Origin of the sequence: Alteromonas sp. MMG017 (genome assembly GCF_018100795.1) — a bacterium.
Classification (GTDB): Bacteria; Pseudomonadota; Gammaproteobacteria; order Enterobacterales; family Alteromonadaceae; genus Alteromonas.
The window spans coordinates 1-57,671 of sequence record NZ_JAGJDY010000001.1; the positions used below are offsets into that span (position 1 = coordinate 1).

The window sequence follows — 57,671 nt, forward strand, 5'->3', positions numbered from 1 at the left end:
AGGCTCAGGAACATAGATAGGTGTAAGATCTTCCGACTTTAGTAACTTCACTAATTTAAGTGCATCACGGCGGTCAGTCTTAATCCGTTCACCAGGCTTTTTGGGTATAAGGGACGGCGCTACAACATAGCAACAATGCCCTAAACTTGTGATAAGTCGGTAGATCCAATATCCACATGGCCCTGCTTCATACACCACATGAATTGTCGCGCCCGGATACTTCGATTCAAACTGACGGATAAGCTTTTTGACGCTGACTTTTGAAGAAGGAATGCGGCCATAGTGCACCGCACTTACTCCACGCTGCTCTTCACAATAAGCTACTTCGTGAAATTCTTTGTGAGTATCTAATCCTAAAAAAACTATGCTATGTTTGTTCATGCTAGCCTCCAAATGATTTAGTCTTAAGCAAACTAATTATGGCACTGGCTGAAAAGTTAACCCACGAAAATGCGGAGGCTAGCATTTCTCAGGGAGTCATTGTGTCTATACCCTCTGAAGGATCGATAGAATGAAAGGGATTAATATAAGTACAAGCCACGATGACTTAGACATCGAATTAATCCACTCCTTTGTGGCGAACTCCTATTGGGCAAAAAACATCCCGCTTTCAACATTACAAAAATCTATAGACAATTCTCTTGTATTTGGAGCCTATGCAACCGGGGGAGACCAAGTTGGTTTCGCTAGAGTTATTACAGACAGAGCTACATTTGCATATCTAAGCGACGTTTTTGTAATAGAGAAGTATCGTGGTCAAGGGGTAAGCAAACAACTTATGGAAAACATATCATCCCATCCAGACCTACAAGGTCTCCGTAGGTTTATGCTAGCAACAAGTGACGCACACGGATTGTACTCGCAGTTTGGTTTTACATCTGTTGAAAACCCTGAGAAGTTGATGCAAATTTTAACGCCTGGCATATATGATTAGGCACGGGTATAACAACCCAATCAACACACTCACTTCGTTCGCTGGGACGCATACACACGGGGTGGCTGCGCCATTATGCCCCGCATGTCTGCGCCCCTTATTTAAAAGTTATGCGCTCAAAAAATTACGCTAGCAATCCGTAACCCCTGAGGTTACAATGGAACCATGATTAAGAGTTTTATACATAAAGGCCTTCAGAAGTTTTACGCTAAAGGAACCACTTCAGGAATTCAGAAAAAGCACGAAAAAAAGCTTCGTCTTATTCTGTCGAATCTCGATCAAGCCGAAACACCTGATGACATGGATTTACCCGGCCTTCATATGCACAAACTCAAAGGTAACAGAAATGATATTTGGTCTGTCCGGGTAAGTGGAAACTGGAGAGTTACATACCGCTTTGTTGGACGAGATGTTGAAATCGTTAATTACGAGGATTATCACTAATGAATATGCATAACCCTGCGCACCCCGGTGAGATACTCAAAGATCTTGTTATTGATGCTCTAGAACTGACCATTACTGACGTAGCGCAACATTTAGATGTGAGCCGTAAAACATTATCGAAAGTTCTTAATGGTAAAGGGGCTATCACCCCAGAGATGGCTCTTCGTCTTGAACTCGTTTTCGGTAAGCCGTCTGCGGCCCATTGGCTTCGTTTGCAAAATGCTTTTGATTTGTGGCAAACAAGACAACATCAAAGCTCTTTGCATGTCTCACCGTATAATATGGCTGCGGTGTAAAACGCGCATAACAAAAAAATCAAGTTCGCCCGCTGCGCGGGCTGGGACGCAAACATAAGGGTCTGAAACTCTTTTTCGAAAAAGGGAAAACCTCAGGCATACAAACTAAGCATGCGAAAAAGCTTCGTATGCAGTTAGCAGCTATTCATACCGCACAAGATATTGATGACATTAATCTACCTGGTTTTTCTCTCCATCAACTCAAGGGAGAAAGATCTAACATTTGGTCAATATCAGTAAACGGTAATTGGAGAGTAACTTTCGAGTTCACGGATGGGAATGCTTACATCTTAAATTACGAGGATTATCACTAATGAATATGCATAACCCACCACATCCAGGTGAATTTATTGAGTCCATTTACATGGAGCCACATGGTATAAGTTGCAGATCACTAGCTACCCATCTTGGTGTTGCAGCTTCAACACTAAATCGTGTTGTAAAGGGCAAAAGTGCAGTAACGCCAGAAATGGCCTTAAGGCTATCAAAAGTATTGGGGCGCAGCCCTGAAAGTTGGCTTAGCATGCAAGACAATTATGAGCTTTGGCAAGCGAAAAAGAAAATTAACTTGGATAATGTAGAGCCAATAGATCTGCATGCAGCCTAACAAAAAAATTAAGCTCGCCCGCTGCGCGGCCTGGGACGCAAACATGTGGCTGTTTCGCTTCGCTCAGATTTTAGCCCACATGCCTGCGCCCCTTATCTAGAAGTTATATTCAAAAAGGAATTTTATGAAATCTTTATTTTTTACACTTTCTATTTTACTTATTGCTGGCTGCGCCAGTGTAGATGAAAACTTGGTATTGAATGGAAAGTCTGCTGCTTCACTAGAAAACGATATAAACACCATCGTAGAATCTCTACCAAACAGGAAAAAACATGAGTTCATGATTGCTCTGCTATCTATACAGATGGATGTAACTCAAAGCCCATTGGCTTTTCTGGGTAACCCAGATGGCAACGCCGTAAATTACGAATTACTATCCCAGCACTTAGATGGCCTAAATTACAAGCAGGTGCTAGAGCTTGCATCTAAATCAAAAGCTTCGGTCGAAGTCTTAACAAATTGAATATAACAACTCAATCAACACTCTCACTACGTTCGCGGGGACAAAAATACGTAGGCTCTCAGCGCTTCGCTTGGTAATGTAACCAAAATATATTTGCCCGTTGTGTGGGTAAGACCAACGTTCAAATTGTAGACAAAAGATAAGGAGTTCTTTTTTAACATGAGTATTTGGCAAATTATTATTTTTATTGTGCTTTTCAGTCTAACGCTTCTACCAGTAATAATTGCGTTAACATCAAAAAAAGCCAAAGGGGTACACAAATTAGGTTGGTCTCTCGTTTCACTACTCTTTTCATGGCTAGGCTTTTTAGTTTATTACTTTTTTGTTGTCAGAGGTTTGAGTGAGCGCAACGTATAAAAAACCAATTAACCCACTTACTGTGTCCGTTACTGGAAAGTTTGGCACTATTTGGATTGAGGGCTTTTAAGCAAAACAAGCTGTTAAACAAGGCAGTCAAAATTGTTACGGCCTTCGGCCTCCATGGGGCCCCTTGTCAGTGCGTCGTTTTTTGCTGGCATTAGACATACGGAATTATCATGCACAGTACATTGTCACTTTCACAATACGTTAAAAAGCGAAATGGTCTTCCTTTGGGTGCAAGTCACTCTATGAGGAATATGCTTTCACGTTCTCTCGGTGCAAAATCTTTCCCCATTTTTTGGCACTATTGGAACCCAATTTGGAGCTATTATTTATCCCGCAATGTCATGCGACCGCTAGCCACTTATCTCCCTACTTCCCTTTCTATTCTTATCACATTTTTAGTTAGTGGTGCGCTTCATGATTTGGCGGTCTCGGTTGTAAAGTGGAAAACCATTGTATTTTTTACGCCGTGGTTTGGATTAATGGGCTTAATAGTTATAGCGTCACAAAAAGCAGGAGTATCGTATGGGCATCTTGCTTGGTTTGTTCGGGCATCAATCAATGCGTCTTTCATTTTTGTTTCGCTAGGGGTCACTTACTTTGTGGAGGGTATACTGTTGTGGATATAGATATTTCTTGGGGTGGCTATTATGCAAGCATCAGTGATGATAATGGTGAGATAACGTTGTTTCGGCTATTAGATTTCAATAGGGATGATTACCATATTGCAATTTATCAGGAGAAATTTCAGTCTATCCCGTCGCTGAATGAAGTTGAAGGTTTGACACCATTTATTCGCCACGTTCCATTAGATAGTAGATCATTAATGAACAACAAAAAAACTCTCTTAATTGGAAACCGTCATTTATCGAAATCAGATCTGGCTGGGTATTTGATTTACCTAGAAAGCTTTGAAGTTCCTAGTGAAGATTTAGAGCTGTTAATCCAATCGATTCAGGAGTACAGCCAGGAGCCACCTCTTCAGTTAAGGCTAACTTTGGTTGATGAAGAACTTCAAATTAGCAGAATTGAGTAGCAACGTGGAACTGCCTACCAAGCCAACAATTTGGGGAAATGGTTCATACGAGCCTTCAGCTAAATGCCCTAATTGCGGATTGATAATGTATCTTGGAAACCAATGCCCGCACTGCCATCATTGGCTATCTGATTTTGAAAAGCTTGAACACCACTATTTTTGGAAAAAACAAAAGAAATCTGCAATGCTAAAAGGCAGTGTACTATTTCCTGTTTTGCTTTTATTGTTGTACGTTGTTTTTACGCTAATTTTAGATTAAAGGCTGCTAGCACTTAATACCCCATGTATTTGTGCCCGTGAGTAGATGGCTATTTGCCAATACTTTTATATATTCAAACAAGGAAGCTTCATGAATATCAGTGTAAATTTTATGTCTATCGTTTTATTAATTTTCACCATCGCACCAACTATTCTGGCTGTATTTCTAGCTCGAAAACAAAATCGCTCAATGTGGATTGCCGGATTAGTCACTTTCTTTCTCGGTCTGTTCACATGGATAGGTAGCTGGGTTTATCTTGGTCTCATGAATCTTATGAGCCCCAAGCAGGCTGTGACTGAGTAAAACTGTAAAATTTGGTAAGTTATTATCTAATTTACATTTCCTATTTCAAACGGACGCTATAATTCAGGAAGGAACCATTATGAAACCACTTTTAATATGCGGATTTTCGTTATTGTTTTTATGCTCTTGTGGAAGTAGTAGCGATTCGCCTTCAGTTGATATTGAAGAAGTTAAGTCTCTTCTTTTAGAAAATCAAAGTAAGTGGGATTCAGCTGCAATTATGGATTACTCATTTACTTACAGCCGCTCACCTGGAGACTGTCCAATGGCTGACGAATTACCTGCTATCGATATTTATGTAGAAGATAACATTGCTGTGTCCGCTTACTATAGTGGTACCAGTGAACTAGCAGATATAGAATTCGCTGTTACTATCAATGAGATATTCTCTGAATTTTTGAATATGGCAAATGAACAGCCCGTTAAATTCAGTAACGCCAAAGACAGTAATGCAATGCCCGACTTCGATATTGATTATGGTTTCCCACAGGCTGTGTACATTGATAAGAGCAAAGATACGTGTGATGCAACGTCTTATAGAATTTTAGATTTCTCGTAAATGCAATAAGTACTTAGCAATCCTAGGATTTAAATGGTTACCCTACGAAACTTCAATGACAATGATATTAATAGACTATTACACATCTTAAATGACGAAGCGGTTACCGAGTTCCTTTCTACTAAAATCCCTTACCCTTATACAAGTGCAGATGCTGCCTGGTGGGTTAATGAAGGCAGTCAATCTGGCATCATCAAAGCCATTTCTTACGATAATGTGTTGGTAGGGTGCGTTGGGGTTAATCGAGGGCAGTTTGAATATGAGCGCTCTGGTGAGATTGGCTACTGGCTTGATAAGCAGTATTGGCGTAAAGGCATAACCGCAGAGGCTATTCGACAAATGACAGATTTTGTCTTTGCCCATACCAATATTGTAAGAATTTTCGGCGCTGTGTTTGCGGGTAACCATGCCTCTATGCAACTGCTTTTGAAATCAGGCTTTAACGAAGAAGCTATACTGAAAAAGGCCATTTATAAAAATGGGCGCTTTTACGACAAGCATGTTTTTGCGAAGTTACTGATAAGTGAACCACCCCCTATCGAACAAACCTAGCACCGGTGTGTCTTTGCCGTTATACCGGTAACAATTTGGCAACAACAATATGGGCTAATCTGGCGTAGTGATGGTATAAATAGAGGTTATGTCATTGCGAAGACTGTTGTACTCGCAACTACCTGAAAAGATTAAGGGGCTAGAATGGATTTTTTACTCAATATTTTACTGTCAGTTGGGTTTGTTATTTTTATCATTTTTATTGTTGGTCTTATGGCCGCTAAAAAAATGAATTCGAAAGAATAATAACGGAGGATCACTCCCCCGTTATTGCTGCTATTTATTGTTAGGTACCACACTTAAAATGGTGCAAAGTTATCTAGTGCTTGAGAGGGTACTGTCCATCTTTCACGGGCATCAACATTAACGCCTTTCACACCTTGTGGAGGCATTTGCCCACGATTGCCATACAACCAGAGTACGAAATTAGTTCGCTCGCCACTGGTGATAGGCTGTGCCGCATGCGGTACGTTCCCACGGTGGAGCATAGCGCTACCAGGCTTGAACGTTAATGGGTTTACTTTACCCGCCTTCACATCATAAAAGTCTACTGTCGAGCCTGTAAATGTTTCTCCCGGTACATTTAAGTTAATATTCAGCGTTACCGCTGATGCATCGGTATGCGGTCTGATCGACGTGTCTGTATTTGGCTGATAGTGAATAGAAAAGCCAAAGGTTTGTGTGTCGTACCCCATAATTTCAGGAAACAGTAAACGAGCAATTGGGCGCATGTATGTGTCTAGCATCATGCGATAAAACGCTTGAAAACTTGGCGCAGCCAAATACCCTTCCGAGCGCTCATCTAACATGGCACCACGACGGTTTAACACTATACCGTAGGGTGGTCTTAACGCTATTTCTGCATCCCATACTTTTTCCAAATAGGCGCGTAGTTCAACCAAACGTTCAGGATCAAAGAATTGGAATTGATACACATCAGGCGATACCTCTTCCAAAAGTGCTTTTACTTCTGTTTCTTTTTCGGGATTTTCCCACGCTTGCATTACTGCGTTACGTAACTTGGCATCTAGCAAGGAGTCATCAAGGGTGAATAAGTTTTCTTTTTCACTTGCTTCCCACTCTTTCCACGCATTGCTCAGCAGCTGGTTGTTCGTATTCCAAAACTGTTGAACGGATGGTGCACGATGAAGCATGGCTTCGCGCGTTGGTAAATCTAAAGCACGTGCATGCTGTAATTGAGTAAACGTCATAATAAATTATCTCCAATGGCAAATGGGGGACTAGCGTTCTTCTTCAAAACGATTTCAAAACCGACATCAAACCGGATTCCCAAACCTATGCCTATAATCTATTACACCTGATTCAGTTAATAAATGCGGCTATTATGGAAACAGAATTAAGATTTGGAAGATAATTGCAAAGGAATATTCACTGAGATGATTTGCGATTTGCGCTTCAGTACCTCACTATTATTCCCACCACGGGCGTTGTCGGCTCAGCCGGATAGTTTTGTGAAAGGGGCGTACAAATGAAGTTTCTTATTTTCTTAGGCACGGTACGGGATAGCACACCACCTAGACCTGCTCGCCTTGGTGAACGTGTGGCAAAGGCGGTAATGGCCTGCTTACAGCTTCGTTACGACGAGCATGACGTAGAATTAATAGACCCGTTAAATTACCCTCTAGATGCCGTGTTTAAGCCCCATTTTGCTTTTGCAAAGGGTAAAGCGCCTGTGGAGCTAAATACATTGGCTGAAAAAATTGCTAATTGTGATGGTTATGTCATGGTTAGCCCCGAGTACAATCATTCCATGAGCCCTGCCCTTTCGAATCTACTAAATCATTTTGGTAGTTCGTTATTTGCTTATAAGCCAAGCGCTATTGTTACCTATTCGGCTGGGCAATGGGGGGGTATGCGAGCGGCGGTTGGCATGCGTACTTATCTTTCTGAGTTAGGTTGCTTGCCAGTATCGGCTATGATTCATATTCCTAAAGCGCAGCAAATATTCGAAGTAGATGGCACGATGTGTTCAGGGGAAAACCAATCCTCTTGGTTCGATTATTTTGATCGCACCTTAAAGCAATTGATGTGGTGGGCAGAAGCGGCCAAGCGCCATAGTGAAGACATTAACCCTCATAAGGTGATTAAAAACTTCAAAACCGCACCGTCAGAGCGCAATGCGCCTAAAGGTAAAGAGCGCATTGCGCCTTAAATTCAAAACGGGAATTGGAGCCAATTACCCAGCCCTTGAGTTGATGTGCTTTAAATTTGATTTACTACCGTGAATACCGCGAAGTAACACGAAACCTATCTACATCGCTTTAGCTTTGCTGTATAACAAGTCTCTTCTTACCTTGTCGAGCGCGCAGGAAACAAAATGAAAATATTAATACGTAATTTAGACAGACAAACTACACAAGAAGAGCTTGCTAGCTTATTTAAAACCTTCGGCTCTGTGCAGTCTTGCACGATTGTTGTTGATGAAAAAAGCGGTGCCTCTAAAGGGTTTGGTTTTGTAGAAATGCCAAAGCCAGGCGAAGCTAAAGCTGCCATTAAGTCGTTGAACAACCATGCGTTACGCGATGCGAATATTCGTGTTAAAAAAGCAGAAGATAAACCTGAAACAAAGTAGGTTTGATACGAAGTGAATCAAACCAAAGTAAACCGTAGCAGTGTAAAATCCACCAGCATGGCATCTCATTACAACTGGGATCTATAGCAAGCTGGGGCATATAAAGAAGTGAAGGTGTGTATGAATATAGAAATCATAAAAGCAGATTATTTTGACGACGCTCATAAAGAAGCTATTCCTTATTTGCTAAATGAATATGCGAAAGATCCTATGGGGGGTGCTGAGGCACTTTCTAAATACACCTACGACAATTTAGTCGATAAACTATCTACATTACCCCATGCCTTTAGCATTCTCGCTTTTGTGGACGGAAAGCCCGCTGGGCTAATAAATTGCTTTGAAGCGTTTTCTACCTTTGCCTGCAAACCGCTGGTTAATACCCACGATATCGCTGTGCTGCCGGAGTTCCGTGGTCTAGGGCTTAGCCAAAAGATGTTAGATAAAGTCGAGGAAATAGCGCTTGAGAAAGGCTGCTGCAAAATTACGCTAGAAGTATTAAGTAACAACACTGTAGCAAAATCGGCCTATGAAAAGTTTGGCTTTACTAGCTATGAACTGGCAGAGGGCGAAGGCCACGCGTTGTTTTGGCAAAAGAAGCTAGGATAGCCTTTTAGTGGAAAACGCACTTTTAATTGTTACAACCCTGGTAGTTGGCCTTTTATGCGCCGCAGCACTTATCTTGGGCGCCATAGACTTATTTGCTAGGGCGTCTGAAAAAGGGGTGAAAGGACTTGTTATTTATGTGCTTTGTTGGTTGTTTCTTAGCCCTATTATTGCGCTAGTGTCACTGCTGACAGGCTTTTACTTGCTATATCAAATAGTAGTGCTTATCTTCACAAAACGCGCGCCATCGTAACTTGGCGCGTCAAGCTCAGTCCTAGCTCAGCCCTAGCAAAACCTAAGTTCCAGCCTAGCCCCATTTCCACCATACAAATAACAGTAAAAATCCAAACAAATACACTAAACCCACATAGCTCAGTAATGTAACCCACCAGCTCGCTTTCGCATCTTCATGCAGTGCGGCGCTTTTAACTAAACGATGATTTAGCCAGGCAAACATAGGGGTAGTTACAAAGGCGAGTGTCATCGCAAACCCTAGCATAGCCAGTAACGCAGATTTGAAAAACAGTACAATACTAAAACTGATGGCTGCCATTGCCAGTAGCACAGGTACGAATACCGCGTCACGCGCCATTTCCTTTGGCGATACCAGTGAAATAGCTTCTGCAATTACGCGGGCATAACCATCGTAAACCGTTAATGCCGATCCAAAAATACAGAGAAAGGCAACGATGGCAATAAGCCAGTGAGCCCAGTCGCCAATGGTATTGGCATAAAGACTGACCAACTGCTGTGAAAAGCCGATGCCGCCTGTTGCAAGTGTTTCGCCACTTCCGTGTAATACCAATGCGCCTAAACCTAGGAAAAGCAGGGCTAAAATAGTGGTCACCGCATAACCTAAGTTAAAGTCGAACAATGCATTTTTTGGTGTGACAGCTTGGGTTTTACATTGGCGTTTTAACCACAACGACGTGATGCTAGATATTTCTATTGGCGCGGGCATCCACCCCATGGTGACCACCAAAAAACCTACGGTAGCTAGCGTCCACGGAGAGGGAGACTCAAAGCTGGCTGGCGTAGGCTCTATATTTATAACCGCCGCACAAAAAGCGGCGATGGTTGCTAAAACCAGCACTCCCATAATGGCTTTTGCCACACCCTCAAGCGCTTCAAAGTGCCCAGCCAGTAAGATAAATAAAATGGCACCGAGAATAGCCGCAGAGGCGATAGCAATAGATATATTGAAAGGGAGAAAATAAGAAAGCAAGCTTGCTGCAAAAAGCAGTAGCGCTGCTGCGTTCACCACAGATGCTAAAGCATTTAAACACAGCGCAACAATAAGGTAGCCCTTACCCATTTGATGATAGCCGTATTGCAGGGTTTGCTTAGTGCTGATGGTATAACTAACACCGGCGCGGAAAAAGGGGTACTTAAGCACATTAACCGCAAGAATAAGTACTACTAACTGCCAACCGAATTTCGCGCCAGCTTGCGTTGATGCAACAAGATGGCTTCCGCCAACAGCGGCTGTGGCCATTAATACGCCTGGACCAAGTAACTGCACCATGCGAATGAAGCGTTGATATTGTGTGAGTGAAATACTGTGACTCAATCCCTTTCCTTTAATCACAAACTGCTAGAAGCGGTTACGGAGTATACCTATTCCCGTCACAAAATTGCGAGCTTCCAACAGTATTAGATTAAAATGAATAAGAATTAGAACTTATAAAGCGCGCCGGTAAATACAAATTGGCTATCATCTGGGTAATCGCCGCGCTCGAAGCCATCACCTTTAAGCAAATAAGCCGCACCAACGGCAACCCTTAACGAAGGTAGTATCTGCCAGCGCCATCTTGCTTCTACCTGATGCCCAATAAAGTTATCGACAGATTCTGGTGCTTTTTGATACCACATGGCCTTGTAGCTCACCATGATGTTGTGTTCTTTCGTGGGTTTGGTCACACTTCTTGCCCCTACCGTATACAAGTTTCTTCTGGGCATTGCTTGGTAAACATCTGTTGGGCCAAAATCGAAACGCCTAACACCATACAGGCTATCAAAGTCTGAAATGGTGTTATCTGAACTATCATTGTCGCCGCTAATTGCATCTATTTCGCCACGTAAGAATGTATGATGGGTAATTTTCTTGCCCACGTTCGCATGAAGTAGCCAGCTTTCTACGTCTAATTCTGTCGTGTCGCTTGCACTTGCCGTTTGATGTGATGTGCCGGTTTGTCCAATGACTTCAATATTCGCTTTCCAGGTATCAGCAAAGAGTTTTGTGTAATCAACCGAAAGTGTGTACAAATCTCGATTTTTCGTGGCAAGCTTTGCTGAGTCTTCTTCTTTTAACCAGTAACTCTGTAGCTTCACGTTTTTATCAGGTGATGTAATATATAAACCGAAAAACTCACGCTCACTGTAACTTTTGTCAAAAGCGCGTTCTGCATCAGCAACTGCGCCGCTGTCGCTAGGGAGTCGGCTGACCGGCAGTAAGTAAAAACCTCGAACGTTCCAATCGCTAACTTGGTAATCGACCAATACGCCATCGAAAGCATTTTTTGTATTGCGGTACACGCCTTGGCCTATAAGCCTGCGACTACCGTGATCGAAGGTAACTCGCCCTGCCGTGATCCCTTTTAAGTATTTGCTATCTTGGGGTGTGTAGCGCGCGAAAAACTGTAAAGGCTCTAAGGTATTCACCTGTGATGATTTCAACGTAGGGTCGTTATCATCTAACCATACACGGGAATCGGCTAATTCAAGGGTGACATTGAATACATCCCAATTAGCTTCCGTTTTAAGTAGCACACGAGATGACACACGCCGATTCACTTGGTCTCGCGTTTCGCTTGAAGCCGGGAATATGGGGTTATTTAGATGTTCATAACGAAGACGCCATGAACCGCTTACATCGAAGTTAAGGTCGCTTGCAAACGAAGGAGCTACCGTAGCGCCTATCGCGCAAAACGCGATTGATAATTTTACAAGACCAGCATTAACACATTCTATTGTTGCGCTTTTTGACCAACCTAATTTCATTTCTATACCTCTTTTGTCCAAAGACGTCACCCGCTCTCACGAAACGAAGTATAGAAGGTTGTCGGAAAAATGCTTTATCTCTTTGGTCTATGTATTTGTGATGTGATAACTATTTAAAAGTCTAAATGCAAAGCAATAAAAACTAGACTACCCTTTGCACAGTTGTTCAATAACTAGACTTGCAATTACTAAGCTAGGGAAAATACGCCATGTTGAATTTTGATAATTTATCTGTCAGGCAGAAGTTTGCAGTACCGTTGAGCTTTGTTGCCATTTTAGTACTGGTTGTAAGCACAATAAGTATCAATAACAGTCGATATTTGGCACACAATACTGAGACACTTTCTACGGTCTACACCCAATCAATCAGTATCGCCCTGAATGCTGATCGAGATTTATATCAAGCCCACTCAGCGCTGTTAGAACTTATGCTTAATCGCTCTATGAATTCAGCATCTATCAGTGATCACCTTGCCGACTACGAAGAAAATGCTGAGCAAGCAAAAGCGAGAATGATTGAGGTAAAAAGTTTAATAAAAGATTACCCTGAAATGCTCAGCGTCACGCGAGACTTCACCCAAGATTATCAAAACTGGATAGCGTTAAACCAAACGGTCATAGAGCAAATTGAAAATGGGAATATATCAACGGCGGCCCAACGTTATCGCACCGAGGGCATGGAATTATTCGAAACGCTGCGTGGAAACTATGACCGTATCGGTGAAGCGGTTAAAACACAATCTGATGAAGTCACTCAACAAAGCTTAGATTCAAATGCGCTCCAGACTTGGTTTCTCATTATTGCTATCGTGCTTGCGGTGCTTGCTTGTATAGGAAGTATTATTGTAGGCCCACGGCTTGTTACCCGACGCATTCAAATTCTGAAAAATATGCTGGTTTCTATTAGCGAGGGCGAAGGTGATTTAACCCAACGTTTAAACACTGATGGGAACGATGAAATTACTGATGTAGCCGTAGCTTTTAATCATTTCATGAATAACCTACAACGACTTATCACCATGGTGAAAGCAGATGCGCAATCGTTAGCCGACGCACAATATTCACTAATTAGTGCAGCCGATGCGACAAACACTATTTCGGGTCAGCAGAGCGAAAACCTAGATCAAATTGCGACTGCGGTTACCGAGTTGAGTCATGCACTTCGTGAGGTCGCCAATAGTACGCAAGGCTCACTATCAGAAACGCAATTGGCAAACGATGAAGCTCTTGCTTCCCAAGATGCGGTAACACAATCTACTGAAAGCATTTCACTGATGTCAGGAACCATTAGCAAAGCCAGACATGTTATTGAAGAATTGGCGAAGGAAACGACAAAAATATCTTCTTTGTTAGGGGTTATTCGTGATATTGCAGATCAAACTAATTTGCTAGCACTAAACGCTGCGATTGAGGCAGCCCGCGCCGGAGAGCAAGGCAGAGGGTTTGCTGTTGTGGCAGATGAAGTGCGCTCTTTAGCAAACAGAACTCAACAAGCAACAGGCGATATTAATACTATGCTGATTAACCTTAACAAGGGCGTAGATGAGGCGGTGGACTCAATAAACAGTGGTGCAGCACAGGTTACTGATGTGGTGGATTTATCCTCAGCACTTTCTGAGCGATTACTAAAAGTGGTAGAGGCCGTGAGTGGCGCTAATGACGGCATCTATCAAATAGCCTCGGCTACTGAACAGCAGAGTCAGGTAGTTGATAGCGTAAACGAAAATATTTCTTCACTGAATACCCTTACTCAAAAAGCAGTACAGACTGTTTCTAGGTCTAGCGAAGCCAGTGAGAATGTTAATAAAGTATCCAATAGCTTAGGACAAAATGTAGGACGTTTTACGGTATAGACGCAGCTTAGGGCTGTTTCTCTACCCATTCACGTATAATGAAAAAGGAGAGCATGCTCTCCTTTTTCAACGCCTTTGTGCCTACCCTGTACCGGTTAGCGCCTAGAAGTAAATGTTTACCCGTTAACGTCTATCGAAGTTAACTGGCTTTTTAGGATCTTGATAAAAGCCATCTTTTAATAACCGTTTGAAACGGGTTAACTTTCCATCCAGTCTCAACTCTTCTAAACCCTTATTAAAAAGCTCAATAAGTAACCTGTCGTCATTTCTTCCTTTCGCAACCAATAAGTGCGTTGTTACGGTGGAAATAAACGGATCGATAGGCTTGACGGCCTGACGCTGTTCATCTGAGAAGTCGCGTTGAAGCAAGTACCAACCCGTTAAATCATCAATGGGAAACAAATCAATTTCCCCGCTCACTAAGGCTTCAAGGTTCTCTTTATCGGTAGCGTAGGTGGTTACCGATGGGGTATTTTCAATATAAGTGGCCAACTCGTTATTGTACAAATAGCCTTCTGTCACCCCCATTTTTTTATCTTTCAGATCGTCGAAACTTGACCATGACGCTATGTCAGACTTCCCATTAACGTAAAAAACCAGGCTTTCAGCGGTGATTGGGTCGCTATGCCAGAATTTTTCACCACGCGCGCGCACGAAGTTACCGTAAGACAGCGCATCAAATTCACCATTCAATGTGGCTTCTACGGCTTCATCCCACGGCATTGATACAAACTCAACCACCACACCTGTCTCTAAAAAAGCCTGTGAAATAATGTGGTTAATATACCCTTTATGCTCCATTTCAGATGAGGTGTAAGGCGCATATTCTGTGGTAGCAATTTTAATTTTTAACCAAGCATGCCCCCAACTTTGCAGTGGGACTAACGCCAATAGTAATGTGAAAATAGCTAATAAACGCATAATCTTCCCTTAGAAATAGATACCTAAATTAATATTCAATCTGTGTGTTGTTTCTTGGCGACCACCTAGGTCTAAGCCCACGCCTGGACCACCAGAAAACCACATATTTTTCCCTTGAATACTATCTACATACACAAATAATTTGTCCCAGCCAAAACTACAACCGTTTATCCACTGCGATGAATCTCGGCCTGATGCTTCATCACCCTGCGCCACGCTGTACTCGGTGTAACACGTTAGCGAGTCAATACGGGTAAATTTGTAGGGTACTGAATACACTAAATTCGCCGAGTACGTCGACCCATCGGCGGCCGCTAAGAACGGAAACGTAAACGCAGAAAGCGAAATTCTATCTGTGGCTTGGCCTTCCGGTGCCGCTAAGTCGTACTCATAATCAATGTATTGTAGTTCTACTTTAAAATCACCTTGCTGATGACGAACGTGAACCGCGTAAGCCGTCATGTCGCCATCTTCTAACGTATCTAAGTTTAAGATATCGCCATATTGATAAGACACACCAATGTCGGTGGTACTTCTTGGCAGTAGTTTCGCTGTATAGTTTGCACGTAAGTTGTATTGGCCATCTTCTTGGTTACGAAACTCACCATCATCGGCCACATCGAATGAGTAACGGCCAAATTCAGCGGCATCGTTATATTCATCATTCATGAAGTAAGCAGCTTGAAAGTCCCAATTGCCGTAATCGTGATTTATCTTAATACCGGCTTCATAATCATCTTCAAAGCCTAGGTAGTAATTAACCGAAAACCAAAAGTTGTTTGAACCAAAGGGCTGCAAGCCAAAAGGGGTTTGTGTTATACCGGCGGTGATGTCGGTGGATTCATCCCAATGGTAGGTAAGTTCGGCAAAGCGAATAGTGTCGAAATCGGTATTCTCGTACCATCGGTATTCTGCTTTATAGCTAAACTGATCTGACTCGCCAGCGACACCCAATTTGATAGACTCAAATTCGAATCCGTCTCTTATTTCAGGGAGTTGCCAATCTTGATGGCCATAGTTAACTCTTACGTGGCCACTAAGTGTAAAAGGGAGCTCATCTGCCTGCACTGCTAAAGAGTTGCTGCCTAGTAGCGCGGCTAAGGAAAGTAGTGGAAGTTGTCTGTTCATTCCTTGTCCTAATGTCAATTTGCTCACAATCTGGACCACTCCGTCTTGGAGACCCTCGTTGTGATATATATTCCTTCAGTACAAATTATATAGAGTGAACCTTACAAAAAGATCATTGTCGTACACGAAATATGTAAAGTAAGATTGTCGATGAAGCACATTTCATTTGCGTTAAATAGTGGGTAAAATTCCACAAAATTTACGTAAAACAAGATTCTATGCAGCATCACATTTCAGCTATTACCTTCCTTGTAGACAATTACGATAGCGCTATTGCCTATTTCACCCAAACCCTTAATTTTGCTCTTACCGAAGACAGAGATAAAGGGGAAGGATCGCGCTTTGTATTAGTCACACCGAAAGGCAGTGCAACGTCGCTTTTGTTATCTAAAGCTAAATCGGACGAAGATAAAGCGATGATTGGAAAGCAAGCTGGAGGTAAAGTTTTTATGATTTTACATACCGATGACTTTTGGCGCGATCATCAGTCAATGTGTGATAAAGGCGTTGAATTTTTAGAAACGCCGCGCGAAGAAGCCTACGGTACGGTAGCTATTTTTAAAGATTGTTATGGCAATAAGTGGGATTTACTAGAACCTGCGCCTGCCAACCTTAATTAGGTGTAATTACACCCCTTGGAGATTTGTTTTGTCCCCCATGAAGCGTTCAATCATTACCGACATTGTGGCTATATTGGCCATTGCGATATTAATTGCGACGGCGTTTTATGGGCTTGAAGCCAGAAAAGAAGTTATCTATTTATGTGATAACTTCACGCCAGGGGTATCGAAAAATAGTGTTGAACGACAATTAAATACCACTGATTTATTAGTATGGGATACCGAATTTTTAGCGGTTGGTAGCCGCATAGTGGCCTATAGCCCACTAAACTTCGGTTACATGCACTGCCGCGTTGAGTTCAACAGACAAGACATTGTGGTGTTTTCAGTGGTGGAATAGCCCGCTTTTCGCTCACAAATGGTGCAGCATTTACAAGCCAGCAACTTATTGTTTACCCTGCAGTTAAAAGTCGTAAAGCTGCGCGTACCATTAGATTTTAAGTTCAGCATGTTATCTAACCACAACCCTGTATACCCTAGCAGCGTAAACGTATAATTACAGCGTGTCTTATCAACTAAGAATCGCCACTTATGCAAAACTCCAATCACAGTGTTATCGAAGATATCTTTGCATTAGTTAGTGCCGGATTGTTCGTGGCATTTGGTGTATTTCTGTTCCAATCGCAAGATTTGATGGTAGGTGGCGCTGCGGGTATCGCATTGCTGGGAACTTACGCGATTGATATGGACTTCGGTGTTCTATTCTTCCTAATCAACTTGCCCTTTTACACCCTTGCATGGACTCGCATCAGTAAGCGCTTCACGCTGAATACGTTTATTTCTGTGACCACGGTGTCTATTCTGACTGAGCAGATCCCAGCCTTCGTCGACATTTCTAGTATTAACCCTATTTTTGCTGCCATTTTAGGTGGCTTGCTTATTGGTGTAGGCATGCTGATCATGTTCAGACACAGCTCTAGCTTAGGCGGTTTAGGGATTTTAGCGTTCTATTTGCAATCTCGATTTAATATTCGCGCCGGTACGTTTCAACTTACGGTAGATAGCGTTATTTTGCTTTGCGGGCTTTTCTTTATTCCATGGCATCTAGTGCTTATATCAATTCTAGCCGCGTTCTGCTTGAATATGGTCATTTCGTTAAACCATCGTCCAGAGCGTTATATCCCTGCGAAAAAAGAGAGTGTAAAGTCACCTGAAAAAAAGGTGCCTAGCGTGCAGTCGTGTGCAACAGTAAACACTAATCTACACGCGCAAAACAACTAATCTGTTCATGTTTCGCCTGCACTAAACGTAAAAAACCCGGCCATATTAATGCCGGGTTTTTATATTATTTCTAACGTAACGCTTTGTATCCTTGTCGCTACCCTACTGCTTTTTTCTGCACAGGCTTAAACGGTCGACTTACTAGTCCTCGATTCACCCTAGGGCGAGAAAACGAAGTACGCATACAAACCTCACTTACGTGATATACCCATTACAGTCGAAGATGAAATATTCATCTCAATCCTGAAAGTGGGAGACTAGTATAGGCACAAGCAGGAGAAAAACACCTCATTGTTTCGGTGAATAGTCATTCATCAGCGCATTTACGAGAATGTAAAACACTGTAAATACTAGCGATATTTCACAATCCTAGGTACCCGAGCCGATACTCGGGTTAACAATTCGTAATCTATGCTTCCTGCAGCACCTGCCACTTCATTAATAGGTACATTCTCACCCCAAAGCTCTACCCTATCGCCAATATTGACGTTTGAAATATGAGTAACATCAATGGTGATCATGTCCATAGACACACGCCCTGCTAGGCAAGCTCGCTTACCGTTTACCGTAACCGGCGTACCGTTAGGGCAATGTCTTGGGTAACCATCTGCATAGCCAATTCCTACCGTAGCAATGCGGCTATCTTTTTGCGCAACCCAGTTTTGACCATAACCAACTGACTCTCCTTTTGGCACGTCACGTAGGGCAATAATACTAGAACGTAACGTCATGGTAGGAGCTAATGCCACATTGGCCGTATTAGGCTGGCCGCCGTAAACAGCAATGCCTAAGCGATTCCAATCGCCACGACTTTGTGGCCATTCAATGGTGGCCGGAGAATTAGCAATACTAACAGGTAGCCCTAATTGGCTAACCACCTGACTGAACGCACTTAGCTGCTGTTGAGTGAAGTCGTTACTGGTGTCGTCTGCACAAGATAAGTGTGTGACAAGCACAGTGTCTTTGGTAATAAGCGGCGCGTATTGCTCTACAATGCTTGGTAGCGCGTTAAGGGCAAAACCAAGTCGATGCATGCCACTGTCGGCTTTTAGCCAAATAGTGGGCCGACGGTCTTCGGGACACGCTAACATCCATTCTAATTGCGCTTTATTGTGCATCACTAAAATACATCCATGGGCTGCAGCCATAGCGCATTCTTTAGCTTGGTGTGCACCTTCTAACACTACGATAGGCGCGGTAATCCCCGCCTCTCTAAGTGCAATAGCTTCTTCAATAATCGCTACAGCAAACCGAGGGGATACATGCTGTAGAATACGCGAAACGTTAACTGCACCGTGCCCATAAGCATCTGCTTTTACCACCGCCATAGAACGGCTTGTTGGGGCTAATTCTGCTAATAGTTTAAAGTTACTTAAAATAGCATCAGCGTGAATAATGGCTTGGGTTTGACGGCTCACAGTAAACGAGTAATCCTTTGTATTTGCTTAGGCGCAGAGTGTATCACGAGTTGAATGAATTCGAATTCTCACTATACAAATTTATGAACGCAACGTACGAACAATTCATCTATTACCTAAAGCACTGAGTTTTACATCTTGTAGGTGTACGACTAGTTGGTTTATGACTTGTTTGTTTGCGCTATAGGTTCGCCACATTATAATGCGTTGTAAATATGTGTAATTTGCTCTTACTCAATCGTGCAGCAACGAAATGCTAGCCAAGAATTCAAGCATGAATGTATTTATGCCTGAACTTATATATAGCAAATTAACTCCCCTTGTCTTTCGTAAGGTATCACCATGCAGCCCACCGATTCATCACGCAGTATTCATCACCTGGCTAAAGATTTAGAACGGGTAGTGTCTGAAGGGCGAAACCCCAATACTGTAGATATTGATACCCTTTCAACAGAAGGGATGTTGGCACGAATTAATCACGAAGACGCCAAAGTAGCACCAAGTGTAGCAACAGAAATTCCTGCCATCGCCAAAGTGGTAGACGCCGCTGCACAAAGCATCGCAAAAGGCGGACGACTTATTTATATAGGCGCAGGCACCAGTGGCAGGCTAGGTATTTTAGATGCAGCTGAATGCAGGCCAACTTTCAGTGTGCCAGATGGTGTTGTAGTAGGCATTATTGCTGGCGGCGAACGTGCGGTTTTACATGCGGTTGAAGGGGCTGAAGATAATCGAGAAGCCGGCAAGCAAGACGTTATTAATATTACGCTTAGTCAACACGACACGCTGGTTGGGTTGTCGGCAAGCGGGCGCACACCTTATGTCTCAGGCGCCCTTGCTTATGCGCAATCTATTGGTGCGACGACAGCGGCTATTGCCTGTAGCCCTAGCTCAGCCATATTTGAACATGCCGATGTTGTCATTTGCCCAGTGGTTGGCCCTGAGGCTCTTACTGGTTCAACAAGAATGAAATCAGGCACTGCGCAAAAACTGGTACTTAACATGATTAGCACCGCCACCATGATCAAGCTGGGCAAAACCTTTGAAAACTTAATGGTGGATGTAAACGCGACCAACGAAAAGCTTAAGGCTCGCGCCCTTCGCATTGTGATGCAAGCCACCGAGTGTAACGAACATGACGCAGCTGACGCGCTAAAAGCGTCGAACAACAATGCAAAGCTGGCTATTTTAATGGTACTAACAGGGGCCAGTGCCGACGACGCGGCAAAACAATTGGTGGCAAGCAATGGCTATTTGCGTCACGCTGTAAAACAACCGCTTTAAAAAGGCCACGTTCATACATGCCTATCAAGTCGCTACTTACATTCGTTTTACTACTAAGCGCTGCTATTACTCTTAGTATGTCAGGCCATGCCCAAACAGTTGCTAGGGCCAAAACCCATGATAAGGCTGAAGTTGCAGAAAGTAGGTTACAAGTAGGCGCGGCGCAATTTAATGAATACCTGCCCTTACTTGAAGGCAAGCGAGTTTCACTGGTGGTAAACCAAAGTGCGACGGTAAAAAGTGCGCAATCCACGCCAATCCATTTAGTCGATGCGCTGCTAAATCACGACATCAATGTGGTGAGTATTATGTCACCCGAGCATGGCTTTCGCGGCAAAGCGGGAGCGGGTGAAAAAATAGATAACGATGTTGATGTTAAAACTGGCCTGCCTATTCACTCCCTTTACGGTAAAACGAAAAAGCCGACGGCCGACATGTTAGCTAACACCGATATTCTGGTGTTCGACATTCAAGATGTAGGCGTGCGCTTTTATACGTATTTAAGTACTTTACACTATGTACTAGAGGCCGCTGCCCAGGCGCATATTCCGGTAATAGTCTTAGATAGGCCTAATCCTAATGGTGCGTTTACTGATGGCCCTATTTTGCAGTCGGATTATGCTTCGTTTGTAGGCATGCACGCCATTCCTGTATTGCACGGTATGACGTTAGGTGAGCTAGCACTAATGATAGTGGGTGAACAATGGATTACGACCGATGCCATTAATGCTATTGAAGGGAAACAGCTAGCGCAGCATCAATCTAAGCCGCAGGCGCTTTTAACGGTTATTCCCGTGGCAAATTACCATAAACAAATGCCTTACTCTTTGCCTGTTGCCCCCAGTCCAAATTTACCTAATGATGCTGCCATTGCCTTATATCCCACTCTTTGCTTTTTTGAAGGCACGGACGTAAGCGTTGGTAGAGGCACTAATCTTCCTTTTCAACTTATTGGCCACCCTGTTGTAGCGCTTGGCGATGAAAATATAGACGTTGCTACGAATCAAGCCGCCCCCTCGCCTAAACACAATAACACCACCCTGAAGGCTTCGTTTATGACAGAAGCCTCCTTTTCAGGGTTAGATATTGATGTATTGCTTAACGCTTATGCCCAGTTTAACGAACAAGACATTACTTTTTTCACTCGCCCAGATTTTTTCGATAAATTAGCCGGTACGGATTCATTACGACAGGCCATTATCGCGGGGAAAACTAGCACTCAAATACAAGCTAGTTGGGCAGAAGGCTTAGCCGTATTTAAACAGCTTCGCTCCCCCTATTTACTTTACCCGTTAACGGCTTCCAAATTGCCTAACGACGTAAAAGCCCGTGTTAAAACCATCAATATGAAAGCAGCCACGTACCATGAATAGCACTAACACGATGGGAAGCGCCGATACCAAGCTGGCAGTGGATAACGCAGCTAATAATTTTGATGCTTTTTTAACGGGTATCGGTGAATGGTTAGCACCTGATAATATTATTAGCGACAACCCTAGGCTAATTGCCCTTGCTACTGATGCCAGCTTTTACACTAAGATACCCAAGCTAGTGATTAAAGTACCCAGTATTCAGGCTATGTGCCGCATATTGGCAATGGCGAATCGCTTAAGTATCGCCCTGACATTTCGCGCGGCAGGCACCAGTTTATCTGGTCAAGCAATTACCGACTCCGTATTGGTCATGCTGACGCCAGATTGGCAGCAGTTTGAGGTAATAGATAACGGCGAGGCAATATCGTTAGCGCCGGGTATCATTGGCGCGAAGGCGAATCGAATATTGGCAGGCTATGGCCGGAAAATTGGACCAGATCCGGCTTCCATTAATGCCTGCAAGGTCGGCGGTATTGCAGCGAATAATGCGTCGGGCATGTGCTGTGGGGTAAAGAACAATTCGTATCACACCCTACGCCACATTCACATATTATTGCCTGACGGTAGTGAAGTGAATACGGCTGATGCGCAAAGCGTTGCCGCGTTCGAGCAAAGCCACAGTGCTTTGTTAGCTTCCCTTGCTGCCCTTCGCAACACGCTATTAAAAAATTCGGTACTGACTGAAAAAGTACGCTATCAGTATCGTCTTAAAAATACTATGGGCTACGGCCTTAATGCCTTACTTGATTATGAAAACCCGCTAGATATTTTTACTCACCTAATGATTGGTTCAGAAGGTACGTTGGGCTTCATTGCCAACATTACCTACAACACAGTGCCTTTGCCTCGGGCGCGAGAAACCGGTTTATATATATTTAAAGATTTTAAAGCAGCATGTGCGGTTATTCCTGCGCTAAAAGCCTGCGATGTAGATGCGGTAGAGTTAATGGATGCCAGAGCATTGCGCGCAGTAGCGCCACTGTTAAATGAAGTAGTAGGAAGCAAAGGCAATCACAATGCTAGCAATCATAATATTAGTAACCTAGATGCTGTTGCCCTACTCATTGATGTGGGCGCACCTTCACAGGCTGAACTTGATTCTACGCTTAAGACAGTACGCAACATTTTGATCCAGCCAGCATCGGGGTTAAGCAAAGAAAATGAGCCCCCCTCTAACCAAAATCAGAAGCACGGACAGCCTCTGCAAGATTTTACTGCAGAGCCCCGCATCATTGAAAAACTGTGGAATATTCGAAAAGGGTTATTTCCAGCGGTAGGAGCAGTAAGACCTACTGGCACCACGGTCATTATCGAAGACGTGGCTTTTCCACTTGAAAGCTTGGCCGATGGGTTAAATGCGTTAGTCGACTTATTCGAAAAGCACGATTACCACGACGGCATTATTTTTGGTCATGCACTCGATGGCAATGTGCACTTTGTGTTTAGCCAAGGGTTCAATACCCCAGATGAAGTCAGCCGCTACCGGGCCTTTATGGCAGACATAAGCGTGCTAGTGACACAGCGCTTTGCGGGTAGTTTAAAAGCCGAGCATGGTACGGGGCGTAATATGGCACCGTTTCTTACTGCACAGTGGGGTGATGAAGGCGTGGCGTTAATGCGCTCGTTAAAAGACATTATCGACCCTAAAGGTATTTTAAACCCAGGCGTTATTTTAAATGACGATCCTCAAGCGCATATTACCCACTTAAAACCGATGCCAGCAGTGCAAGACACTGTTGATGCCTGTATTGAGTGCGGCTTTTGCGAACCTCAGTGCCCCTCACTTAATTATACCTTGTCGCCCCGTCAACGTATTGCACTTAAGCGGCGACAAACGTCTTTGACAGAACCTGAAGTTATTACTGAAATTAGCGAAGCGTTTTCACATTTAGCCGTAGATAGCTGCGCGGCAACTGGGTTATGTGCAAGTGCTTGTCCGGTAGGCATTGATACTGGGCAGTGGATAAAGCAAATACGTGGCCAGCGCGCTAATGGTCGTGCTACCCAATTAGTGAGTGACCTTGCTGCTAAACATACTGATAAGGCGTTATCAATTGCTCGCTTTACACTAAATACCGGTCATAAAGTAAAAGGCTTGATTGGCGAAAAGGCGTTCAATCGTATTACAGACGCACTTCATTTACCGCAGCTTTACAATAGTATTCCTAAAGCTTCGCAGTATAAAAGCAATACCTTGCAAGATCATAAGGGGGCAGAGCTTAATGCCATAACCCATGGTAATGGACAAGCGTCTGACGTTGATAAAGTAGCTGAAATAGAAGCTGGATACCCACTTGAAGTACCCCCTAATTTAGGGCGGCCAGACTGCTCTGAGAATGAGTATGAGAAAGAAGGCGAGAAAGCTCATGAGAAAGCGCTTTCCAATGTACTTTCTCAAGCGCCATCTCAAGCGGCATTGAAGGTGGTTTACATGGTAAGTTGCCCAAGCAAAGTTTTCAGTGGTAACGCTAATGAAAAAAGCGTCATCCAGGCTGTGATTTCTTTGTGTAAAAAGGCCAATGTCGACGTGGTATTTTCCAGCGCAAATGGCCTTTGTTGCGGTCAACCTTGGGACAGTGAAGGTAAAGCAAGCACCGCAAGCGATAAACTCACGGCATGGAAACAAGAAGCCTATACACTTTCAGAGCAAGGGCGTTGGCCGGTCATCATTGACAACAGCGCTTGTGCTTACAACGTAACATCAAAAAGCATTAAGAACTCACAGCCTAATAATGTAGAAACATTCGAAGTAAGCGAGTATTTACTTCACCACATTTCACGTCGTGTAAAGGTGGTTAAAACTGATGCCCCTATAATGCTACACATAGGGTGTTCAAGTACTAAGCTAGATGCAGGCGTTGCTATTAACGCTTTGGCGAACCTTTGCACTTCAAACGTTATTATTCCTTCTGACATTACCTGTTGCGGCTTTGCGGGCACTAAAGGCTTTACTACCCCAAGGCTGAATGAAAGTGCACTGGCACCACTTGCCAGTCAGGTGCCTAAAGATTGTTATAGAGGAGTGTCGAATAGTGCGACTTGTGCTATTGGGTTAAGCCAGCACAGTGGAGTGGTCTATTCACACATTGCGGTGCTGCTCGACGAGATCAGCCAGCCGCTTCTCTAACGTCGCTTTGTGTGTTTTCAATTGTTCTTTTTCATCACCCTCTGCGGTTTCAAGTTGCGTACTGATAGCCGCAATTTGCTCGGCTAGACCTTCTCGATTTTTCTCATGCTGTTCAGCTTCTTCTGCTTTATCAAAAATTATTGCTTCGGGATGATTTTCCTCTTCATCCTGAGAAGCAGCAGCCCCTTTTGATGAGCCAGGTTGCCGAGGAATCATTTGCAGCCCTTCAGGTTGAGGTCGCTGATTCATGAAAGTGGGTGATACAATTTCAATACCCGTATTGTGCAAAGCATCAAGTACCGATTTATGTAGTCGAGAGCGTGCACTTAGCATACTTTTGACTTCTTTGAGCAAGCCCGCAACTCGGTAGCTTACTGAGAAATCACCTAAGGATATCACTTGAACAAAAGGGTCCTCTAAGTCAGCATTGGCCGCCGCAGTTAGTAAGTGCTTCTCAACCTCCGAATAATGAATGTCGTAACCTAAACTTAAGTCAACCGAGATAATCGCCCCCGATGCACGGGTTACTCTTACTGGCGTGTTCACCATTAGTGTGTTCGAAAAAGCAATTAGCTCTCGGGTTTCTGTTTGAATTTCGGTATCTAGCAAGCCCATCTCAGCTACCCTTCCGCTGTAGTCTTCTACGCGAATAAAGTCGCCAACTTTAAAGGGTTTGTTAACCCGTAATACCAATCCAGCCATCAGATTTCCCACCATGGTGGTAGATGAAAATGCGATGACACCCGATAGTAAAACACCAATTAACGCGATGACCTGATTGCGTGTACTCTCGTTCACCGGAAGTGCCATGGAGATGGCCACCAAACCTACAATAGTAAGTACTAACAAAGTTACTTGGCGTGGCAATTTTTGCTCACTGGTTAGGTGAGATTGCCGCGCAAGTAGCACGTAATGAAGCGCACCTAAACCCACCACCACCAGCACAATTGCTAGTACTAATGGAATAAAAGGAATCAGAAAAGCGACCACTACATCCACACTGAAACTCCGTTTTTTCTTATAACCAAGTCACATCTAACTTAGTTTTTGCTTCAGCCCGCTAACAATGCCGGCTGTCAATTACTTAATTTAATCTAACAACGTCAATTACTTGCATGCACGGCTAAATTCACTGAGTGCCTTCTATTTGTTCGGCTCTATGACACAAACATTATTTAGAAGTGCCCTTCCACTGAACCGGCACATAATCATTGGGACTGTTCAGGCCTAATAAGGTTTCTACCAAAGCATCAAAAATTGGGCTGTATACCTCACTATCTACGTTGTAACTGAATGTAGCAATAGCGATATCGGTGTGTGGCTGCATTTCTTTAGCTATATAGGGCATACGAAGGGGCACTAAAACTGTGCTAAGCCCTTGTTTTTTCGCTTGTTGCAACGCTGATTTAATAAAACTATGTACATCGCCTAGTGGCGCCCTGGCAGCCAGCGCTTCTTCGCTATCGAAGCCTTTCATTTCATAAACGGCATGTTGCGGAGAGATGTCCCCCACTATAAGTAGGTCGGCGTGCTTTAATGCATATTCAAAGGTTGCTTTGTTTGGAAGCTTGGTAAGCGGCAAACATGCCATTCCTACATTTGGCGCAATACTAGATAAGCTTTTTTCAAGCGCTAAACATCTGAGCGCATCGGGCATTAATGCCAACCATGTTTTCTGTGTAACAGGGAGTTTTTTAGCGCCAAAAAGGGTGGTAATTGCTGCTTTAGAAAGCGCTTTCTCTAGTTGAATATTTCTTGTCTTCTTCGCTTTATTATCTACGTCAGAAACCCACCAAGAAAGCGCTTTCTCCGAGTAGCTATTTAGGTTAAATTCAGCCTTTAGTAACGTAATGCGTTGCAAGGAAGTCGCAAGCTGTATTGAGGGGATTTCGCCACTACTTATTCGCTCACTTACCTTACCCATTAATGCAGCAAACATTTTAATATCTTGCGGGGTTCTAATGGTGAAAGGCATCAGGGCAATGTCGGCACCCGCTTGATAAGCTTTGATCATGGCATCTTCAGGAGAGAAGTATTTAGCAATGCCCGCCATATCCAATGCATCGGTAACGACTACCCCTTTGTAACCCAATTCATTTCGCAATACGTCATGGAGTATTTTACGGGACAAGGTTGCAGGAATTGTCATCACCCTACCCTGTTTGTCTTTTACAGTTGTGCTATCTAATGATGGGTATTGGATATGCGCACTCATCAACATACCTGGTGGGTTACCACCGCTGATAATTCGGCTGAAAGGCAATAGGTCACCTTTTAGCGCTTGCGCTTTTGAATACTTAACGTTGGGCAAACCCGTGTGACTGTCCGTTTGTGTATCGCCATGGCCAGGAAAATGTTTAATCGCACTTATTACACCGCTTGATTGCAACCCATCTACAAACGATTGCCCTAGCACCGCAACATCGCTAGGCGTTCCGCCAAAACTACGTACATTAATAACTGGGTTTTTAGGCTCGCTGTTAATATCTACCGACGGGGCGAAATTGGTATTTATTCCTAAGGAACTTAAGCTACTGCCAATGCCTTTCGCTACGTTTTCAGCAAAAGCCGTGCCGTGCTGATAATAGCTTGCCCCTATTGCTAAGTTTCCAGGGAAAGGCGTGAGCATAGCAGAGGGTAAGCGAGCAACTCGTCCCCCTTCTTGATCTACTGCAATAAATAGCGGTGGCAACTTCGCTTTCGCCATAGCCTGTTGCATGGCGTAATTCAGCTCTATTAACTGCTTGTTGGTTTTAATGTTTTCAGAAAACAAAATAACGCCCCCAATATTGTGGGTGACGAGTAAATCTTTAAGCGCATCGGGTAGCGTGGTTACCGGCTTTTTGCATGCTTTTGAGCTAGTACCATCATCGCAGTAGAAACGAAAATCGAGAATTATTTTTTGTCCAACAGACTGCTTTATTTGTTCGTGTTGGCTGAGTTGATTCGCATAAGCGCTAGATAGCATGAGCATGCATAGACTAAGCAGGAACGTGTAATGTAAAAATTTGACGAGTAATGGAAAAAGGCGCAAACAGGATCCTAGTAGTTTTTATTAATGGTTTAAACAGTGACATTCTTTGTAGCTATACCAATAGCTCCATCAGTAGCTATACCAGTAGCATTGCCAGTAGTTGTGCTAATAGCGTTGTTAGTAGTATTAGCAACAACTGTTATTTTATTTGCCGTTGACAGGGTAAGTACAACGATATGTTACGCTTTGATACGCATATTAATTGCCATGGTATCAAAAACCAATGCATACAGAATAAATACGTGTCATTCTGTGGAATTAACCGTGTGCTCTGCGGTACGCTTATCGCTATTGCTCATGTTAATGCACATGAATTGTTATTCAATGTGCCGTTTATTAGCAAGTCGTTCGTTTCACGTTCACGAACAGCGTCGTTTAAATTTAGTATCAATGTTTAAGCTCAAATATTCGCTTTTAAGCGAATGGCAGTATTTCACAATAATAAAGTATGGAAAGTAGTATGGATTGGGTATCAATTATCCCCCCATTGGTTGCGATCATTGTCGTATTCTGGAAAAAAGAAGTTATATTGGCATTGCTGTTAGCGGTGCTGTGCTCTGAAGCACTTATTTTGTTAACGGCAAGTCCTGCCACCAGCTTTCTTGCGCCAATCAATGCTATAGAACGCGTAGTCGATACCGCTTCCAGCCCTGGTAATACCCGAGTCATTCTATTTTCTGTATTAGTGGGCGCACTGCTGGCGTTTATTCGCGACTCTGGCGGTGTAACAGCTACCGTTAACTACTTAGTAGGCAAAGGCGTTGCCAAGAATAAGAAACAGGTTGGCAGCCTTACTATGTTTACCGGTATCGCGGTATTTATAGAATCGAATTTAAGTGTGCTAACGGCAGGTATTTTTGCCCGAGGGTTATTCGACCGCTTCGGCATGAGCCGCGCTCGCTTAGCGTATATTATCGACTCCACCAGCGCACCAGTATGCATACTCATTTTACTCAATGGTTGGGGGGCTTTCATTTTAAGCTTGCTCGACACTTACGAGCTGCCAGCATCTTCAGCCTCAATATTATGGGGCAGTGTATTTTTTAACTTTTACGCTATTTTTACCTTGCTGATTGTGGCTTACACCATAGCCGCAGACAAAGTGCACGGCCCATTGGCAGTGGAAGAGAAAACCCTATCGAAAACAGACATTCCCCAACAAACAGAAACGGCTACCAAAGCGCGTTATATGTTAGTGCCATTACTTACTATGGTATTAAGCATGGTGGGCTTTATGTTTTGGACGGGTAACGGCACTTTATCTGAAGGCAGTGGCAGTAAATCTGTGCTTTATGCCACGGCACTTGCCACCGCTATTGCTTATGGCCTTTTACTTTGGCACAAACGCTTCACACATAAAGAAGCGGTGGAAATCGGCTTTAAAGGCATGGGGGAACTGCTTCCCCTTGTCACCATTGTGCTGCTGTCTCTTACCTTAGGGAATAGTTTAAAAGACTTAGGCACAGGTGTATTTGTGGCAGGTGTGGTGGGTGAATACCTTCCCCTTGTTTTCATCGTACCTATGCTGTTTATTGCAGGGGCGGTAATGTCGTTTACCACAGGCACCTCATGGGGCACCTTTGCTATTCTTATTCCTATTGGCGTGCCGTTAATTCAAACCCTTGGATTACCGCCTTCATTAGTGGTTGCGGCTATTTTAGGCGGCGGTATTTTTGGCGATCACTGTTCGCCTATTTCCGATACCACTGCCGTGTCGTCATTAGCCGCAGGCTGTGATGTATTAACCCATGTAAAAACCCAGTTCCCTTACGCGCTTGTGGCCGGCGGGTTAACTTTGGTGGGTTATCTTATTGCCAGCATTATTATGATTGGCTAGCGCTAAGTCTATTTTCACAGTTCTAATAATAATTTTTATCAAAAGTTTTCAATTTTAAGGAGTTAGGCGGTGTTGAAGAAAACGTTTTTTCTGTTCTCATTTGTAATTCTGACAGCGTGTAGTCAAACAGGCGTTGAAGTAACGCAAACTCAACAGCAAGCCGTCGCGATGCCCGATACCTTTAGTGCCGACGCCGCGTATGCTGTTTTAGAAGACGGCGGAAATGCAGTAGATGCTGCTATTACTGCGCAGTTTGTGCTGGCAGTGACTTTACCTGAAGCAGGTAATGTGGGCGGCGGAGGCTTTATGACCATTGCGTTTGAAGGCAGCACTGACTTTCTTGATTACCGCGAAATGGCACCGTCTGATGCACATCGAGATATGTACTTAGATGACAAGGGGGATGTAAAACCTTACGAATCACTCTTTGGCGCCAAAGCAGCAGGTATTCCGGGTACGGTTGCTGGCATGTGGGCTGCACATCAAAAATACGGCAGCTTACCGTGGAGCCGTCTTGTGGCGCCTGCAGTTGAACTGGCTGAAAATGGCTTTTTAGTACCAGAAAAGCTTGCCAGTAACATTACCCGCTATTTAGCTCGTACCCGCAAGCAAGGCTTAAACAGCAACTTTGCTAGTTACTTTGAACACGCCAAAGCCAATACAATGTTCAAGCAACCTGAATTAGCCAGTACGCTAAAAGCGATTCAACAGCATGGCCAAGATGGATTTTACCAAGGCGAGGTTGCCAAGAAAGTTGTTTCCTTTATGCAAGAAAACGGTGGGCTAATTAACCACAGTGACCTAGCGGCTTATAAAGCGGTATGGCGTAAACCTCTTGAACTTAATTGGCAAGGCTACACCCTAGTGACAGCACCACCACCAAGCTCAGGCGGCGTAGCTGTGGCGCAGTGGATTGGCATGCTAGAAAGCTACGGCAGCAATCATACTCTGCCAGAACATAACAGCGCCGAATACCTGCATGTTATGTCTGAAATTGGTAAACGCGTATTTGCTGATAGAGCGGAATATCTTGGCGATCCTGACTTTGTTGAAGTACCGGTTGCTGAGCTTGTTGCCCCTGACTATATCAAGGCTCGCGCATCGCTTATTCAACCCAATAGTATTTCAGATACGCCAAGTGTTAAACCTGGCCTAAAAGAAAGCGAAGATACCACCCACTTTTCAATTATGGATAAATGGGGCAACGCGATTGCTAACACCACCACCATTAACCTTACTTTTGGTAGTGGCGTGGTAGTGGCTGGGGCGGGCTTCTTACTTAACGATGAGATGGATGATTTTAGTGCTAAGCCTGGCGTACCTAATTTCTTTGGTGCTGTTGGCGGAGAAGCTAATGCCATTTCGCCTTATAAGCGCATGTTATCTTCAATGACTCCTACCCTAGTAAAACAGGGCGGTGATGTTGTTTTAGCAACCGGTTCGCCTGGTGGCACAACCATTATTTCGTCGGTAGCACAGTCGTTGTTAAACGCATTATTGTTCGATTTTGATGCCACAAAATCTGCTAACGCGCCTCGTTTTCACCACCAATTGCTACCTAAAGATACCATTCGTGTCCATCCTGGGTTTGACGAGGCAACATTGACTGAATTAACTGATATGGGTTACACCATAGATGCCCGCCGCTTTGGTGATGTGCACTTAATTAAGCGTACAGCGCAAGGTGTAGAAGCCGCTTCCGAAGCAAGTGGGCGCGGTAAAAGCATAGTGTCTGCACGTTAGGCACTGTTAGATCATAAGAAAGGAATAGCCATGTATAAGCTATGTCGCACTGTCCATAATTGGCTGGGGCTTATACTGGCGATTCAAATTACCCTTTGGTTCGCCAGTGGTCTGGTGATGGCGTGGCTACCTATTGAAGATGTTCGCGGGGCGCACCTTCGCCATACCGTTCAAGCAAATTGGCAACACGCGACTCAATCTCCACAATCTGTTCTTGCTTCTCATAGTGCTGACGCCACATTAGCGTTAAGCCAGCGGTTGATTGTGAATGAAGATAAACCTCGTGCAATACCTGTCTATACAGTCTCTGAAGTAGTATCTGAAAGCTTTGCTCAGCAGAACACCACTGTTCGCTACAATGCCGTAAATGGGACCATTTTGGCACCACTAAGCGAAACACAAATTCAAAAAGCCGCTAATGTTCAATACGCGGGTACAGGCACCTTGAGTGAAATAGATTTTATTTCCACGTTACCTCAAGAAGTGCAGCAGCTTCCCTCGCCTATCTGGCAAGTGCAATTTAATGATACTGAAAACACACGGCTTTATATCGATCCAAACACTGGTAGCGTACTTCGTGTAAGAACAGACACTTGGCGGTTATTCGATTTTATGTGGATGCTGCATATCATGGATTATGAAGATCGCAGTGACTTCAATCACCCACTATTGATTGGCTTTTCCGCCGGCGCATTGCTTTTTACGCTAACTGGAATAGTGCTGTTGTGGCAGCGCTTTCGACCTAGAAAGCGCTCAGGGTTAAATCGATTTTAATCAGTCGCAAATAACTGTTCTATAGAGGCGAATGCTTTGAACTCCAGTGCATTGCCACAGTAGTCCATAAAGAACATAGTAGCTTGCTCGCCCGGTTGATCTTTAAATCGAATGTAAGGCTCAATAACAAATTCAATATCTGCAGCGCTTACCTTGTCGGCTAGCGCCTGCCACTGCGGCATATCAAGCACTACGCCAAAATGCGGCACGGGCACAGCATGACTATCAACCCCATTATGGGAAGGCGCTGACGGCATTTTGTCAACACAATGTGTCACCAACTGATGACCGAAAAAATTCCAATCAATCCATTGGCTGTCACTGCGGCCTTTTTCACAGCCTAACAGTTTTCCATAAAAGGCTTCTGCATTAGCAAGATTACTCACCGGTATTGCTAAATGAAACGGCTGCGCCATACGTTAAGTCCTATAAGAATTTTTTCAGTAACGATAATTTGAATTTAGAAAACGGTGCATAGCGTACGGGTGCATCCAACGCGAAAGCGCGTTTCATCACTGTTTTTAAATGACTAAAGGTATCGAACCCGGCTTGGCCATGGTAGCTCCCCATGCCGCTATTACCCACGCCGCCAAAGGGAAGTTCGGGGTTAGTCATAAATATCATTGTATCGTTAGTGCACACACTGCCAGAGCTGGTTTTTTCAATAATACTATTAAGTACTTTATCACTATCGCTAAAGGCATATAGGGCTAGAGGTTTAGGCCTGTCGTTAATGAAACCGATGGCTTCATCGATAGAGCTCACGGGCACTATGGGTAAAATAGGACCGAAAATCTCTTCTTGCATGATGGCACTGTCTTTCGCAGGGTCGAGCACCAATGTGGGGGTCATGGCAGGTCGTGCTTCATTAATATCACCACCGTAAACCACATTAACCCCATCGAGGTAGCCTTGAAGGCGATGCAAATGGCGGGTATTGATGATATTGCCGTAATCTTTCGACGAAAAAGGGTTTTTACCAAATTGGGATTTAAGCTCTTTTTTAATAGCCTCTATTAGCTTTTGCTCAAAGCCTTTCACCACGAGCACATAGTCGGGCGCGATACAGGTTTGCCCTGCATTCATCCACTTGCCCCATACAATTCGACGCGCAGTAATTTTCAAGTTGGTACTGCTATCAACAATACAGGGGCTTTTACCGCCAAGCTCTAACGTAACAGGGGTTAAATGCCTAGCGGCCGCAGACATGACAATTTTGCCAACCGCTTCGCCGCCAGTGTAGAAAATATGATCCCATTTACACGCAAGTAGTGCCGACGATTCTTCCTTCCCGCCCTCGATTACCTCTACGCACGAGGTATCCATATATTGGGGAATAAGTTTTGCCACAATCGTTGAGGTTTCAACAGATAATTCGGATGGTTTTAACACCGCACAGTTACCTGCCGCTAATGCGGCAATGTAAGGCGCTAGCAACAACTGAAGTGGGTAATTCCACGCGCCTATAATAAGCACTGTACCCAAAGGTTCTGGTTGCTGAAAGCTCTTACCCGGCCATGCAATAAGCGGGGTTGATACCTTACGAGACTGCATCCATTTATTTAAATGTTTAAGGGTGTGCTTAATGTCCGATAGCAGAAAGCCATGTTCGGCCACGTAGGCTTCACTTTCGCTTTTGCCTAAATCTTGATGGAGTGCCTGTAAGATCTCTTTTTCGTTTTCAATCAACAGGCGCTTTAGGGCGTCCAATTGACTCTTACGCCATTCTAATGAACGGGTTTTGCCAGATCTAAAACTAGTTTGAAGCGAAGCTACCGTATCGAGAAAGCAAAAACCGGGTTCTACGGCGTGAAGCGTTGGTTGATTAGACATAATACATTCCACCTGCATGTGAAGACTGTTGACCTGCTGGTTTTTAAATTCAAGACCAGACGCAACCGAATAAGCCAATATTTATCTTATAGTAATGAGGGCAATAAACCACAACCCAATTATTTTGTTAATTAATGTTTAATTATTACCTCAATCTCAGTTTATTACCTACACAAAAAAGCCCGGTACTTAAAATAAGTACCGGGCTTTCAAATAGTCTAACTAGACGGGGCTAATTTACGCGTCGTATGGGTTGCGTAAAACAATCGTCTCGTTACGATCAGGGCCGGTAGAAACGATATCTACGGGAACACCAGTAATATGCTCAAGGCGCTGAATATAATTTTTAGCAGCTTGTGGTAAGCCTTCAAACGTCGTTACACCGTACGTGTTGTCGCTCCAACCTGGCATTTCTTCATACACTGGGGTCACTTTATCGTAACCGTCAGCCGCCATAGGAGGAACATCTTTCACGTTACCGTCTGCATCTTTATAACCGATACAAATTTGTAGAGACTCTAAGCCATCAAGTACATCTAATTTGGTTAAGCAAAAACCGGTAATCGAGTTAATCTGTACGGCACGTTTCATTGCTACAGCATCAAACCAACCAGTACGGCGTTTACGGCCTGTAGTTGCACCAAACTCGTGACCTTTAACGCCTAAATGATTACCCACTTCGCAATCAAGCTCAGTAGGGAATGGGCCAGAACCTACACGTGTTGTGTACGCTTTAACAATACCCAATACATAATCTAGCTTTAACGGGCCAAAACCAGCGCCGGTGGCTACGCCGCCAACTGTGGTATTAGAAGATGTTACATAAGGATACGTACCGTGATCGATATCAAGCAATGTACCTTGCGCACCTTCGAACATAATTGGCAAACCCGCTTTATGGGCTTTATCTAGTTCGTCAGTTACATCAACCACCATCGCTTTAAGAATATCAGCAACGGCCAGGGCACCTTTTAAGGTTTCATCGAAATCGACGGCTTCTTCACCATAGTATTTAGTCAATGTGAAGTTGTGTACATCAAGTACTTCTTTGAGCTTAGCCGCAAAGTCTTCTGCATTGAATAAATCGCCTACGCGTAAACCACGGCGAGCCACTTTATCTTCGTAAGCGGGTCCAATACCACGACCGGTAGTACCAATCGCTTTAGCACCACGGGCTTTTTCACGCGCTACATCTAAAGCAATGTGATAAGGAAGAATAAGCGGGCATGCTTCACTGATTTTCAGTCGCTCACGTACCGGAACGCCACGCTCTTCAAGCATAGTCATTTCAGTCATTAATGCGTCTGGGCTAAGTACTACGCCGTTACCAATAATACAGGTAACGTTGTCACGCAGGATGCCTGATGGGATTAAGTGAAGAACGGTCTTTTCACCGTCAATTACTAGAGTATGACCTGCATTGTGACCGCCTTGATAGCGAACCACATATTTTGCTCGATCAGTAAGTAGATCTACTACTTTGCCTTTACCCTCGTCACCCCATTGAGTGCCGAGTACCACAACGTTCTTTGCCATGAATCATATTGTGTAAGAAAATTAGGCGGGGATTCTATCAAAATTTTATACCCTTTATCATCTGTTTTATGCGCAAAAATGCGCCAGTTATTGGAAATTCATGGTCAAGTTCAGTCTGTAACTCGCTAAGCATTTGTATACCCTAGCTATTTTTAGTTACGCATTTAGACTTATTGTGACAAGTAAAAAAGACAAACCACACCGATGACAACTAAAACACCACCGGTTTGACGCAACTGATTGGTCTGCATCTGACTTATTTGCAATAAGTATAAGCGCCAGCGCGTAGGGAATAACAAAGGGCCTATGCCTTCTACAATAAGCACTATTGCTAGCGCGGGCCAAAGCCAGTCCATTTTATACCTCACTGTTTTATCTAAATTATTTTCGTATATCTGCGCCATATATTTTAAAGTCTAGTAGCAGCTAGTGGCGCTTAAAGTAATCACGTAAGCATAGTAATGGCTCATTAGGGATTAACACACAGATAAATACCCTATTTTGTTAACCTAATGGTTATTCGAGCATTTTATATTCAACCTACTGAAATTTTTAACTTTTTTTAACCCAAAATAGTGCAAAAAATCTATCATCTGCTATACGTAGAGTATTGCACTTAATCACACGGAAACAAATTCATGCGTTTTCCCAAATATGGAAATTATGCGTTAGATGTCTCTGGGAATGTATTGGAAGTGTTTGCTACGGGTGCGTGGAATTTAAAAACCGCAGAAGCCTTTACTGAAGAAATGCATGACCTAGTGAGCAGGTTCGATGACAAACCTTGGGCAGCTTTGCTAGATGGCCGAAGGTGGGTGTTATCGACACCAGATACACAACAAATCATCGTTGACGCTATAAAATTTAGCATTACTAAAGGGCTAAAACGCTCTGCCTATGTGTTAGATACAGGCATGGTTAAGCGGGCGCAATTAGAATATACCCACCCAGCCAAAGAGCGCTCGTTTGATTTAAACGGTTATGAAAGAAACTACTTTCAACATTATTTTGCAGCGCTTAATTGGCTAGACAAGGAAGGCTTTTCACCTATAGCGAAAACGTAAGGGCGTATCAGTGCCCTTAAATTTAATTGCTAGTACAACAAGCTATACACTTTACGTCGATACTCAGATTTAAGCGCATCACCATCGGTTAACGCATTAATCATATCCAGCATGATTTTACGTGCATCCCCAAACCCTAGCTCTTTTTTAAGTACGCTGAGTAGCAAGGATAACGCTTCTTCCGATTTATTGGCTTGGTGTAGTTGCACAGCCAAATCTACTTTGAGTTGTAAATCATCGGGGTTAGCCGCTACCGACGCCTGCAATTGGCGAATTTCAGGTGTATCGGCTGCCTGTTCAGCAAGCTCTATTTTACCGTTAAGGGTATTATAGCGCGCATCTTGTTCGACTAACTTTATCTCTTCTAACAAGGCTTTAGCCTGTGTTAGCGACCCAGTCTCAATGTAGCAATCAATGACCATATATTTGGCATTGATATTATCAGGGCTCATCTCTAAGACTTGCTTCGCATTCGATAAGCCTTCTACGTAATCGCCTCTTTGAATGGCTTGTCCTGCTGCTGCAAGAAAATCATCTTCAGGATTAGGCAGGTACTTGGCTAGCATCTCACGAATTTGTGCTTCAGGTTGCACGCCCGCAAAGCCATCTACAGGTTGGCCGTTTTGAACCACCATTACAGTAGGCAAACTACGAATGCCAAATTGACGTGCAACTTCTTGCTGCGTTTCACAATCTACTTTGGCAAGAATAAGGTGCTGTGCATACTCTCCTGCTATCTTTTCTAAGATAGGCAGTAGATCTTTACATGGCTCACACCAGTCTGCCCAAAAATCAATAAGCACCAGCTTTTCTTGTGATGCTTCTAAGATAACTTGCTGAAAATTCTCAACAGTAATATCAACGATAGTTGCCGCATTGTTCGCAACAAGATTGTCCATAAAGTGGGCCTTTTAAAACATTTATTTTCTGACAATGAATATGGGGTAACTCATAGCAAAAAACAACCGCTACAAAAAATCGGCAACAATGTCGGATTCACGACATACTTACCTTCGCTCGCGTGTTAATTTGTTGTTAATTTACGCATGACGACACTCACTGGAGGGCTACGCCATGGCTACCGAGTCAAACGTTCAAACTCAATTTCAATCTTTTAGCGAGTTTTACCCTTATTATCTTGCGGAACATGCCAATCTAACCTGCAGAAAATTACACTTTATTGGTTCATGGTTAGTGTTAGGTGTCATCGCCAGTAGCATATTGACGGGCAACTTAGCCTTGTTATGGCTGATCCCAGTAGTAGGCTACGGCTTTGCGTGGGTGGGACATTTCTTTTATGAGAAAAATAGACCTGCGACTTTTCGCCACCCGCTCTATAGCTTACTGGGTGACTGGGTGATGTTTAAGGACATCTTAATAGGTAAAGTCAGTATTAGGGCTTAAACCCTATCAACGTTAATAACTTGTCGGGTTAAAAGAAACAAAAAAAGCCAGACGCCCCCTGTGAAGTAACCCCAGTGAAGTGTCCCGCAGTACGCTGGCTTTTTGAATTTTAAAATCTAGTCGATTTCAACACACTAGAAATAAGGCTGTTCCAACCATTTACTTGGCGGGGGTAAGTTTCAACACTTTACCGTTGGTGGCATCGGTTAGCAGATAAATAGCGCCGTTAGGCCCCACTTCTACATCACGAATACGGGCTTGGTTATCACGCACATATTCATGCTGCTCCCCTGGCTTACCGCCATCCATTTCGATACGTCGTAAATGAGTGAACTTTAACGAGCCTACCAACAAATCTCCGTTCCACTGTGGAAACAAATCACCTTGGTAGAACGCCATACCGCTAGGGGCAATAGAAGGATCCCAGTAAAGTACTGGCTGCTCCATACCATCCATGTGGGTTTTATCACTGATAATGTCGCCGCTGTAATCAATACCATAGGTAATGATAGGCCAACCGTAGTTAGCACCTTTAGACAGCAAGTTAACTTCATCACCGCCTTTTGGCCCGTGCTCCATTGCCCACACTTCACCGGTTTCTGGGTGAATGGTAATGCCTTGAACATTTCGGTGGCCGTAGCTGTAGATTTCAGGAGCTTTACCGTCAGCAAAAGGATTATCGCTAGGCACACTGCCATCGCGGTTAATGCGCACAATAGTACCGAAATGGTTATCGGTATTTTGTGCTTCCTTCATGTATTTATAACGGTCACCCAAAGTGATAAACAGTTGTTTGTTGGCATCAAACGCTAAGCGACAACCAAAGTGAAAGCCGTTATCAATTAGTGGCGCGGCACTAAAAATAGTTTCCACATTTGCCAGCGCGTTACCGTTTAGCGTGGCTTTAGCAACGCTACTGCTGCTTCCACCTTCACCAGGTTGGCTGAAACAAAAATAAACCTTGTTGTTAGTTTCAAATTCAGGATCGATAGTAATATCTAACATACCACCCTGATTGTTCGCTTCTACCTTAGGCACATTTGACAAGCGTGGCGATAGTTTACCAGATTGACTTAGGCGCCTAATGCCGCCCTCACGTTCGGTAACCAACATGTCGCCATTAGGTAGGAAGGTCATTCCCCAAGGGTGAACTAACCCTTGTGCTAATTCAGTAACAACAAGATTTTCATTTGTGGGAGTTTTAGCGTCTGCTTGTTGCGAAAACGCTGGCTGAGTTGCCCCAGCCAGCGTTAATGTACAAACAGACAACACATTTATTATAGTGCGTGTCATAATTTTTCCGCCGTGAAGTATATTCCGGCTTATTTTGCCAACATTGCGCGAAGCATCCAAGCAGACTTTTCGTGAACACGCATACGATCGCCTATTAGTGCTGCAGAAGACTCATCGTCCGCGTCTTGCGCTAACTTAAGTGAATCACGTGATGTTTTAACCACTTGCTCATGACCGTGAGTCAGCAATGCCACCATTTCTGATGCTTCAGGTACACCTTCTACTTCATCAATTGCGCTTAGTTCAGCAAACGACTTGTACGTACCCGGAGCAGCAACACCTAATGTACGAATACGTTCTGCGATTTCATCTACAGCTTCTGCAAGCTCTGTGTATTGCTCTTCAAACATCAAATGTAGTTGTCTAAACTGTGGACCTTCTACATTCCAATGGAAGTTATGGGTTTGTAGGTAAAGCGTGTAAGAATCTGCTAATAGTTTTTTAAGGCCTTCAGCCACTGCATTACGATCTTCTTCTGAAATGCCGATATCAATCTTGCTCATATCTCTCTCCTTGGGTTAGCAACTAATTCACTAATTTAGAATGGGGAATACCATTTAAATCTTACCTTAATGATACTCTAAGAATATTGATTTGGATTATAATTTTAACGATTGTAGACATCTAGTTTGACGATTTACTTCAATGATGGTGCTGATGGCCGGCTTCTTTACCCATTCCTTTAACCGGTAATTCTACGGTGTAATCAGCGGCGTTATCGAAAGACAAGGTCAATGACACACTACTTCCTTCAATTAGCCCTTTTTCTAATCCCAACAACATCACGTGATAACCGCCAGGCGCAAAGGAAAGCGACTCATTTGGCGCAATGTCTATACCTTCTTTTACTTCTCGCATACGCATCATGTTATCGCTCATTTCGGTAGTGTGAATTTGCGCGTCCTTGGCAATATCACCGCTCACCTTTACACCCGTTAATTTAGCCGAAGTGTCGCTTTCATTATGCAAAGTGAAGTAAAGGGCTGCAGATTGTGCCATGGGGAACGTGGCGCGAGCGTAACCGTCGCTAATAGAAATAGGGTGCGTAGCTTGAACGCTGCACGCGGTCAGCGCAAACATAAACAAGGCAAGTAACTTAAAGGATAATGAGTGAGTATTAGGTGTCATACCGCCGCTTCCAAAATAAAAACTGGCTGCTAGTGTACGGTAGGTTTATTTAATAAAGAAGAAAATATAGAAAATCTGGAAATGTATCCCGAAAGGGAAAAACGATAACGAGGAAGTTAACTTAGAAAGCACTAGATAAAAAAGCGGTGTGAAGGCTTTAGTGTGAAAGAATGGTGCCGACTGCCGGAATCGAACTGGCGACCTACTGATTACAAGTCAGTTGCTCTACCAACTGAGCTAAGTCGGCACACTTTTCACACCCGCTGGGTTAACAGCGGATGCGTATAATAGCCACAATTAAAAGGTTGTCAACCTTTTAAACGTTTTGCCTCGCCAATCAGTTTCGGAAAGTACTCTAACGGCAAATATTGACTCAAATCGTGTAATTTTTCGCCCAGTTTTGGGTAGCTGTCAGTGGTGACATTGATATGACCCATCTTGCGCTTTTCACGCACCGATTTTCCATACCAATGCAAATGACTGCCATCAATACTCAAAAGTTCTCTTGAAAAACTACTGCAGCCAATAATATTTATCATTGCGCTTGGACCAATAGCCGATGTATCACCTAAAGGTAAACCACAAATTGCGCGAAGATGATTTTCAAATTGGCTGGTTACTGCACCCGATTGACTCCAATGACCAGAATTATGCACTCTAGGCGCAAGTTCATTAACTAAGAGTTCATCACCACATTGAAACAATTCAACCGCTAACACGCCGACATAGTCCATGCCTTCAGCCAGTTTCACAAAAATATCGTGAGCTTTTGCTTGAAGCACATCGTCAACATGGGTAGCTGGGGCAACCGACACATGAAGTTGGCCTTGATAATGTAAGTTTTCAGCAAGCGGGTATGTACGCACATCACCTTGCTTATTACGTACGCCAATTAAAGAAAGCTCACGCTCAAAAGGCACCATCTTCTCTACTACAAGTGGCACTTTCTCTAAATTTAAAGTCGCTAAGGCTCGTTTAAGCTCTGGTAGCTCATCTTTATTGGCTAATCGCCACTGACCATAGCCATCGTAGCCATCACGACTGGATTTTAGAATAAGCTTCTCACCCAACGCTTCAATGCATTCATCAAGCTGGTCTAGATGGGTAACGATTCGATGCGCACTGTTAGCAACCTTCATGCCCTCAAGCAATGCTTTCTCTCGCACTCTATCAGCGCCAACCAAAATACTTTCAATACTGGGCATTAACTTGCCCGTCTTGGTGGCTTCTTCTAGTAAGTGCTCAGGCACATGCTCAAATTCTACCGTAAGTGCATCAGCACCTTCTAAGGCTTGATCTAAAGAAGTGTCGAGGGGGGTTTTACTTACTGGGTGCACGACAGTATCGTTGTTTACGTCGACAGCCTGCACTTCAATGCCAAGCGGACTGCCCGCCAAATACATCATTTGCGCCAATTGGCCTGCACCGTAAACGACTACTCTCATTCGTCAAGCTCCAAAGTGTTGCTTGAAGCCAACACCGTCTCAGTTTGCTGCTTTCGAAAGGCAATAACCGCATCGCGCACGTTAGTATCTTGCAGTGCCACCACTTGCGCCGCGAGCAAGCCTGCATTGGCTGCACCCGCTTCACCGATGGCTAATGTGCCAACCGCAACGCCTTTTGGCATTTGTACAATTGATAACAGGGAATCAAGACCGCTTAATGCTTTAGATTTTACTGGGCAACCGAATACTGGCAAGTGCGTGTGCGCAGCAATCATTCCCGGTAAGTGCGCTGCACCACCTGCACCAGCAATAATGGCACTAAAGCCTTCGTCTGCTGCGCCTTCGGCAAATTCAACTAATAAGTTTGGCGTTCTGTGTGCTGACACCACTTTTGCGTCGAATTCAACACCAAACGACTTCAGCATTTTTGCTGCTTGTTGCATGGTAGGCCAGTCTGAGGTTGAGCCCATAACTATTGCGACTTTTGCCATCTAGAAATCCTCTGAGATAGGTAAATTGGATAACCGGAAAAGCCCGCGATTGTAGCCTAAATCGCCAACAAATCCCACATATTAGCCGCAAGTGATCTAGCAAGGCCTTCATTTTCGTAAAACCTCTATATAATTACAAATGGTTAATCCTTCCAGTGCCACTTGGTATTCTTTATGACTACCTCTTTTCACTCGGCTGGTTGTAGGCCTTCATAAGGCTAAGGTAAACGGAGGTATCGATAATGTCGAAAGCGCATCAAACAGACGTAATTGATGAAGTGATTGAAGAAGTGCAAGACGTAGTATCAGATTTTCTTAATCGGGAAGCTGCCCCTGGCATTTTACTGATGATTGCTACTGTACTGGCGCTTATCATTGCCAACTCCCCTCTTGATCACCTCTACGACCAATTAATTAGCCTTCCAGTACAAATTTCAGCAGGTACGTGGGCAATTGATAAACCCTTATTGTTATGGATTAACGATGGCTTTATGGCCGTTTTCTTCTTTCATGTTGGGTTAGAGCTAAAGCGTGAAATATGCGAAGGCGAGCTATCTAACCCCAAAGACATTGTTTTACCTGCCACCGCTGCAATTGGCGGCATGCTGTTACCGGCCCTCATTTACGTAGGCATTAACTGGGACAACCCTGTGGCAATTGCCGGTTGGGCAATTCCAGCGGCAACCGATATAGCTTTTGCGTTAGGTATTTTGGCGTTATTAGGAAGCCGAGTACCCACTAGCCTTAAGATTTTCTTAGTCACCTTGGCCATTATTGATGATATTGGCGCTATTGTAATAATTGCGCTTTTCTATACCAACCACATTACGATGGGCGCCCTGTTGGTGGCAGCGGCGTGCTTACTGTTGTTGTGGCAAATGAACAGGCGCAATGTGGTGGATATTCCTGCTTATATGATGGTGGGCATTATTTTATGGGTGGCCATGCTTAAATCTGGGGTGCATGCCACGTTGGCAGGCGTGATATTAGCGGCCTTTATTCCTATGCGAGACAGTAAGGATGAAACCTATTCACCGGTTACGCGCTTAGAGCGTAGCTTAAATAGCACGGTGAGCTTCGCCATTTTACCTCTGTTTGCTTTCGCTAATGCAGGGATAAGCTTCGGTAATATTAGCCCCGAGGGTATTTTTCACCCTGTCACCTTTGGCATATTTTTAGGCTTAGTTCTCGGGAAGCAGGTTGGCGTATTTGGCTTTTGTTATTTGATGATTAAGCTCAAACTTGCAACCTTGCCTGATGATCTTAACTTAAAACATATTTACGGTTGTGCACTGCTGTGTGGTGTGGGCTTTACCATGAGCTTGTTTATTGGTGGTTTAGCTTTTGAAGAAACGGGTATTAATCAGATTTTTGACGAGCGAGTAGGTATTTTGGCCGGCTCCGTTGTATCGGCAACCTTGGGTTACATCGTATTGTATATGGTAGGCTACAAACCGGTTAACAACAAAGGCAAAGTTGCCTCAAACGCGAGCAAGTTCACGGGCAATACTGTCGATTAACACCTGCTTTCTAATTGGTTTACTTAAATGTGCATTCATACCGGCGGCTAGACATGCCGCCTTATCATCTGCATAAGCATTTGCTGTTAATGCAATAATGATGACCTTGTCTTTATTTTTAGCTTGTTGGCGAATGTGTTTCGAGGCTGTAAGCCCGTCCATGACGGGCATTTGGTAATCCATCAAAATAACATCAAACGCATGACGAGTTGCGGCTTCTATCGCTTCCATACCATTTTTAGCCCTAAAGCGTTTAACGCCAACAGAGCCAAGCATATCCATTACAATATCGGCATTTACATCGTTGTCTTCAGCAAGCAATACGCGTAACGTACTTGGTAAAGACTGGTCTTTTACATTGGATGAAGCTGCTTGCGTATCGCCTTTCTCACACGGAAAACTAAAACAAAAGGTGGTTCCTGTACCTTCATTACTGTCTACTGAAATACTACCACCAAGTAGCTCTACTAACCCTTTGGTAATAGCTAAGCCCAATCCAGTCCCACCATAGTCACGGGTTATCGAGGCATCTGCCTGTTCAAATTGATCGAATATACTCTCTATTTTTTCCGCTGGTATGCCAATGCCTGAATCAGTAACCGAACAAGAGAGCTTGCCGTCTGTGTACTTGGCCTCAATTAAAATGACGCCTTGGTGAGTAAACTTAATCGCATTACTGACTAAGTTATTAATGATTTGACTTAGCTTGCCCCCGTCGGTAATAACCGCTTTTGGCACATTTTCATCAATTTTAACATTAATCGAAATTCCCTTCTTACTTGTACTTCGCTCGTATAGCACACTACATGCATCGATGGTTTGCCTAACGGAGACACTACGCTTATCTAGCAACATTTTACCAGATTCAATTTTCGACCAATCTAAAATGCTATCAAGGATCATTAATAGGTGGCTGGCAGAGGTGGATATTGTTTCCGTTCTATGGCGTGCCCCGTCAGGTAGGGGTAACTCCATCATTAATTCACACGATCCAATTATGCCATTCATTGGGGTTCGTATTTCATGGCTCATATTGGCTAAAAACTGGGTTTTGGCTACACTCGCCGCTTTTGCTTCATCAAGCGCCGTAGCCAAGTGTCGCGTTTTCTCTTCTATCTTATTTTCTAAGCTATGGTTGAAATCAGCAAGCTCTACATTTAACGCTTGTTCTTTAGACCGGGCAAATTCAAGGGCTTTAAACGCGTCAACTAAGCGCCCTTCTAAGCTGCTGAACTCATCATTAAGTGAAGCGAGCTCCTGTATATGCAATGTACTCCCCGCCAAGGTCGGCTCTCTACGCACTTCTGAAGGGGTGAAATTAGCGATATAACGTATTAGCCTACGAATGGGAGACTCAATCATTCGTGCCACCACAGAGCCCATAAACGTGCCAAATACAGACAAGACAAGTAACAACAATAAATCAGTCAACAAATACTCACTCATTACTGACAACAAACGTCGATAATCGTAGTAATAGCTAACGTGCCAATTTGCGGTAGGCAGCTGACCTTCTAGCCTCAGCCATTGCTTGTTAAGCGGCCCGTCTTCAATTTTTATATCGCACTCACCATCGCATAAATACGTAGGCGCTTTGTTCAGTGGTTTTAAGCCTAACGCTTCTGACGCGTAAATAACCTCACCTTTAGCATCTTCGAGTAAAAGCGAAAATCCATCGAGGTTAAGGGCATCTACTGTAGAGAAGCTTCGAAGGGATAATGAGCCCTCCACGATACCAATAGGCACGCCATATTCATTAATAATAGGTGAAGACATGGCAACAATGGCATCGTTTCCAAAGCCTTTGCCTTGGAAAACATCGGAAAGGTACGGCCCGCCCGTTTCCATTGCCTGATAAAAATAAGGACGGTAAGCCACATTGGCAGCCCCAACGGCCTGCGCTTTATTTAGCAGCCCGGGTGGATAAGAGTGGGTGATATTTCCATTTTCGTCGGCCACTAAAAATGTGATGAATTCCGGGTAGTGCGCAGCTAAAACTGACAGCTGATTGCTGCTAGCCTCTTCCAATTTCTCAATGGCATAGGGCGTGGATAGTGATTGCGAGGCAACAGCTATCGCTTTTTGGTGCTGCCCAATAAAATCGGACAACTGTTGTTCTAATACCGCAACACGTTGATGCATGTAGCGAACAATTTGCGCTTCTTGATCGTCTTGATAAAGCGCTACAGATAAATACACCACCGCCATGGAAGCAGCAAAAAAACAACCTGAGAAAAAATAACTGAACAGAAAATGCAGTGAGACTTTTTCCTGCGAGCCCGTATTGGTGTGTTTAAGCCCTTTATTCGCTAGAAAGACAAAGTGCCCAGAAATAAGCCCAAACACGCCGCTTACCCACGTAACAAGCACCCCAGAAAACATCATTGTAGGCTGGTCGGCTTCGTAAAGTGCGTGCTCTAACAATAGAATGGGTAGGAAAATAAGCGACCAAAACCCAGCACCAACTTTAATTACTCGGCTCAGGGATTTTTTATACCCAAATAAGCTTACTACGATAGGCAGTAAAGACAGGCTTTCTTTACCCACGATACTGCCATGAGTAAGCCATAAAGGGACGCAAATAATTAACGCTATAGGAATGGCGACGAAAGGGGGGAACCGTAGTGCCGCGTATACACCAACTCCTACACCGAATACAGCGATACCGCTGCTATCAAATGGCGCAGGTACTGCATTTAAAGCACTACCTACAACCACTACAAATAACAGGTGTAATACCAGAGCTAAAGACCACCGATGTTTATCGTACAACAACGCCCCCCTCTGGCATCACCATGATTAATGTTGCGCCATGTAATCTAACGTAAAGTTAGTCAGTAGTTTCACACCTAATTTCATACCCGAATCGTCTACGTAAAATTCAGGAGTATGGTGAGCAGGGCTATCTTGCTCGGAAACATCCAGCGGCTTACCACCGACCCAAACGTACAAACCAGGTACTTTTTCTTGGAAAAAGGAAAAGTCTTCCGCACCGGTAACCGGCTTTGAAACGATGGCATTTTCAGCCCCTGCGGTACGTTGCATGGTTGGAACCATGGCTTGCGTAAGCGCGGGGTCGTTATAAGTAATGGGATAGTAGTAATCTAAAGGAAGCGTTAGCTCGGCTTTGGCGCCCATGCTCTCGGCGATAGCATTCACTTTACGCGGAAGCGACTCGTAAATATGTTCACGGGCTGCTTTATTAAGTGTACGAATGGTGCCTACCATCTCTACTTCGTTGGGAATAATGTTAGAGCGATTTCCGCCGTGAATTGAACCAATAGATACCACTGCGGCATCATCAATAAGCTTAAGCTCACGACTTACAATAGTTTGGATAGACATGATCATTTGTGCCGCTGTTACCACTGGGTCGACACTTTTCCAAGGGTATGCGCCATGGGCTTGCTTACCGTGAATAACAATTTTAAACGGATCTACCGCAGCCATGGTTCCACCCGAGTTATATCGCACAGTACCTACATCAGTGTTCGAACTAATGTGTAACCCGAAGATAACGTCTACATCAGGGTTTTTAAGTACCCCTTCTTTGACCATGACTTCAGCACCACCGGTCTCACCAGCAGGTGCACCTTCTTCAGCCGGTTGAAAGATGAACTTCACTTTACCTTTAAGTTCGCCTTTAATGCTGGTCAGTATTTTTGCCGCCCCCATTAACATGGCCATGTGCGTATCGTGTCCACACGCATGCATAACAGGCACTTCTTGTCCGTTGTATTCACCAATTTGGGTAGAGCGGTAGGATAAATCACCCTGCTCTTTAACCGGTAAACCGTCCATATCTGCACGAAGCGCTACCACGGGGCCTGGTTTTCCGCTATCGAGTATCGCAACTACACCCGTGCTGGCTACGCCAGTTTCAACTTCTAGGCCTAGCGATGCTAGGTAGTCTGCGACGTATTTTGCGGTGTTGAATTCACGATTAGAAAGTTCAGGGAATTCGTGAAAGTGGTGGCGCCATTCAATAACGTCTGGCTCTACTTCACTAGCCAATGCATCAACATCAACTTGTGCAAAGGCAAAAGTGGCACAACTTGCCATAGCGAGCGAGATTAACTTTCGATACATAACATCTATTCCGTTGTAGAGTAAAACGCCAGAATAAACTATCTGGTAGCTAAAAAATACGAGTACCAATTGCGGTGTGACTTTCAAAAATAACCTATTCAAAGGCCAGTGAAAATTAGACAGAAGTATAATAAGAATTATTTCGATTAAGTGGGTAGTAAAATTCGGGCACAAAAAAAGCGCCCTAAGGCGCTTTTTCGATAAAAACGTTTTAGCTCTTTTGACGCTTCATGGCGTTGAAGAACTCATCGTTAGTCTTAGTCATAGCGAGCTTATTAATAAGGAACTCTATGGCATCAATCTCTGACATCTCGTGCACAATTTTACGTAAGATCCACATTTTTTGTAGTTCTTCTTGTGACGTTAATAGCTCTTCACGACGGGTGCCTGAACGGTTGAAGTCGATAGCTGGGAATACACGTTTTTCCGCAATTTTGCGATGCAAGTGCAATTCCATGTTACCGGTACCTTTAAACTCTTCATAGATAACTTCATCCATTTTAGAGCCAGTATCGATAAGCGCTGTAGCAATAATCGTTAAGCTACCACCTTCTTCAACGTTACGTGCAGCACCAAAGAAACGCTTAGGTTTATGCAGTGCGTTGGCATCAACACCACCGGTAAGTACTTTACCTGATGATGGGATAACCGTGTTGTAAGCACGTGCTAAACGAGTAATTGAATCAAGTAAGATAACTACATCTTTCTTGTGCTCAACTAAGCGTTTCGCTTTTTCGATAACCATTTCAGCTACCTGAACGTGACGGCTTGCAGGTTCATCGAACGTTGAAGCGACCACTTCACCTTGTACCAGGCGATGCATTTCTGTTACTTCTTCTGGACGTTCGTCGATAAGCAATACCATCAATTCAGCTTCAGGGTGATTCGCTGCAATAGATTGCGCGATATTCTGAAGTAAAAGGGTTTTACCTGCTTTCGGTGGTGCAACGATAAGACCACGTTGCCCTTTACCAATTGGTGAGGCTAGGTCTAATACACGCGCCGTAATATCTTCTGTTGAACCATTACCACGTTCCATACGCATACGTGATGCAGCATGTAGAGGAGTAAGGTTTTCAAAAAGGATTTTATTACGGGAGTTTTCAGGCTTGTCGAAGTTTACTTCGCGGATTTTTAACAGGGCAAAATATCGCTCACTGTCTTTTGGCGGGCGGATTTTACCAGAAATGGTATCGCCCGTTCGCAAGTTAAATCGGCGAATTTGGCTTGGTGATACGTAAATATCATCAGGCCCTGCTAAATATGAAGAGTCTGCTGAACGCAAGAAACCAAAACCGTCCTGTAAAATTTCCAGAACCCCGTCACCGAAAATATCTTCGCCGCCTTTAGCATGCGATTTCAGTATCGAGAATATGATGTCTTGTTTTCTAGCGCGAGCCATGTTTTCCAGGCCCATTTCTTCGGACATGGCGACTAATTCGCTAATCGGTTTGTTCTTTAATTCTGTTAAATTCATACTGGTGGGTCTTTGTGCTTGGGGTTTGCTTACAGGACTGGTAGTCACTCTGTTCTAATTTTTGATTTGATTATGCCTGAATAGAGGCTAAGCAGAATGCTGCTCGGGTGAGCGCTTAAGAAAAGTTAGCACTAAAATTAATCAACGTCCAGCGTTTTACTCGCCAATTGTTAAATAACTTGTATTCACGCTGTTATAGGCGTTGCCACTGCTTATTTTCATGGGTAAATAAAAAACCGGTAGCTAAAACCACCGGTTTTTTCTGTACTGCTATCTTTCTAAAGGTTTTCGTTTAAGAACTCAGCTAGCTGAGTTTTAGATAACGCACCCACTTTCGTTGCTGCTACGTTACCGTTTTTGAAAAGTAGTAATGTAGGAATACCACGAATACCATATTTAGGTGGAGTTTCGTTATTTTCATCGACATTCAACTTGCCAACTGTTAACTTGCCTTCAAACTCGTTCGCAACTTCTTCTAAGATTGGCGCGATCATTTTACAGGGGCCACACCACTCGGCCCAAAAGTCAACCAGTACAGGACCTTCAGCATTGATAACATCTGCTTCGAATTTATCGTCAGATAACTGGATAATTTTGTCGCTCATTCTTTTCTCCATTTTTGGTCGGTCGCTGATTTGTTTCAGCTCTACCATAAGTGTTATATAGAAACCGTTTTTAATGCAAGCACTGATAAGCTATAAGCTATGCCTACTCACTTAACTGATACTCATTTTTCCGACCTGCCGATTAATAGCAAGGTTGTTGACGCCTTAACGGCGGCAAATTTCAATAATTGTACACCAATACAGGCGTTATCTCTGCCTCCGTTACTTGAAGGCTTAGATATTGCCGGACAAGCTCAAACGGGTACAGGTAAAACTATTGCCTTCTTGGTTGCTACTTTTCATTATTTGCTAAGCAAAGCAGATAATGACGAGAACAGCAAATCAAAAGGCCCTCGAGCCATAATAATGGCACCAACGAGGGAGTTAGCCGTTCAGATTTTCAACGATGCCAAACTGCTCAGTGAGCATACCGGTTTATCGCTTGGATTGATTTATGGGGGCGAAGGTTACCAAAGTCAACGGGAAACCCTAGAAGAAGGGGTAGATATCATTATTGGTACGACAGGACGCATTCTGGATTATTACAAACAGAACGTGTTTACCTTGAATAATATTCAAGTTGCCGTACTTGATGAAGCCGATCGCATGTTCGATTTAGGCTTTATTAAAGATATTCGCTTTTTGTTCCGTCGCTTGCCGCCTGCTACTGAACGTCTAAGTATGCTGTTTTCAGCTACACTTAGTTATCGCGTTCAAGAACTCGCTTACGAACACATGAACAACCCGACTCACGTTCAAGTTGCGCCAGAGCAAACAACGGCGACTCGGGTATCGCAAGAGCTGTTCTATCCTTCTGATGATGACAAGATGCTACTGCTTCTTTCATTATTTGAAGAAGAATGGCCAGATAAGGCCATTGTGTTTGCTAATACCAAATACAGCTGTGAGCGCGTGACCGACTGGCTTACTGCCGATGGTCATCGTGTGGGCTTGTTAAGCGGTGATGTACCACAGAAAAAACGCTTGGGTATATTGGAAGACTTTACCAAAGGTAAGCTAGATATTTTAGTGGCTACGGATGTTGCCGCACGTGGCTTACATATTGATTCTGTCACCCATGTGTTTAACTACGATTTACCTGATGATGCAGAAGACTATGTTCACCGTATTGGTCGAACCGGTCGTGCTGGTCAAAGCGGTATTGCGATTAGTTTTGCATGTGAAAAATATGCATTGAATTTACCTGCTATTGAGCAGTATATTCAACACGCAATCCCTGTGACTGACTACGATGCTAGTGCCTTACTTGATGACGTGAATGCGCCTAAAGCTAGACGCAGACGCACGCCAAACACGAGAAACTCGTCTCGACGTGGTAATGGTAAAGGTCGTGGTAACAGCGGTGGCAATAGAGGTAAACCGTCTAATCGCGGAAACAGTAACTAACATTCGAGACAATATGCAGGCAGAACTTCAGCACGACTCTGAAAGCTATGGCGAGTATTACGCCGCTGTAGACTTAGGCTCTAATAGCTTTCACATGGTCATTGTTCACGTTGTTAATGGTAGTGTTCAGATCATTGGCAAAGTGAAACAGAAAGTACGTTTAGCGGCAGGGTTGGATGACGACTTTGCACTAGATGAAATGAGCATGGAACGTGGTTGGCAATGCCTGCAAACCTTTTCCGAACGGTTACAAGATATTCCCCACTCAAATATTAAGGTAGTGGCTACCGCTACCTTACGTCTTGCTACTAATGCCCAAGTGTTTATTGGGAAAGCCGAAGAAATTCTTAAGCACAAGCTCAACGTGATAAGCGGTGAGGAAGAAGCACGTCAGATTTATCTTGGCGTAGCCTATACCTCGGCGAATCAAGGTAATAGCTTAGTTATAGATATCGGCGGTGCCAGTACTGAAATTGTTATTGGTAACGACATGCAACCCATCCACTTAAAAAGCTTGGATATGGGATGCGTCACCTTTATGGAACGCTATTTCGAGGGCGGTAAGATTACCGCTGAAAACTTCGAAAAAGCTAAACACGCGGCGAAAGCGTTACTTTCCCCAGTTGCAGACGCCTTTCTTTGTTTTGATTGGGAAAATTGCTTAGGTGCCTCTGGCACGCCGCAGGCCATTACTGAAATATTGGTGGCACAGGGCATTAGCGACTCAATACGCCTTGATTACCTTCATCACCTAGAAAAACAATGTGTTGAATGCGGTGAAATTAGCCAGCTTAACATTGAAGGTTTAGAAGAAAATCGCAAGGCTATTTTTCCTTCCGGCTTAGCCATTTTAATTAGCTTATTCGAAGCGTTAGCCATTCAAAATATGAATATTTCTGGCGGCGCGCTTCGCGAAGGACTTATTTACGGCATGTTAGATAACATGCAGGAAAATGACCGTCGCGACCAAACGCTTAACCAAACGATGGCGCGTTACCATATCGATAAAGCCCAAGCGAATTCAGTGAAAAGCGTAGCAATCCAGCTGTGCTCGCAGTTATGTTCACAACAAAATATCTGTCATTTAGATACCGAAGCTATTTTAGGTGCAGCTGCACTACTCCATGAGACCGGCTTGCATATAGAGTATAAAAAGCATCATGAGCATGGCGCTTATATTCTATCTTTTATTGATTTGCCTGGCTTCACACGCTTACAGCGGGCGGCTATTCGCGACCTTGTAGCCCATCATCGGTTAACCATTCCAACTGATGCGTTTACCAATTACCATGAAGACTCTCAGCCTATGCTGTTAGGTTTACTGAGGCTATTGCGTATTTCTGTGGTGCTGTGTTTGCGAAGACAAAACAAGCATATTCCCCATGTAGATTTAGTCTGCGACGGTGATAAATGGGAAGTCTCCTTCCCTGAAGGCTGGCTGAAAGCTCACCCGTTGATTAACGCTGAATTAGCTAACGAAAGCTGGCTACAGCACAAAGCGGGCTGGGAACTAATCTGTAAATAATCAGTGCTGCTTAAAATAAATAATAAAAAATGGGATGCGACCTTAGGTAGCATCCCATTTTTTTAGCAACTGGCCTGTTGGCCTATGCGCTTACTCTTTGATTTTCTACCCGCTTCTCTCTTTGCTTTTATGGTCGCTGCGCTAGTCGCCAGCTAAAAGCGCGGCTGCTTTGGGAGCAAAATAAGTAAGAATACCGTCTGCACCAGCACGCTTGAAAGCCAGTAAAGACTCTAGAATTACCGCCTCTTCATTTAACCAACCATTCGCAAATGCTGCTTGATGCATGGCATATTCGCCACTGACTTGATAAGCAAAGGTAGGTACCTTTAGCTCGTCTTTACAACGACGAACAATATCTAAATAGGGCATACCAGGCTTCACCATTACCATATCAGCGCCTTCTTGCACGTCTAAGGCTATTTCGTGTATGGCTTCATCGCTGTTTGCAGGGTCCATTTGATAGGTTTTCTTGTTACCGCCTTTTATATTCGCTGAAGAGCCGACAGCGTCGCGAAATGGCCCGTAATAGGCAGAGGCATACTTGGCTGAATACGCCATAATGCAGGTATTAATAAATCCCTCCCGCTCAAGTGCATCACGAATAACGCCAATGCGCCCATCCATCATGTCAGAAGGTGCAACAATATCTGCGCCTGCTTCGGCATGTGACAATGCTTGCTTGACCAACACATCGATGGTCACATCATTCATCACGTATCCGGCCTCATCCACCAAGCCATCTTGTCCGTGAGACGTAAAAGGATCTAATGCAATATCTGACATTAACATCACATCTGGAAACTGAGCTTTTAATGCACGCATAGCCGTTTGTGCTAAGCCATCTGGGTTAAACGCTTCTTTAGCACACTCGGTTTTAAGTGACATGGGTGTAACGGGAAAAAGGGCTAGCGTACGAATACCAAGGGCTACCCACTTTGCCGTTTCTTCTAATAGTAAATCGATAGATAAACGCTCTACTCCTGGCATTGAAGGCACTTCTTCGCGCTGGCCGGTGCCAGGAAGCACGAATACAGGGTAAATAAGGTCGTTGGTTGTAAGACGTTGCTCAGCAACTAAATCTCGCAGTGCGTCTTTTGCACGTAGGCGTCGCATACGGCGAGCCGGGAAGGAAGCATTCATAAGTTATCCTGAAAACGGTTTGAAAAGTACTTTATTTCGTCCTGATTCTTTCGCAGCATATAGCTGCTCATCCGCTAACCGAAGTAGCGCCTCAGCATGTTCTTCGTCCGTGATAATGCTGGTGGTTAACCCTGCACTAATGGTTAGGTGTATTGCCTCTCCCTCAAACATGAGAGGAGAATTTTCGATACGTTCGCGTATTGCCTCAACAACATGCAAGGCACCTTCGCTGTCGGTATTAGGCAAAATAAGTGCAAATTCTTCCCCGCCTATTCGACATAAATCGTCGGATAAACGAAGCAACATACTTTGCATAATGCCCGTTATATGAATTAAACAGGCATCTCCGCCAGCATGACCGTATTTATCATTAATACGTTTAAAGTGGTCCACATCGATTACCGCAATAGACAAAGGCGTTTGTTCGCGTCGGCTTCGTCGGCCTTCTGATTTTAACTTTTTATCAAAGTGACGACGATTATTAATCCCGGTAAGTGGATCGATTGCCGTTAGGCGTTCTAGTTCTTGGTTAACTTCTGACAGTTCACGCAAAGTAATTTCAAGCTCTAACGTTCGTTCTTCAACTTTGTATTCTAAATCATCTTGGTAACGCTGTTGCACTTCTAGAAGATCTTCTTTTGCCTTACTCGCCTGTTTTTCTTGTTCCAGGGCAAATGCTTGCGTGGAAATGAGTTCATCGTAACTGTGACTATAATTAATTGCCAAAATAAGGGCTAAAATCACCGTTTCGACGGTACCAGCGATTATAAGCAAATAGCTCGTAGAAATGCCTAGATTAATTATATTCACGCTATCTAAGCTAACAATGAAGCCACTTAACAATAAAAATAACCACGCTACAGAGAAGTATCGGGCAATAGGCACGCCTTTAAATGATAACCAACCACCTGTGAACATGGCCACAAACACGATTATCGACAACATGACTAAGTAGAGCTTTATGGCAAAGGGGTAAGGCAATATTGTACTTGTGAAAATACAGGCTCCAAATGCCCACGCAGCTACCTTTGAGATTTTATCGACCACAGGGCTAAATTCGGCAATAGGCAGTAAATGCCGCGAAAACAGTACAGCAAATAAAATCGTCGCATTACCAAAAATGAGTACCGCCTTACCCTGAAGCCACGCCTGCTCGGGCCATAAATAGGCGTAGCCCAATCCCTGCAATGAGGCGAGGGTTAAGCCCAAGCTCAGTGCATAGCCGGTGTAGAATAAAAACGAGCGGTTCTTAGTAGTAAAAAATAAGAAGATATTGCTTATGACCATCGCACATAAGAAACCGAAAAACAGCCCTAATGCTAGGTTCTGGCTTGCTGCATATTCTATAAATTCTTTTTCTTCCCACACCGCGATAGGCATGCGAATAGTGCCGCTAGATTCAACGCGAACCACTACGGTTTGCGGTTTAGCACTTAAGGGCAAAGAAAATAGCGGGGTGTTATTCGCGATGGGGCGTACATTGAATGCGAGGTTATCTCCCGCTTGGTAACGCACAACGGGCGAACTTGCTAGCGGCGGGTAAACTGCAACATCAACATTATCGAGCAAGGCATAGTCAATCTCGAAAAGATAACGTACCGCGCGAGACTTATCAGGCGTAACAACAAAAGAGAACCAATGTACGTCACTGCTCATCCCTAAATTTACCGGCGACACCGCTGGCGTCCAAGTTTTTTGGGCTTTATCAGCGGTTTTGTCAAGAACGGTTTCAAAAGTTAACCGCCCCTCGGGATCGTTAATAAAGGCTAACTGGGAAACCCGGCTATTTGTGGTCCGCTCTGGTACGACACTTAGTGCAACAAGCGCAAAAATCGATACCGCAACAACGGTGATAACGAAGAGATAAAGATCGTAATTGCGAACCTCTTGACGATTTATGAGCATTACCATTAATCACTGATACAAAATAAACGACAAGTATTAGCATAACTGCTATCTCGTAATTTATCAGGGGCAACCTGCATTAGCTCGCTAATTTGTTCACCAATATGAGGCAATAGCGCAGGCTCATTGTTACGTTTTCTTGGGCGTAAGGTTTTGGGGAATAAGTAAGGGGCATCCGTTTCTAAAATGATACGGTCTAATGGAATGGTGGGTATGGCGTTACGAAGGGCTTCTCCGCGCTTTTCATCACATGCCCAGCCGGTAATACCAATATACAGCCCCATATCTAAATAGGTGTTTAGCTGCGTTGCATCACCCGTAAAACAGTGCGCAATACCGCCGTTAAGCGAAGGCAGCACCTTTTGCAGGCAAAACACTTGTTGTTCAAACGCATCTCGCTCATGAAGATACACTGGCAAGTTCAATTCTACCGCCAACGCGAGTTGGGCTTCGAACACTTTGATTTGAACATCTGGAGGAGAAAAGTTGCGATTAAAATCGAGCCCACACTCCCCTACAGCTACGACGCCAGCGTCATTAGTCATGCTTCTTAAACGAGCGTAGTCACTTTCAACCACATCTTTCGCGTTATGGGGGTGTATACCTAAGGTATAGCTACAAATTTGCGGAAACTGCTGATGAAGTGCAGCTGCCGCATCCCACTCATTAGGGTGAGTGGTAATAATACACAGCTTGGAAACACCGGCGTCCACTGCATTTGAAATAATTTCTTGAGGATCAAATCTGCGATCTAATAGATTAACGCCAGCATCAAACCAAGGCATACTATTTTACACGTTTCACTTTCATACGTTTGTTAATCCCTTCTTTTTTCAAATAGAAAGCACCCAACAAACCCCGCTCGATTATCACGGTTTCACCTTCTTTCACTTTCAACGTAGTATCTGTAGTTTGCTGCCACACCGAACCGTTATTGAAAGTTAAAACAAACTTGCCCCGTGCCGTTTTCGCAATCTTAGTTATCTTACCCGCAAATGTGTCGGCCAAGGTTTCAGTTTTGACTTTGTGCTCTAAACCAAACTGTTCGTCTTTAGGCGCAGGGGTTTGGCTTACCGGTGCTTCACGGCGGCGTTCAGAAGCCACGGCAGGCGTACTGTTAGGCATTGCAATGGGTATTCCTGCCTGCGTACCTGAGAGGCGATTTACTTGCTTTTCTACGCGGTCGTAACACACTAAACGTTGAAGGCTATTTTTGGTTTCGCTACATTTGGCGAGCGCTTCGCCTACGGTTTCTGCCTGTGCTAAAAAGGCACTAGAAGAGAGCATACTTACTAACAGTAATAATGCACGTTTGTTCATGGTAAATCCTTTGTTTTGCTTAATTGTTATTCGATTTCAGTGCCAGTTTCTTCGTCGCTATCTCGGCGGCCTTTACCCGCATACAAACTACCTACAACGACGCCTATTTCAAACAATATCCACATAGGAATGGCTAACAGTGTT

General features: G+C 43.9%; 58 protein-coding genes and 1 tRNA gene (1 of these 59 running past the window's edge). 30 read left to right on the forward strand and 29 right to left on the reverse strand.

Going from position 1 to position 57,671, the window contains the following annotated elements:
• Nucleotides 1–381 (reverse strand): transposase (locus tag J8L84_RS00005; protein WP_211068900.1); only part of this gene is annotated, 381 nt, incomplete at its 3' end.
• A gap of 130 nt (nt 382–511) precedes the next feature.
• Here J8L84_RS00005 and J8L84_RS00010 point away from each other — a divergent pair.
• The 11 genes from J8L84_RS00010 (at nt 512) to J8L84_RS00060 (ending at nt 5,816) form a co-directional block, all read left to right on the forward strand.
• Nucleotides 512–934 carry a GNAT family N-acetyltransferase gene (locus J8L84_RS00010; RefSeq protein WP_120959441.1) on the forward strand — a complete coding sequence of 141 codons (423 nt, stop codon included), beginning with the start codon at nt 512–514 and terminating at the stop codon, nt 932–934.
• Between the two features lie 165 nt (nt 935–1,099).
• Complete coding sequence (locus J8L84_RS00015; protein WP_025256676.1) at nt 1,100–1,378, forward strand: type II toxin-antitoxin system RelE/ParE family toxin; 279 nt, start codon at nt 1,100–1,102, stop codon at nt 1,376–1,378.
• Entirely contained in the window at nt 1,378–1,674 is a 297-nt protein-coding gene (locus J8L84_RS00020; protein WP_025256677.1) for a HigA family addiction module antitoxin, read from the forward strand. Before J8L84_RS00015 ends, J8L84_RS00020 begins: the two co-directional genes overlap by 1 nt.
• 41 nt (nt 1,675–1,715) lie before the next feature.
• Nucleotides 1,716–1,988, forward strand: a complete 273-nt coding sequence (locus tag J8L84_RS00025; protein WP_211069288.1) for a type II toxin-antitoxin system RelE/ParE family toxin — start codon at nt 1,716–1,718, stop codon at nt 1,986–1,988.
• Nucleotides 1,988–2,281, forward strand: coding sequence for a HigA family addiction module antitoxin (locus tag J8L84_RS00030; RefSeq protein WP_211068901.1), 294 nt, complete (start codon nt 1,988–1,990; stop codon nt 2,279–2,281). The genes J8L84_RS00025 and J8L84_RS00030 overlap by 1 nt, the downstream gene beginning before the upstream one ends.
• Before the next feature lie 124 nt (nt 2,282–2,405).
• Complete coding sequence (locus J8L84_RS00035; protein WP_211068902.1) at nt 2,406–2,744, forward strand: DUF6694 family lipoprotein; 339 nt, start codon at nt 2,406–2,408, stop codon at nt 2,742–2,744.
• A gap of 536 nt (nt 2,745–3,280) precedes the next feature.
• Nucleotides 3,281–3,736: an MBOAT family O-acyltransferase gene (locus tag J8L84_RS00040; RefSeq protein WP_211068903.1), complete on the forward strand. Its 456-nt coding sequence runs from the start codon at nt 3,281–3,283 to the stop codon at nt 3,734–3,736.
• Entirely contained in the window at nt 3,727–4,143 is a 417-nt protein-coding gene (locus J8L84_RS00045) for a hypothetical protein (protein WP_211068904.1), read from the forward strand. Before J8L84_RS00040 ends, J8L84_RS00045 begins: the two co-directional genes overlap by 10 nt.
• 349 nt (nt 4,144–4,492) lie before the next feature.
• Nucleotides 4,493–4,705, forward strand: coding sequence for a hypothetical protein (locus tag J8L84_RS00050; RefSeq protein WP_211068905.1), 213 nt, complete (start codon nt 4,493–4,495; stop codon nt 4,703–4,705).
• Nucleotides 4,706–4,784: 79 nt separating this feature from the next.
• Nucleotides 4,785–5,264: a DUF6174 domain-containing protein gene (locus J8L84_RS00055; RefSeq protein WP_211068906.1), complete on the forward strand. Its 480-nt coding sequence runs from the start codon at nt 4,785–4,787 to the stop codon at nt 5,262–5,264.
• A 33-nt stretch (nt 5,265–5,297) separates the two neighbouring features.
• On the forward strand, nt 5,298–5,816 hold the full coding sequence (locus tag J8L84_RS00060; RefSeq protein WP_211068907.1) for a GNAT family protein: 519 nt from the start codon (nt 5,298–5,300) through the stop codon (nt 5,814–5,816).
• A 299-nt stretch (nt 5,817–6,115) separates the two neighbouring features.
• Here the strand turns inward: J8L84_RS00060 and J8L84_RS00065 are convergent, their stop codons facing one another.
• Nucleotides 6,116–7,027 carry a 2OG-Fe(II) oxygenase family protein gene (locus J8L84_RS00065; protein WP_211068908.1) on the reverse strand — a complete coding sequence of 304 codons (912 nt, stop codon included), beginning with the start codon at nt 7,025–7,027 and terminating at the stop codon, nt 6,116–6,118.
• 278 nt (nt 7,028–7,305) lie between these two features.
• Between J8L84_RS00065 and J8L84_RS00070 the strand changes: the two genes are divergently transcribed.
• The 4 genes from J8L84_RS00070 to J8L84_RS00085 all read left to right on the forward strand — a co-directional run bounded on the left by J8L84_RS00070 (nt 7,306) and on the right by J8L84_RS00085 (nt 9,265).
• Nucleotides 7,306–7,989 (forward strand): NAD(P)H-dependent oxidoreductase, encoded by a 684-nt coding sequence (locus J8L84_RS00070; RefSeq protein ID WP_211068909.1) that lies wholly within the window; start codon nt 7,306–7,308, stop codon nt 7,987–7,989.
• A 165-nt stretch (nt 7,990–8,154) separates the two neighbouring features.
• Nucleotides 8,155–8,409 carry an RNA-binding protein gene (locus J8L84_RS00075; protein ID WP_211068910.1) on the forward strand — a complete coding sequence of 85 codons (255 nt, stop codon included), beginning with the start codon at nt 8,155–8,157 and terminating at the stop codon, nt 8,407–8,409.
• A 120-nt stretch (nt 8,410–8,529) separates the two neighbouring features.
• Nucleotides 8,530–9,015, forward strand: coding sequence for a GNAT family N-acetyltransferase (locus J8L84_RS00080; protein ID WP_211068911.1), 486 nt, complete (start codon nt 8,530–8,532; stop codon nt 9,013–9,015).
• Between the two features lie 7 nt (nt 9,016–9,022).
• Complete coding sequence (locus J8L84_RS00085; RefSeq protein ID WP_211068912.1) at nt 9,023–9,265, forward strand: hypothetical protein; 243 nt, start codon at nt 9,023–9,025, stop codon at nt 9,263–9,265.
• Nucleotides 9,266–9,319: 54 nt separating this feature from the next.
• Here the strand turns inward: J8L84_RS00085 and J8L84_RS00090 are convergent, their stop codons facing one another.
• On the reverse strand, nt 9,320–10,537 hold the full coding sequence (locus tag J8L84_RS00090; RefSeq protein ID WP_211069289.1) for a divalent metal cation transporter: 1,218 nt from the start codon (nt 10,535–10,537) through the stop codon (nt 9,320–9,322).
• Between the two features lie 149 nt (nt 10,538–10,686).
• Nucleotides 10,687–12,012 carry an alginate export family protein gene (locus tag J8L84_RS00095; protein ID WP_211068913.1) on the reverse strand — a complete coding sequence of 442 codons (1,326 nt, stop codon included), beginning with the start codon at nt 12,010–12,012 and terminating at the stop codon, nt 10,687–10,689.
• 209 nt (nt 12,013–12,221) lie between these two features.
• Between J8L84_RS00095 and J8L84_RS00100 the strand changes: the two genes are divergently transcribed.
• Entirely contained in the window at nt 12,222–13,865 is a 1,644-nt protein-coding gene (locus tag J8L84_RS00100) for a methyl-accepting chemotaxis protein (RefSeq protein WP_211068914.1), read from the forward strand.
• A 123-nt stretch (nt 13,866–13,988) separates the two neighbouring features.
• Here the strand turns inward: J8L84_RS00100 and J8L84_RS00105 are convergent, their stop codons facing one another.
• Both J8L84_RS00105 and J8L84_RS00110 read right to left on the reverse strand, forming a co-directional pair.
• Nucleotides 13,989–14,786 (reverse strand): transporter substrate-binding domain-containing protein, encoded by a 798-nt coding sequence (locus tag J8L84_RS00105; protein ID WP_211068915.1) that lies wholly within the window; start codon nt 14,784–14,786, stop codon nt 13,989–13,991.
• 9 nt (nt 14,787–14,795) lie between these two features.
• Nucleotides 14,796–15,914, reverse strand: coding sequence for a hypothetical protein (locus tag J8L84_RS00110; RefSeq protein ID WP_129736166.1), 1,119 nt, complete (start codon nt 15,912–15,914; stop codon nt 14,796–14,798).
• Between the two features lie 218 nt (nt 15,915–16,132).
• Here J8L84_RS00110 and J8L84_RS00115 point away from each other — a divergent pair, with 218 nt between their 5' ends.
• From J8L84_RS00115 to J8L84_RS00125, 3 genes are all read left to right on the forward strand, one after another.
• Complete coding sequence (locus J8L84_RS00115) at nt 16,133–16,534, forward strand: VOC family protein (protein WP_211068916.1); 402 nt, start codon at nt 16,133–16,135, stop codon at nt 16,532–16,534.
• 37 nt (nt 16,535–16,571) lie between these two features.
• Nucleotides 16,572–16,874: a hypothetical protein gene (locus J8L84_RS00120; protein WP_247670499.1), complete on the forward strand. Its 303-nt coding sequence runs from the start codon at nt 16,572–16,574 to the stop codon at nt 16,872–16,874.
• Between the two features lie 191 nt (nt 16,875–17,065).
• Nucleotides 17,066–17,755 (forward strand): YitT family protein, encoded by a 690-nt coding sequence (locus J8L84_RS00125; RefSeq protein WP_211068918.1) that lies wholly within the window; start codon nt 17,066–17,068, stop codon nt 17,753–17,755.
• A gap of 350 nt (nt 17,756–18,105) precedes the next feature.
• On the opposite strand, the gene alr is transcribed toward J8L84_RS00125, so the two are convergent.
• A complete protein-coding gene (gene alr / locus J8L84_RS00130; RefSeq protein WP_211068919.1) occupies nt 18,106–19,173 on the reverse strand; it encodes an alanine racemase in 1,068 nt (355 codons plus the stop codon).
• Nucleotides 19,174–19,515: 342 nt separating this feature from the next.
• Here alr and murQ point away from each other — a divergent pair, with 342 nt between their 5' ends.
• Genes murQ through J8L84_RS00145 form a run of 3 tightly spaced genes read left to right on the forward strand, consistent with a single transcriptional unit; the run spans nt 19,516 to nt 24,957 of the window.
• Nucleotides 19,516–20,457, forward strand: coding sequence for an N-acetylmuramic acid 6-phosphate etherase (murQ, locus tag J8L84_RS00135; RefSeq protein ID WP_211068920.1), 942 nt, complete (start codon nt 19,516–19,518; stop codon nt 20,455–20,457).
• A gap of 17 nt (nt 20,458–20,474) precedes the next feature.
• On the forward strand, nt 20,475–21,830 hold the full coding sequence (locus J8L84_RS00140) for a DUF1343 domain-containing protein (RefSeq protein ID WP_211068921.1): 1,356 nt from the start codon (nt 20,475–20,477) through the stop codon (nt 21,828–21,830).
• A complete protein-coding gene (locus J8L84_RS00145) occupies nt 21,823–24,957 on the forward strand; it encodes an FAD-binding and (Fe-S)-binding domain-containing protein (protein WP_211068922.1) in 3,135 nt (1,044 codons plus the stop codon). The genes J8L84_RS00140 and J8L84_RS00145 overlap by 8 nt, the downstream gene beginning before the upstream one ends.
• Here J8L84_RS00145 and J8L84_RS00150 read toward each other — a convergent pair.
• Both J8L84_RS00150 and J8L84_RS00155 read right to left on the reverse strand, forming a co-directional pair.
• Nucleotides 24,910–25,956: a mechanosensitive ion channel domain-containing protein gene (locus J8L84_RS00150; RefSeq protein WP_211068923.1), complete on the reverse strand. Its 1,047-nt coding sequence runs from the start codon at nt 25,954–25,956 to the stop codon at nt 24,910–24,912. The genes J8L84_RS00145 and J8L84_RS00150 overlap by 48 nt on opposite strands.
• Before the next feature lie 172 nt (nt 25,957–26,128).
• Nucleotides 26,129–27,925, reverse strand: a complete 1,797-nt coding sequence (locus J8L84_RS00155; RefSeq protein ID WP_247670482.1) for a glycoside hydrolase family 3 protein — start codon at nt 27,923–27,925, stop codon at nt 26,129–26,131.
• 526 nt (nt 27,926–28,451) lie between these two features.
• On the opposite strand from J8L84_RS00155, the gene J8L84_RS00160 reads away from it, so the two are divergent.
• The 3 genes from J8L84_RS00160 to J8L84_RS00170 all read left to right on the forward strand — a co-directional run bounded on the left by J8L84_RS00160 (nt 28,452) and on the right by J8L84_RS00170 (nt 32,345).
• Nucleotides 28,452–29,828 (forward strand): Na+/H+ antiporter NhaC family protein, encoded by a 1,377-nt coding sequence (locus tag J8L84_RS00160; RefSeq protein ID WP_057794231.1) that lies wholly within the window; start codon nt 28,452–28,454, stop codon nt 29,826–29,828.
• A gap of 105 nt (nt 29,829–29,933) precedes the next feature.
• Nucleotides 29,934–31,571 carry a gamma-glutamyltransferase gene (gene ggt / locus J8L84_RS00165; RefSeq protein ID WP_348771798.1) on the forward strand — a complete coding sequence of 546 codons (1,638 nt, stop codon included), beginning with the start codon at nt 29,934–29,936 and terminating at the stop codon, nt 31,569–31,571.
• Nucleotides 31,572–31,601: 30 nt separating this feature from the next.
• A complete protein-coding gene (locus J8L84_RS00170; protein WP_211068926.1) occupies nt 31,602–32,345 on the forward strand; it encodes a PepSY-associated TM helix domain-containing protein in 744 nt (247 codons plus the stop codon).
• On the opposite strand, the gene J8L84_RS00175 is transcribed toward J8L84_RS00170, so the two are convergent.
• From J8L84_RS00175 to J8L84_RS00190, 4 genes are all read right to left on the reverse strand, one after another.
• Nucleotides 32,342–32,761, reverse strand: coding sequence for a VOC family protein (locus J8L84_RS00175; RefSeq protein ID WP_211068927.1), 420 nt, complete (start codon nt 32,759–32,761; stop codon nt 32,342–32,344). The two genes, J8L84_RS00170 and J8L84_RS00175, sit on opposite strands and share 4 nt — an antisense overlap.
• 10 nt (nt 32,762–32,771) lie before the next feature.
• The gene (locus J8L84_RS00180; protein WP_211068928.1) at nt 32,772–34,178 is read right to left on the reverse strand and encodes an aldehyde dehydrogenase family protein; all 1,407 of its coding nucleotides are present in this window, start codon (nt 34,176–34,178) and stop codon (nt 32,772–32,774) included.
• A gap of 237 nt (nt 34,179–34,415) precedes the next feature.
• Entirely contained in the window at nt 34,416–35,714 is a 1,299-nt protein-coding gene (locus J8L84_RS00185) for an adenylosuccinate synthase (RefSeq protein ID WP_211068929.1), read from the reverse strand.
• A 170-nt stretch (nt 35,715–35,884) separates the two neighbouring features.
• Complete coding sequence (locus tag J8L84_RS00190; protein WP_057794241.1) at nt 35,885–36,070, reverse strand: DUF2065 domain-containing protein; 186 nt, start codon at nt 36,068–36,070, stop codon at nt 35,885–35,887.
• Between the two features lie 282 nt (nt 36,071–36,352).
• On the opposite strand from J8L84_RS00190, the gene J8L84_RS00195 reads away from it, so the two are divergent.
• Nucleotides 36,353–36,778, forward strand: coding sequence for a hypothetical protein (locus J8L84_RS00195; protein ID WP_211068930.1), 426 nt, complete (start codon nt 36,353–36,355; stop codon nt 36,776–36,778).
• Nucleotides 36,779–36,807: 29 nt separating this feature from the next.
• Here J8L84_RS00195 and trxA (J8L84_RS00200) read toward each other — a convergent pair whose 3' ends face one another.
• Nucleotides 36,808–37,677, reverse strand: a complete 870-nt coding sequence (gene trxA / locus J8L84_RS00200; protein ID WP_211068931.1) for a thioredoxin — start codon at nt 37,675–37,677, stop codon at nt 36,808–36,810.
• A 175-nt stretch (nt 37,678–37,852) separates the two neighbouring features.
• Between trxA (J8L84_RS00200) and J8L84_RS00205 the strand changes: the two genes are divergently transcribed.
• Entirely contained in the window at nt 37,853–38,182 is a 330-nt protein-coding gene (locus J8L84_RS00205; protein ID WP_211068932.1) for a DUF962 domain-containing protein, read from the forward strand.
• Between the two features lie 159 nt (nt 38,183–38,341).
• Here the strand turns inward: J8L84_RS00205 and J8L84_RS00210 are convergent, their stop codons facing one another.
• The 6 genes from J8L84_RS00210 to purE form a co-directional block, all read right to left on the reverse strand.
• Nucleotides 38,342–39,475 carry a PQQ-dependent sugar dehydrogenase gene (locus tag J8L84_RS00210; RefSeq protein WP_211068933.1) on the reverse strand — a complete coding sequence of 378 codons (1,134 nt, stop codon included), beginning with the start codon at nt 39,473–39,475 and terminating at the stop codon, nt 38,342–38,344.
• A gap of 29 nt (nt 39,476–39,504) precedes the next feature.
• Nucleotides 39,505–39,978 (reverse strand): Dps family protein, encoded by a 474-nt coding sequence (locus J8L84_RS00215; RefSeq protein ID WP_211068934.1) that lies wholly within the window; start codon nt 39,976–39,978, stop codon nt 39,505–39,507.
• A 139-nt stretch (nt 39,979–40,117) separates the two neighbouring features.
• The gene (locus J8L84_RS00220) at nt 40,118–40,603 is read right to left on the reverse strand and encodes a copper chaperone PCu(A)C (RefSeq protein WP_211068935.1); all 486 of its coding nucleotides are present in this window, start codon (nt 40,601–40,603) and stop codon (nt 40,118–40,120) included.
• A 171-nt stretch (nt 40,604–40,774) separates the two neighbouring features.
• Nucleotides 40,775–40,850, reverse strand: a tRNA-Thr gene (locus J8L84_RS00225).
• A gap of 61 nt (nt 40,851–40,911) precedes the next feature.
• Complete coding sequence (locus tag J8L84_RS00230) at nt 40,912–42,048, reverse strand: 5-(carboxyamino)imidazole ribonucleotide synthase (RefSeq protein ID WP_211068936.1); 1,137 nt, start codon at nt 42,046–42,048, stop codon at nt 40,912–40,914.
• Nucleotides 42,045–42,539, reverse strand: a complete 495-nt coding sequence (gene purE / locus J8L84_RS00235; protein WP_013785601.1) for a 5-(carboxyamino)imidazole ribonucleotide mutase — start codon at nt 42,537–42,539, stop codon at nt 42,045–42,047. The genes J8L84_RS00230 and purE overlap by 4 nt, the downstream gene beginning before the upstream one ends.
• A 242-nt stretch (nt 42,540–42,781) precedes the next feature.
• Here purE and nhaA point away from each other — a divergent pair, with 242 nt between their 5' ends.
• Nucleotides 42,782–44,059 (forward strand): Na+/H+ antiporter NhaA, encoded by a 1,278-nt coding sequence (nhaA, locus tag J8L84_RS00240; protein WP_211068937.1) that lies wholly within the window; start codon nt 42,782–42,784, stop codon nt 44,057–44,059.
• On the opposite strand, the gene J8L84_RS00245 is transcribed toward nhaA, so the two are convergent.
• From J8L84_RS00245 to trxA (J8L84_RS00260), 4 genes are all read right to left on the reverse strand, one after another.
• Complete coding sequence (locus tag J8L84_RS00245) at nt 44,021–46,831, reverse strand: ATP-binding protein (protein WP_211068938.1); 2,811 nt, start codon at nt 46,829–46,831, stop codon at nt 44,021–44,023. The genes nhaA and J8L84_RS00245 overlap by 39 nt on opposite strands.
• A gap of 27 nt (nt 46,832–46,858) precedes the next feature.
• Nucleotides 46,859–48,148 carry an amidohydrolase gene (locus tag J8L84_RS00250; protein ID WP_211068939.1) on the reverse strand — a complete coding sequence of 430 codons (1,290 nt, stop codon included), beginning with the start codon at nt 48,146–48,148 and terminating at the stop codon, nt 46,859–46,861.
• A gap of 211 nt (nt 48,149–48,359) precedes the next feature.
• The gene (rho, locus tag J8L84_RS00255; RefSeq protein WP_211068940.1) at nt 48,360–49,625 is read right to left on the reverse strand and encodes a transcription termination factor Rho; all 1,266 of its coding nucleotides are present in this window, start codon (nt 49,623–49,625) and stop codon (nt 48,360–48,362) included.
• A 278-nt stretch (nt 49,626–49,903) separates the two neighbouring features.
• Nucleotides 49,904–50,230: a thioredoxin TrxA gene (gene trxA, locus J8L84_RS00260; protein ID WP_013785606.1), complete on the reverse strand. Its 327-nt coding sequence runs from the start codon at nt 50,228–50,230 to the stop codon at nt 49,904–49,906.
• Nucleotides 50,231–50,329: 99 nt separating this feature from the next.
• On the opposite strand from trxA (J8L84_RS00260), the gene rhlB reads away from it, so the two are divergent.
• Nucleotides 50,330–51,637, forward strand: coding sequence for an ATP-dependent RNA helicase RhlB (rhlB, locus tag J8L84_RS00265; protein ID WP_211068941.1), 1,308 nt, complete (start codon nt 50,330–50,332; stop codon nt 51,635–51,637).
• 13 nt (nt 51,638–51,650) lie between these two features.
• The gene (locus J8L84_RS00270; RefSeq protein WP_211069290.1) at nt 51,651–53,162 is read left to right on the forward strand and encodes a guanosine-5'-triphosphate,3'-diphosphate pyrophosphatase; all 1,512 of its coding nucleotides are present in this window, start codon (nt 51,651–51,653) and stop codon (nt 53,160–53,162) included.
• A 141-nt stretch (nt 53,163–53,303) separates the two neighbouring features.
• On the opposite strand, the gene hemB is transcribed toward J8L84_RS00270, so the two are convergent.
• The 5 genes in view from hemB to tatC are tightly spaced (at most 26 nt apart) and all read right to left on the reverse strand, a layout consistent with a single transcriptional unit that may run on beyond the window.
• Nucleotides 53,304–54,302 (reverse strand): porphobilinogen synthase, encoded by a 999-nt coding sequence (gene hemB / locus J8L84_RS00275; protein WP_211068942.1) that lies wholly within the window; start codon nt 54,300–54,302, stop codon nt 53,304–53,306.
• Between the two features lie 3 nt (nt 54,303–54,305).
• Nucleotides 54,306–56,207 carry a diguanylate cyclase gene (locus J8L84_RS00280; RefSeq protein ID WP_211068943.1) on the reverse strand — a complete coding sequence of 634 codons (1,902 nt, stop codon included), beginning with the start codon at nt 56,205–56,207 and terminating at the stop codon, nt 54,306–54,308.
• 5 nt (nt 56,208–56,212) lie between these two features.
• Nucleotides 56,213–56,992 carry a TatD family hydrolase gene (locus J8L84_RS00285; protein ID WP_211068944.1) on the reverse strand — a complete coding sequence of 260 codons (780 nt, stop codon included), beginning with the start codon at nt 56,990–56,992 and terminating at the stop codon, nt 56,213–56,215.
• A gap of 1 nt (nt 56,993) precedes the next feature.
• On the reverse strand, nt 56,994–57,527 hold the full coding sequence (locus J8L84_RS00290; protein ID WP_211068945.1) for a hypothetical protein: 534 nt from the start codon (nt 57,525–57,527) through the stop codon (nt 56,994–56,996).
• A gap of 26 nt (nt 57,528–57,553) precedes the next feature.
• Nucleotides 57,554–57,671, reverse strand: the 3' portion of a protein-coding gene (tatC, locus tag J8L84_RS00295) for a twin-arginine translocase subunit TatC (RefSeq protein ID WP_211068946.1). The gene runs 638 nt beyond the window's last position; only the last 118 of its 756 coding nucleotides appear in the window; the start codon falls outside the window, past its right edge — the gene reads right to left on this strand; its stop codon occupies nt 57,554–57,556.

Excerpts from the sequence above, each read along its gene's own strand:
- J8L84_RS00250 (WP_211068939.1), bottom strand. The coding sequence starts at position 48,148 with ATGTATCGAAAGTTAATCTCGCTCGCTATGGCAAGTTGTGCCACTTTT.
- J8L84_RS00050 (WP_211068905.1), top strand. The coding sequence starts at position 4,493 with ATGAATATCAGTGTAAATTTTATGTCTATCGTTTTATTAATTTTCACC.
- J8L84_RS00180 (WP_211068928.1), bottom strand. The coding sequence starts at position 34,178 with ATGTCTAATCAACCAACGCTTCACGCCGTAGAACCCGGTTTTTGCTTT.
- J8L84_RS00290 (WP_211068945.1), bottom strand. The coding sequence starts at position 57,527 with ATGAACAAACGTGCATTATTACTGTTAGTAAGTATGCTCTCTTCTAGT.
- J8L84_RS00095 (WP_211068913.1), bottom strand. The coding sequence starts at position 12,012 with ATGAAATTAGGTTGGTCAAAAAGCGCAACAATAGAATGTGTTAATGCT.
- J8L84_RS00175 (WP_211068927.1), bottom strand. The coding sequence starts at position 32,761 with ATGGCGCAGCCGTTTCATTTAGCAATACCGGTGAGTAATCTTGCTAAT.
- J8L84_RS00140 (WP_211068921.1), top strand. The coding sequence starts at position 20,475 with ATGCCTATCAAGTCGCTACTTACATTCGTTTTACTACTAAGCGCTGCT.
- J8L84_RS00105 (WP_211068915.1), bottom strand. The coding sequence starts at position 14,786 with ATGCGTTTATTAGCTATTTTCACATTACTATTGGCGTTAGTCCCACTG.
- J8L84_RS00170 (WP_211068926.1), top strand. The coding sequence starts at position 31,602 with ATGTATAAGCTATGTCGCACTGTCCATAATTGGCTGGGGCTTATACTG.
- trxA (WP_013785606.1), bottom strand. The coding sequence starts at position 50,230 with ATGAGCGACAAAATTATCCAGTTATCTGACGATAAATTCGAAGCAGAT.
- J8L84_RS00115 (WP_211068916.1), top strand. The coding sequence starts at position 16,133 with ATGCAGCATCACATTTCAGCTATTACCTTCCTTGTAGACAATTACGAT.
- J8L84_RS00075 (WP_211068910.1), top strand. The coding sequence starts at position 8,155 with ATGAAAATATTAATACGTAATTTAGACAGACAAACTACACAAGAAGAG.
- J8L84_RS00220 (WP_211068935.1), bottom strand. The coding sequence starts at position 40,603 with ATGACACCTAATACTCACTCATTATCCTTTAAGTTACTTGCCTTGTTT.
- J8L84_RS00155 (WP_247670482.1), bottom strand. The coding sequence starts at position 27,925 with ATGCTATCTAGCGCTTATGCGAATCAACTCAGCCAACACGAACAAATA.
- J8L84_RS00055 (WP_211068906.1), top strand. The coding sequence starts at position 4,785 with ATGAAACCACTTTTAATATGCGGATTTTCGTTATTGTTTTTATGCTCT.
- J8L84_RS00195 (WP_211068930.1), top strand. The coding sequence starts at position 36,353 with ATGCGTTTTCCCAAATATGGAAATTATGCGTTAGATGTCTCTGGGAAT.
- J8L84_RS00125 (WP_211068918.1), top strand. The coding sequence starts at position 17,066 with ATGCAAAACTCCAATCACAGTGTTATCGAAGATATCTTTGCATTAGTT.
- J8L84_RS00185 (WP_211068929.1), bottom strand. The coding sequence starts at position 35,714 with ATGGCAAAGAACGTTGTGGTACTCGGCACTCAATGGGGTGACGAGGGT.
- J8L84_RS00020 (WP_025256677.1), top strand. The coding sequence starts at position 1,378 with ATGAATATGCATAACCCTGCGCACCCCGGTGAGATACTCAAAGATCTT.
- J8L84_RS00015 (WP_025256676.1), top strand. The coding sequence starts at position 1,100 with ATGATTAAGAGTTTTATACATAAAGGCCTTCAGAAGTTTTACGCTAAA.
- J8L84_RS00070 (WP_211068909.1), top strand. The coding sequence starts at position 7,306 with ATGAAGTTTCTTATTTTCTTAGGCACGGTACGGGATAGCACACCACCT.
- J8L84_RS00280 (WP_211068943.1), bottom strand. The coding sequence starts at position 56,207 with ATGCTCATAAATCGTCAAGAGGTTCGCAATTACGATCTTTATCTCTTC.
- J8L84_RS00285 (WP_211068944.1), bottom strand. The coding sequence starts at position 56,992 with ATGCCTTGGTTTGATGCTGGCGTTAATCTATTAGATCGCAGATTTGAT.
- J8L84_RS00215 (WP_211068934.1), bottom strand. The coding sequence starts at position 39,978 with ATGAGCAAGATTGATATCGGCATTTCAGAAGAAGATCGTAATGCAGTG.
- rho (WP_211068940.1), bottom strand. The coding sequence starts at position 49,625 with ATGAATTTAACAGAATTAAAGAACAAACCGATTAGCGAATTAGTCGCC.
- J8L84_RS00110 (WP_129736166.1), bottom strand. The coding sequence starts at position 15,914 with ATGAACAGACAACTTCCACTACTTTCCTTAGCCGCGCTACTAGGCAGC.
- J8L84_RS00100 (WP_211068914.1), top strand. The coding sequence starts at position 12,222 with ATGTTGAATTTTGATAATTTATCTGTCAGGCAGAAGTTTGCAGTACCG.
- J8L84_RS00120 (WP_247670499.1), top strand. The coding sequence starts at position 16,572 with ATGAAGCGTTCAATCATTACCGACATTGTGGCTATATTGGCCATTGCG.
- J8L84_RS00010 (WP_120959441.1), top strand. The coding sequence starts at position 512 with ATGAAAGGGATTAATATAAGTACAAGCCACGATGACTTAGACATCGAA.
- J8L84_RS00065 (WP_211068908.1), bottom strand. The coding sequence starts at position 7,027 with ATGACGTTTACTCAATTACAGCATGCACGTGCTTTAGATTTACCAACG.
- J8L84_RS00090 (WP_211069289.1), bottom strand. The coding sequence starts at position 10,537 with ATGGTGCAGTTACTTGGTCCAGGCGTATTAATGGCCACAGCCGCTGTT.
- J8L84_RS00230 (WP_211068936.1), bottom strand. The coding sequence starts at position 42,048 with ATGAGAGTAGTCGTTTACGGTGCAGGCCAATTGGCGCAAATGATGTAT.
- J8L84_RS00030 (WP_211068901.1), top strand. The coding sequence starts at position 1,988 with ATGAATATGCATAACCCACCACATCCAGGTGAATTTATTGAGTCCATT.
- hemB (WP_211068942.1), bottom strand. The coding sequence starts at position 54,302 with ATGAATGCTTCCTTCCCGGCTCGCCGTATGCGACGCCTACGTGCAAAA.
- J8L84_RS00160 (WP_057794231.1), top strand. The coding sequence starts at position 28,452 with ATGGATTGGGTATCAATTATCCCCCCATTGGTTGCGATCATTGTCGTA.
- J8L84_RS00040 (WP_211068903.1), top strand. The coding sequence starts at position 3,281 with ATGCACAGTACATTGTCACTTTCACAATACGTTAAAAAGCGAAATGGT.
- J8L84_RS00190 (WP_057794241.1), bottom strand. The coding sequence starts at position 36,070 with ATGGACTGGCTTTGGCCCGCGCTAGCAATAGTGCTTATTGTAGAAGGC.
- purE (WP_013785601.1), bottom strand. The coding sequence starts at position 42,539 with ATGGCAAAAGTCGCAATAGTTATGGGCTCAACCTCAGACTGGCCTACC.
- J8L84_RS00060 (WP_211068907.1), top strand. The coding sequence starts at position 5,298 with ATGGTTACCCTACGAAACTTCAATGACAATGATATTAATAGACTATTA.
- J8L84_RS00145 (WP_211068922.1), top strand. The coding sequence starts at position 21,823 with ATGAATAGCACTAACACGATGGGAAGCGCCGATACCAAGCTGGCAGTG.
- trxA (WP_211068931.1), bottom strand. The coding sequence starts at position 37,677 with ATGGACAATCTTGTTGCGAACAATGCGGCAACTATCGTTGATATTACT.
- J8L84_RS00035 (WP_211068902.1), top strand. The coding sequence starts at position 2,406 with ATGAAATCTTTATTTTTTACACTTTCTATTTTACTTATTGCTGGCTGC.
- murQ (WP_211068920.1), top strand. The coding sequence starts at position 19,516 with ATGCAGCCCACCGATTCATCACGCAGTATTCATCACCTGGCTAAAGAT.
- J8L84_RS00210 (WP_211068933.1), bottom strand. The coding sequence starts at position 39,475 with ATGACACGCACTATAATAAATGTGTTGTCTGTTTGTACATTAACGCTG.
- J8L84_RS00270 (WP_211069290.1), top strand. The coding sequence starts at position 51,651 with ATGCAGGCAGAACTTCAGCACGACTCTGAAAGCTATGGCGAGTATTAC.
- rhlB (WP_211068941.1), top strand. The coding sequence starts at position 50,330 with ATGCCTACTCACTTAACTGATACTCATTTTTCCGACCTGCCGATTAAT.
- nhaA (WP_211068937.1), top strand. The coding sequence starts at position 42,782 with ATGTCGAAAGCGCATCAAACAGACGTAATTGATGAAGTGATTGAAGAA.
- J8L84_RS00080 (WP_211068911.1), top strand. The coding sequence starts at position 8,530 with ATGAATATAGAAATCATAAAAGCAGATTATTTTGACGACGCTCATAAA.
- J8L84_RS00205 (WP_211068932.1), top strand. The coding sequence starts at position 37,853 with ATGGCTACCGAGTCAAACGTTCAAACTCAATTTCAATCTTTTAGCGAG.